The 50,059-nt window shown below is 70.4% G+C and carries 39 protein-coding genes (1 of these 39 only partly in view); 20 read left to right on the top strand and 19 right to left on the bottom strand.

Features of this window, described 5'->3' with window-relative positions:
- Positions 1-205 carry the 3' end of an FAD/NAD(P)-binding protein gene (locus ABZ194_RS18085; RefSeq protein WP_355597545.1) on the top strand. The gene continues 1,094 nt to the left of window position 1, outside the view, so only the last 205 of its 1,299 coding nucleotides appear in the window; the start codon falls outside the window, past its left edge; the stop codon is at positions 203-205.
- Between the two features lie 183 nt (positions 206-388).
- On the opposite strand, the gene ABZ194_RS18090 is transcribed toward ABZ194_RS18085, so the two are convergent.
- The 3 genes from ABZ194_RS18090 to ABZ194_RS18100 all read right to left on the bottom strand — a co-directional run bounded on the left by ABZ194_RS18090 (position 389) and on the right by ABZ194_RS18100 (position 2,736).
- Positions 389-1,063 (bottom strand): copper homeostasis protein CutC, encoded by a 675-nt coding sequence (locus ABZ194_RS18090; protein WP_355597547.1) that lies wholly within the window; start codon positions 1,061-1,063, stop codon positions 389-391.
- Positions 1,064-1,106: 43 nt separating this feature from the next.
- Positions 1,107-1,775, bottom strand: coding sequence for a GNAT family N-acetyltransferase (locus ABZ194_RS18095; RefSeq protein WP_355597549.1), 669 nt, complete (start codon positions 1,773-1,775; stop codon positions 1,107-1,109).
- A 214-nt stretch (positions 1,776-1,989) separates the two neighbouring features.
- Positions 1,990-2,736 carry a GntR family transcriptional regulator gene (locus ABZ194_RS18100; protein WP_355597551.1) on the bottom strand — a complete coding sequence of 249 codons (747 nt, stop codon included), beginning with the start codon at positions 2,734-2,736 and terminating at the stop codon, positions 1,990-1,992.
- A gap of 1,288 nt (positions 2,737-4,024) precedes the next feature.
- On the opposite strand from ABZ194_RS18100, the gene ABZ194_RS18105 reads away from it, so the two are divergent.
- The 3 genes from ABZ194_RS18105 to ABZ194_RS18115 all read left to right on the top strand — a co-directional run bounded on the left by ABZ194_RS18105 (position 4,025) and on the right by ABZ194_RS18115 (position 8,006).
- Entirely contained in the window at positions 4,025-5,143 is a 1,119-nt protein-coding gene (locus tag ABZ194_RS18105; RefSeq protein WP_355597553.1) for a right-handed parallel beta-helix repeat-containing protein, read from the top strand.
- Positions 5,144-5,384: 241 nt separating this feature from the next.
- The gene (locus tag ABZ194_RS18110) at positions 5,385-6,524 is read left to right on the top strand and encodes a right-handed parallel beta-helix repeat-containing protein (protein ID WP_355597555.1); all 1,140 of its coding nucleotides are present in this window, start codon (positions 5,385-5,387) and stop codon (positions 6,522-6,524) included.
- Between the two features lie 183 nt (positions 6,525-6,707).
- Positions 6,708-8,006, top strand: a complete 1,299-nt coding sequence (locus tag ABZ194_RS18115) for a DUF2252 domain-containing protein (protein ID WP_355597557.1) — start codon at positions 6,708-6,710, stop codon at positions 8,004-8,006.
- A gap of 148 nt (positions 8,007-8,154) precedes the next feature.
- On the opposite strand, the gene ABZ194_RS18120 is transcribed toward ABZ194_RS18115, so the two are convergent.
- On the bottom strand, positions 8,155-9,015 hold the full coding sequence (locus ABZ194_RS18120) for a hypothetical protein (RefSeq protein WP_355597559.1): 861 nt from the start codon (positions 9,013-9,015) through the stop codon (positions 8,155-8,157).
- Positions 9,016-9,291: 276 nt separating this feature from the next.
- Here ABZ194_RS18120 and ABZ194_RS18125 point away from each other — a divergent pair, with 276 nt between their 5' ends.
- The 3 genes from ABZ194_RS18125 (at position 9,292) to ABZ194_RS18135 (ending at position 12,246) form a co-directional block, all read left to right on the top strand.
- Positions 9,292-9,978: a TetR/AcrR family transcriptional regulator gene (locus ABZ194_RS18125; RefSeq protein WP_355597561.1), complete on the top strand. Its 687-nt coding sequence runs from the start codon at positions 9,292-9,294 to the stop codon at positions 9,976-9,978.
- Positions 9,979-10,221: 243 nt separating this feature from the next.
- Positions 10,222-11,235 (top strand): glutamine synthetase, encoded by a 1,014-nt coding sequence (glnII, locus tag ABZ194_RS18130; protein ID WP_355597563.1) that lies wholly within the window; start codon positions 10,222-10,224, stop codon positions 11,233-11,235.
- Between the two features lie 162 nt (positions 11,236-11,397).
- The gene (locus tag ABZ194_RS18135; RefSeq protein WP_355597565.1) at positions 11,398-12,246 is read left to right on the top strand and encodes a helix-turn-helix domain-containing protein; all 849 of its coding nucleotides are present in this window, start codon (positions 11,398-11,400) and stop codon (positions 12,244-12,246) included.
- A gap of 132 nt (positions 12,247-12,378) precedes the next feature.
- On the opposite strand, the gene ABZ194_RS18140 is transcribed toward ABZ194_RS18135, so the two are convergent.
- A complete protein-coding gene (locus tag ABZ194_RS18140) occupies positions 12,379-13,635 on the bottom strand; it encodes an alpha/beta fold hydrolase (protein ID WP_355597567.1) in 1,257 nt (418 codons plus the stop codon).
- Between the two features lie 130 nt (positions 13,636-13,765).
- On the opposite strand from ABZ194_RS18140, the gene ABZ194_RS18145 reads away from it, so the two are divergent.
- Complete coding sequence (locus ABZ194_RS18145) at positions 13,766-15,472, top strand: protein kinase (protein ID WP_355597569.1); 1,707 nt, start codon at positions 13,766-13,768, stop codon at positions 15,470-15,472.
- Between the two features lie 455 nt (positions 15,473-15,927).
- Positions 15,928-17,496, top strand: a complete 1,569-nt coding sequence (locus tag ABZ194_RS18150; RefSeq protein ID WP_355597571.1) for a CHAP domain-containing protein — start codon at positions 15,928-15,930, stop codon at positions 17,494-17,496.
- Positions 17,497-17,569: 73 nt separating this feature from the next.
- Here ABZ194_RS18150 and ABZ194_RS18155 read toward each other — a convergent pair whose 3' ends face one another.
- Both ABZ194_RS18155 and ABZ194_RS18160 read right to left on the bottom strand, forming a co-directional pair.
- Positions 17,570-19,348 (bottom strand): serine protease, encoded by a 1,779-nt coding sequence (locus ABZ194_RS18155; protein WP_355597573.1) that lies wholly within the window; start codon positions 19,346-19,348, stop codon positions 17,570-17,572.
- A gap of 200 nt (positions 19,349-19,548) precedes the next feature.
- A complete protein-coding gene (locus ABZ194_RS18160; protein ID WP_355597575.1) occupies positions 19,549-21,771 on the bottom strand; it encodes an MMPL family transporter in 2,223 nt (740 codons plus the stop codon).
- Positions 21,772-21,894: 123 nt separating this feature from the next.
- On the opposite strand from ABZ194_RS18160, the gene ABZ194_RS18165 reads away from it, so the two are divergent.
- Complete coding sequence (locus ABZ194_RS18165; protein ID WP_355597577.1) at positions 21,895-22,443, top strand: TetR family transcriptional regulator; 549 nt, start codon at positions 21,895-21,897, stop codon at positions 22,441-22,443.
- Between the two features lie 73 nt (positions 22,444-22,516).
- Here ABZ194_RS18165 and ABZ194_RS18170 read toward each other — a convergent pair whose 3' ends face one another.
- A complete protein-coding gene (locus tag ABZ194_RS18170; RefSeq protein ID WP_355597579.1) occupies positions 22,517-23,986 on the bottom strand; it encodes a serine/threonine-protein kinase in 1,470 nt (489 codons plus the stop codon).
- A 133-nt stretch (positions 23,987-24,119) separates the two neighbouring features.
- Between ABZ194_RS18170 and ABZ194_RS18175 the strand changes: the two genes are divergently transcribed.
- Positions 24,120-24,929: a HipA family kinase gene (locus ABZ194_RS18175; RefSeq protein WP_355597581.1), complete on the top strand. Its 810-nt coding sequence runs from the start codon at positions 24,120-24,122 to the stop codon at positions 24,927-24,929.
- Complete coding sequence (locus ABZ194_RS18180; RefSeq protein ID WP_355597583.1) at positions 24,926-25,306, top strand: DUF3037 domain-containing protein; 381 nt, start codon at positions 24,926-24,928, stop codon at positions 25,304-25,306. The genes ABZ194_RS18175 and ABZ194_RS18180 overlap by 4 nt, the downstream gene beginning before the upstream one ends.
- Positions 25,307-25,446: 140 nt before the next feature.
- On the opposite strand, the gene ABZ194_RS18185 is transcribed toward ABZ194_RS18180, so the two are convergent.
- From ABZ194_RS18185 to dxr, 4 genes are all read right to left on the bottom strand, one after another.
- Entirely contained in the window at positions 25,447-26,289 is an 843-nt protein-coding gene (locus tag ABZ194_RS18185) for a DUF4081 domain-containing protein (protein WP_355597623.1), read from the bottom strand.
- Positions 26,290-26,345: 56 nt separating this feature from the next.
- A complete protein-coding gene (locus ABZ194_RS18190; protein ID WP_355597585.1) occupies positions 26,346-27,956 on the bottom strand; it encodes an alpha/beta hydrolase in 1,611 nt (536 codons plus the stop codon).
- A gap of 234 nt (positions 27,957-28,190) precedes the next feature.
- Positions 28,191-29,357, bottom strand: coding sequence for a flavodoxin-dependent (E)-4-hydroxy-3-methylbut-2-enyl-diphosphate synthase (ispG, locus tag ABZ194_RS18195; RefSeq protein ID WP_355597587.1), 1,167 nt, complete (start codon positions 29,355-29,357; stop codon positions 28,191-28,193).
- Between the two features lie 34 nt (positions 29,358-29,391).
- A complete protein-coding gene (gene dxr / locus ABZ194_RS18200; protein ID WP_355597589.1) occupies positions 29,392-30,576 on the bottom strand; it encodes a 1-deoxy-D-xylulose-5-phosphate reductoisomerase in 1,185 nt (394 codons plus the stop codon).
- Positions 30,577-30,725: 149 nt separating this feature from the next.
- On the opposite strand from dxr, the gene ABZ194_RS18205 reads away from it, so the two are divergent.
- The gene (locus ABZ194_RS18205) at positions 30,726-31,754 is read left to right on the top strand and encodes a hypothetical protein (RefSeq protein ID WP_355597591.1); all 1,029 of its coding nucleotides are present in this window, start codon (positions 30,726-30,728) and stop codon (positions 31,752-31,754) included.
- Between the two features lie 117 nt (positions 31,755-31,871).
- Here the strand turns inward: ABZ194_RS18205 and ABZ194_RS18210 are convergent, their stop codons facing one another.
- A complete protein-coding gene (locus ABZ194_RS18210; protein WP_355597593.1) occupies positions 31,872-33,299 on the bottom strand; it encodes an aldehyde dehydrogenase family protein in 1,428 nt (475 codons plus the stop codon).
- Positions 33,300-33,516: 217 nt separating this feature from the next.
- Between ABZ194_RS18210 and ABZ194_RS18215 the strand changes: the two genes are divergently transcribed.
- Positions 33,517-34,167, top strand: coding sequence for a TetR/AcrR family transcriptional regulator (locus tag ABZ194_RS18215; RefSeq protein ID WP_355597595.1), 651 nt, complete (start codon positions 33,517-33,519; stop codon positions 34,165-34,167).
- Between the two features lie 46 nt (positions 34,168-34,213).
- On the opposite strand, the gene ABZ194_RS18220 is transcribed toward ABZ194_RS18215, so the two are convergent.
- The gene (locus ABZ194_RS18220; RefSeq protein WP_355597597.1) at positions 34,214-35,677 is read right to left on the bottom strand and encodes a PucR family transcriptional regulator ligand-binding domain-containing protein; all 1,464 of its coding nucleotides are present in this window, start codon (positions 35,675-35,677) and stop codon (positions 34,214-34,216) included.
- Between the two features lie 92 nt (positions 35,678-35,769).
- Here ABZ194_RS18220 and gabT point away from each other — a divergent pair, with 92 nt between their 5' ends.
- Positions 35,770-37,122 (top strand): 4-aminobutyrate--2-oxoglutarate transaminase, encoded by a 1,353-nt coding sequence (gene gabT / locus ABZ194_RS18225; RefSeq protein ID WP_355597599.1) that lies wholly within the window; start codon positions 35,770-35,772, stop codon positions 37,120-37,122.
- Between the two features lie 179 nt (positions 37,123-37,301).
- The gene (locus ABZ194_RS18230) at positions 37,302-37,547 is read left to right on the top strand and encodes a hypothetical protein (RefSeq protein ID WP_355597601.1); all 246 of its coding nucleotides are present in this window, start codon (positions 37,302-37,304) and stop codon (positions 37,545-37,547) included.
- 38 nt (positions 37,548-37,585) lie between these two features.
- Here the strand turns inward: ABZ194_RS18230 and ABZ194_RS18235 are convergent, their stop codons facing one another.
- The 5 genes from ABZ194_RS18235 to ABZ194_RS18255 all read right to left on the bottom strand — a co-directional run bounded on the left by ABZ194_RS18235 (position 37,586) and on the right by ABZ194_RS18255 (position 44,987).
- Positions 37,586-38,812: a saccharopine dehydrogenase C-terminal domain-containing protein gene (locus tag ABZ194_RS18235; protein ID WP_355597603.1), complete on the bottom strand. Its 1,227-nt coding sequence runs from the start codon at positions 38,810-38,812 to the stop codon at positions 37,586-37,588.
- 117 nt (positions 38,813-38,929) lie between these two features.
- A complete protein-coding gene (locus ABZ194_RS18240) occupies positions 38,930-40,165 on the bottom strand; it encodes an extracellular solute-binding protein (protein ID WP_355597605.1) in 1,236 nt (411 codons plus the stop codon).
- Positions 40,166-40,316: 151 nt separating this feature from the next.
- Complete coding sequence (locus ABZ194_RS18245) at positions 40,317-41,819, bottom strand: CoA-acylating methylmalonate-semialdehyde dehydrogenase (protein ID WP_355597607.1); 1,503 nt, start codon at positions 41,817-41,819, stop codon at positions 40,317-40,319.
- Positions 41,816-43,117, bottom strand: a complete 1,302-nt coding sequence (locus ABZ194_RS18250) for an aspartate aminotransferase family protein (RefSeq protein ID WP_355597609.1) — start codon at positions 43,115-43,117, stop codon at positions 41,816-41,818. The genes ABZ194_RS18245 and ABZ194_RS18250 overlap by 4 nt, the downstream gene beginning before the upstream one ends.
- Positions 43,118-43,475: 358 nt before the next feature.
- The gene (locus tag ABZ194_RS18255; RefSeq protein WP_355597611.1) at positions 43,476-44,987 is read right to left on the bottom strand and encodes an MFS transporter; all 1,512 of its coding nucleotides are present in this window, start codon (positions 44,985-44,987) and stop codon (positions 43,476-43,478) included.
- Positions 44,988-45,042: 55 nt separating this feature from the next.
- On the opposite strand from ABZ194_RS18255, the gene ABZ194_RS18260 reads away from it, so the two are divergent.
- The 4 genes from ABZ194_RS18260 (at position 45,043) to ABZ194_RS18275 (ending at position 49,821) form a co-directional block, all read left to right on the top strand.
- Positions 45,043-45,843 carry a TetR/AcrR family transcriptional regulator C-terminal domain-containing protein gene (locus tag ABZ194_RS18260; protein ID WP_355597613.1) on the top strand — a complete coding sequence of 267 codons (801 nt, stop codon included), beginning with the start codon at positions 45,043-45,045 and terminating at the stop codon, positions 45,841-45,843.
- A gap of 94 nt (positions 45,844-45,937) precedes the next feature.
- Complete coding sequence (locus ABZ194_RS18265) at positions 45,938-47,563, top strand: PucR family transcriptional regulator ligand-binding domain-containing protein (protein ID WP_355597615.1); 1,626 nt, start codon at positions 45,938-45,940, stop codon at positions 47,561-47,563.
- A gap of 9 nt (positions 47,564-47,572) precedes the next feature.
- Entirely contained in the window at positions 47,573-47,968 is a 396-nt protein-coding gene (locus tag ABZ194_RS18270; RefSeq protein ID WP_355597617.1) for a cupin domain-containing protein, read from the top strand.
- Between the two features lie 596 nt (positions 47,969-48,564).
- On the top strand, positions 48,565-49,821 hold the full coding sequence (locus ABZ194_RS18275; protein WP_355597619.1) for a phosphodiester glycosidase family protein: 1,257 nt from the start codon (positions 48,565-48,567) through the stop codon (positions 49,819-49,821).
- Positions 49,822-50,059: the final 238 nt, after the last annotated feature.

Raw genomic sequence — 50,059 nt, forward strand, 5'->3', positions numbered from 1 at the left:
CCTGCTGGCCGACCTCTCCGGCCGGGAGCCCGGCCACCACGCCGACCTGGAGGCGCTCCTCGCCTCGCGGGGCGTCTCCCCCGTCACCTACGAACAGTGGCTGTCCATCGAGGCCGCCGAGGCCGCCCTGGCCAGGACGCTGAACCGGGGCGAGCGCGTCAAGCTCGTCGGCCTCGCGGCGATGCTCGACGCGCTCAACCGGTGACCGCCCCGGGCACGGTCAAGGCGACGGCCGCGACGCCGCGCCACTCCTGGGCGACACCCGCGCCGCGCCCGGTGAGTGCGGGCGGGCGCCTCCCGGTCAGGACCGGCGGATCCCGTCGAGGACACCGTGGCCGGTCGGCCGGCGGGGCGGATCCACCGGAGGCGCTCACCTCCGTCATCACCGTCAGTCGATCAGGGCCCGCCACTCGCGGACCCGCCGGGGGTCGACCGGATCGGCCCACGACGCCCGTACCGCGCCGCCGATGTGGAAGGCCCGCACGCCGTACTCCAGCAGCGCCGGGACATGGCCCGGCCCAAGCCCTCCGCCCGCCAGGATCAACGGGCCGTCGCCGGCCTCGCACCTGGTCTTGAGCACCGCCAAACCGTCCGCCACGCCACCGGGAGCGCCCGAGGTGAGCACGGTGGCGAGGTTGGGCAGCAGCCGGATCGCGCGCCAGCCGGCCTGGATGTCGGCCGCGTGGTCGACCGCCCGGTGGAACGTCCAGGGCAGCGGGGCGACGGCGTGGATGAGCGCCTCGGTGGCCGCCAGGTCGACGGCCCCGGCCGAGTCGAGGAAACCGAAGACGAACCCCGCGGCGCCCGCCTCGGCCAGGGCCTTGACCTCACACCGGAGGCTCTCCAGTGAATCGGGCCGAGCCAGGAACGAGGGCTCGGCCCGCAACATCACCATCTGCGGCAGCGCGCATCTCTTGGAGATCGCCGCGACCGTCTCCGCCGCCGGGGTGAGCCCGCCGGACGCCATGTCGACGACGACTTCCAGGCGGTCGGCTCCGCCCTCTTCGGCCGCGACGGCGTCACGCGCGTTGAGCGCGATCACCTCAAGCAAGGATCCGGTCATGGGGTGAGGCTATCGGATGACTTTGTCCTGGGATCGCCGTGGTTCAGACATGCTCCGCCACGGAGGATTCCCGGCTGCTCCCGGAGGATCCCGGACGCTGCGCCGACGGCTCGCGAGACTCCACCGACGCCCCACGGCGGTCCACGAACGGCAGCGCGGTTCCGAAGGCACCGCCGCGCAGGCCACCGGCCCGCTGGAACAGTGCTCCCGAAGCGCGGTGCGGAAGGTCGACCGTACGGAGGTGGGTGAAACGCTGGCCCCGATAGTAGTCCTGGAGTCCGGGGTTGTCCTTGGAACAGTCAAGCCGGAGCCAGCGCCTTCCCGTCGTCAGTACGCGCAGGCCGGCCCAGTCGAGCAGTGCCTGGCCGAGACCCCGGCCGGAGTAGCCGCGCGCCACGGACAGCTTGTGGACGTAGAGAGCCGATCCGGGTACGTCCTCGGCGGCCCAGAACTCGGGGTCGGCGTGGCCGTCCAGGGCGAGGGTGGCCACGAGCCCCTCCTCGCCGTCCAGCAGGTACATGCTGCCCTCCTCGATCAGCGGGGCGATGCGCTCGGCGGGGAAGCCCCCGACGGGCCACTGCCGTACACCCCGGCCGTTCAGCCAGCCGGCGGTCTCCGCGAGAAGCGCGAGCACTCCCGGGAGGTCGGCCTCGACGGCCCTGCGCAGGGTGAGCGGACGCGCGGTGACGGAGTTGACGGTGTTCGAGTGCATGGTTCATCCCTTCGTCGCACGGAGTGCGTGAACAGACACGGAGAGTCGCCGAATAATGGCGCACGGCATCCATGTCCGGCCTAGGCGGAGCGCCTAGGGGTCTTGAGGGAGCGGCGAAACGGCGCCGCGCCTACCCGCCCGGCGAGCGCGGCCCGATGGTCGCCCGCGGCGCGGGCAGAGGGGGGGCCGGCCCGTCAGGGCGGTCACGGAAACGTCAACGGCTTTCCAGCTCGTATCTGACCAGGTGCTTGTCGGCCGGGAGCACCGACACCGCGACCCGCACGGGGGCGTCGTTCTCGTCGTAGCCGACCCGGATGTAGACGACCACCGGCGTGCCCGACTGGAGCTGGAGCCGCTCGGTCTCGGAGCTGTTGGGCATACGCGCCCAGATGTCGTCCACCATGCGGACCTGCAGATGGCCGAGCTCGGCCAGCACCCTGTTGGCTCCGCGCATGATGTCGCCGGGCCGGGTGATCTCGGAGTCGGCGACCAGCGCCAGCGGGAAGTAGGAGTCGTTGGTGTTGTACGGCTGGCCGTCCACGAACCGCAGCCTGCGGCGGACCACGGCGAGCTCGTCGTCGGCCAGTTCCAGCCGACTGGCGATGTCCTCGGCCGGATGCACGATCGAGACCTCGATGTTCTGGCTCGGCACGCGCCCCTCCTGGGAGACGGCCCAGGCGAACGCCTCCCTGGTCTCCTCCGGCTGCGGCTGGAGCTCTCGCTGGGGGTGGATGAGCAGGGGGCGGCGCTCTCTGACCACGGTGCCCCTGCGCGGGGTACGGGTGATCAAACCCTCGTTGACCAGCTCACCCAGGGCGAGCCGCACGGTGTTGCGGCTGACCTGATGCGCCGTCATGAGTTCCACTTCGGTCGGCAGCTGATCCCCCGGGCCGAGCGCACCGGAGTAGATGGTCCTCCGAAGCTCGGAGGCCACCAACTGATACAGCGTTGACCGCGCCATTTAGTCCCCTTTGTGCCAACAAAACTAGACGATCTGGTTCTACCGGGGAACAGCCTCTTGACCCAACCTCTATCTACCCGCATTATCCAATCGTTGGTACAAAACCATCGAAAGGTCGGCGAGGGGGTGGGGGTCGATGCTGTCGGTCCGTCTGGGGGCGTCAGATCCACCGGGGCGCGGCCCCCGCGAGGCAACGGGTTCACTGCGCTACCCGTTGCGTCGCCACGACCTCACCCGTGCACACCAGAGCGACGGGGGCGGGCTGTCGATGCTTTCCGCACTGACAGATCTCACCGTATGGTGTAGAAACGGGCTTTTTATCTGGAATGGGGAGAGGCGGGAGACCCCCCATCCGGCCGGTGATCCGGCCGGGACGGCGCGCCTCACCTCACGGCACCACCGGAGATCGGTCTCCGGTGACGACCCCTTCGAGGAGGGCGCGGCTCCCCAGGTCCACGCCTCTCCCGTCACCGGCTCCGTGCGCGTCTAGACGGTGCGAGGACCCCAACCCTCGCCGGGGTCCTCGCACCACCGCGCCGGGGAAGAGCGCGTCCTGGCGGGTCCCCCACGCCCGCCAGGACGCGCCTTCATCTCCGGGCACCCCGGGCACGCGGGCCGTCTCCCCGGCGTCCATGACGGATTTCGAGACCTCCCGAGCGCTCTGGAACACTCCGAACGTCTCTGGTCCCTGAACCCTCCTGTGATCGTCTGAAGGGTTCCGCGGCTCACGCGCCCCGGGGATCTCCGATCGGCCCCGGGCGGCGACTCCGCGCCCCGGCGCGCCACGAACACCGTGCGACGCCCCGGGCGGCCCCGGACCAATCCCTGGATCACCCGCCGACGACCGCGGGAAACCTCCGAGCACGCGGGGTCATCCCGCCGGCGTCCACGCCGGCGGCGGCCCGCTGATCTTCTTCCGGGATGCTTACGGCCGGTTTCAGCCGTGAGCCACGGGCCGCTCCGGCCCGCGAGACGACCACCGAGGGCATCGGCCCGTTCGAGGCTCTGGCGGGGATCGCTCCGCGGGAGGCGACACCTCGGCCGCGGCCATGCCGCCCGGCGTGACCGTCGCCCCGTGGGGGTGCTCATCGAGGACGGCCCCGACATCTCCCACCATAAGACCATTACCGGTAAGGGATCATTAATGATCCTTGGAGGTGCCGTTTCACTGGCTTTTCAGCTCATCGTATCTCGCGCATTCTAAGGCAGTGATCCCTCCTGCCGATAAATGTTTCGGGGCGGCTCGGCGGAGAAACCGGAAACAATCCACCGAAGAGCCGGGAGAGAAATGACGGTAAATCATGCGACCGAGGTGGGGCGGCGCTCGCACACGGCCGCCGCGGCCCTCGCGCTCGTCCTGTCGGCCGCCCTGGCGACGGCTCCGCCCGCCTCGGCCGACACCACGGTGAACTGTGGCGACACGCTGACCGCCGACGTCACCCTCACCGCCGACCTGACCTGTGCCAACGGTTCGCTGACGATCGACGCCGGCAACGTGACCGTCGACCTCGCCGGCCACACCCTCACCGGGGTCGCCCTCAAGATGAGCAAACACAGGGGCCTGACCGTGAAGAACGGCACCATCACGGGGGTCGAATACGGTCTCTGGCTCCTCGACGGCACTGCGACCCTGTCCGGAGTGCGTCTTGTCGGCTCGAAGGTGAAAGCGACCGGTCAGACGGCTCTGGCCGTCGGCGGGACACCCGGCACCTGCCTCCTGGAGGGGGCGTACGTCATCGACGGCTCACTGACCATCGACAACTGCACCGTGCACGGCGCCGTCGGCGCCTTCGACGGGGACGGAGTGCTGGCGGTGCGGTCGAGCGTCCTCACCAACGGCTCCCTGGCCGTCAACCAGGCGGACAACGGGGTCATCACCGGAAACGTCTTCGACAACTTCCCGGTATCGGTCGTCGGAGACTCCCGTAACACCCTGCTGCGGAACAACGTCTTCAAAAACGCCGGCACCGGTCTTGAGCTCGACTATGTGTCCACAGCGGCGATCACCGTCGAGTACAACCTCTTCACGAAGAACTCCGTCGGTCTGAGCGTCCCGTGGCGCTTCTACAACATAAACGTGAGAAAAAACCTGTTCGCCGGCAACCGCGTGGCCGGGATGAACATCTACAACAGGTTCCCGCGCCTCAACCCCTATCCGGTGTCCGAGAACGTCTTCCTGGGCAACGGCCACTCACCCGGCGGAACCACCGACAGGGCGGGCAACCCCGTCCAGGGCGGCATTCACCTCCTGGTCGACGACCCTCGGTATCCGATCACCCTGACCCGCAACACCGGCGCGGGCAACGCCGGCCCCCTCATCTGGGCACCACCCGGCCAGGTGATCGACGGCGGCGGCAACAAGGGCCCCTGCGCCCCACAGCCCAACCCCGACCTCACCTGCACCTGAGCCCCCCGGTACGCCTCCGAACGGAGGTACGGCCCCGAACGGAGGTACGGCTCCCGCCCACCACGGCGAGAGCCGTACCCGTCCGGCCGGGGAGTCTCCGGACAGGTCCCCGTCCGCTTCAATGGCTTTTCAGATCTTCACATCCCGTGCATTCCAGGGCGCTTATCCATCCTGCCGATAAATGTTTCGGGGCGGCTCGGCGGAGAGGCCGGAAACAATCCATCGAAGAGTCGGGAGAGAAATGACGGTAAACCACACGGTGAAAACGGGACGGCGGCTGCGCACCACGGCCGCGACCCTGGTGCTCGTCCTGCTGACCGCCCTGGCGACGGCTCCGCCCGCCTTGGCCGACACCACGGTGAACTGTGGCGACACCCTCACCACCGACGTCACCCTCACCGCCGACCTGACCTGCTCCAGCCATGGCAGCCTGACGATCGACGCCGACAACGTGACCGTCGACCTCGCCGGCCACACCCTCACCGGAGCCGGCGTCTACATCGACGGGCACGTGGGCCTGACCGTGAAGAACGGCACCATCACCGGCATCTCAAACGGCCTCCACGCCACCGGGGGCGCCTCCGCGACATTCTCCGGAGTGCGCCTCGTCGGAGCGAAAGTGCTGGCACGGGGCAACCGCACGCTGGTCGCCATCAAGGGAACCCTCAGAACCTGCCTCGTCGAGGGGGTGTCCGCCGCGAAGTACATCGGGTTGACGATCGACAACTGCACCGTGCACGGCGACGTCAGCACCTTCGACGGATACACGCCGCTGGCTGTGCGGTCGAGCATCCTGACCAACGGCTCCCTGAACATCGCCGCGGCGAACAACGGCGTCATCACCGGAAACGTCTTCGACAACTTCCCGGTGAGGGTCATCGCGCTCTCCCGCAACACCCTGCTGAGAAACAACGTCTTCAAGAACGCCGGCACCGCTCTTGAGCTCGACTACGTCGACAGGCGGGCGATCACGGTCGAGTACAACGTTTTCAGCGGCAACTCCATCGGCCTGGGCATCCAGCGGTTCAACGACATAGACGTGAAAAGGAACCTGTTCGCCGGCAATCGCACCGCCGGAATCTTCATGAACAACAATCTTCCGCCCCGCAACCTGTACCCGATCGCCGAGAACGTCTTCCTGAACAACGGCCGCGACCCCAGCGGGGTCACCGACCAGGAGGGAAACCCGGTCCAGGGCGGCATCCACATCCGCAGCCTCTCGGCCGTCCCCGACCGCCCGAACCCGATCACCCTGACCCGCAACACCGGCGCGGGCAACGCCGGCCCCCTCATCTGGGCACCACCCGGCCAGGTGATCGACGGCGGCGGCAACAAGGGCCCCTGCGCCCCACAGCCCAACCCCGACCTCACCTGCACCTGAGCCCCCCGGTACGCCTCCGAACGGAGGTACGGCCCCGAACGGAGGTACGGCTCCCGCCCACCACGGCGAGAGCCGTACCCGTCCGGCCGGGGAGCCTGGCGAGTCACTCCCGGTTGGCGCGTTCCAGATCTGTAACACCTCTCGTGTGGCGAAATTTCGCTCCGTACCTCTAACGTGCGCATCATGACCACCGATGGGCGCTCAGCCCACATTCTCAATGTCCTGATCACCGAGTTCGGTGAATCCATCAGGCGTGATCCGGCAGCCTTCCGGCGCAAGTTCCGGAAGATGGCCGCGTCCCCCTTCGCCTTCTACCGGGGCAGCGCCAGCCTGTTCTACGCGGACATGACCGGGGCCTTCGCCTGCGAGGACTTTCTCGACGACCAGACCCGCCGGGTGTGGATCCACGGCGATCTGCACGCCGAGAACTTCGGCACCTACATGAACGCCTCGGGTGTGCTGGTCTTCAACGTCAACGACTTCGACGAGGCCTACGTCGGCCCCTACGTCTGGGATCTCAAGCGGTTCGTGGCCAGTGTCGCGCTCATCGGCTACGCCAAGGCCCTGTCGGACCAGGTGATCACCGAACTGGTGACCGAGTTCGCCCACGCCTACCTCACCGAGCTGACCGGCATCTCGGAGGGCGGGGACGACGCGATCGGCTCGCTGACGCTGGAGACCACCACCGGTGTGCTCCACCGGGTCCTGCAGATCGCCCGGTTGAACACCCGGGTGGCGCTGCTGGACACGGAGACCACGATCGACGACTTCGACCGCCGGTTCGCCGCCCTGGAAGGCCGCTACCCGGTCGACGAGGACACCCGGCACGCGGTGGAGGCGGCCTTCCGGGACTATCTGACCACGCTCCCCTCCGTCTCCGAGGTCGAGCACAAGATCAAGGACTTCGCGCTCCGCACCGGGGTCGGCATCGGCTCGGCGGGGCTGCCCTCCTACAACATGCTCCTGGAGGGCCACACGCAGGCCCTGGAGAACGACGTCATCCTCTACATGAAACAAGCGCAGGTTCCGGCCGTGGCCCGGTACATCACCGACGAGAAGGTGCGCGACTACTTCAAGCACCAGGGGCACCGTACGGCCGAGTCGCAGCGGGCCCTGCAGGCGTACGCCGATCCCTGGCTCGGCTACACCACGTTGAACGGTGTCGGCCAGCTTGTCGCCGAGGTCTCCCCCTACTCCGCCGACCTCGACTGGGGCGACGTCAACGAGCCGGACGAACTCGCCTCGGTGATCCGCGACCTCGGCCGGGCCGTGGCCCGCATGCACTCGGTGGCCGACGACGAGTCCAGCCACGACCTGGTGGACTTCTCCACCGAGGACGCGATCGTGACCGTGATCGGCGGCGACACCGGCGGCTTCACCGGGATGCTGGTCGACTTCGCCCACGCCTACGGCGCGCGGGCCAGGACCGATCACCACCTCTTCGTCGACCTGTTCCGCAACGGCCGCCTCCCCGGCCTCTGAGCGCTCGGTCTCCGGACACGTCTCCGAACACGCGAAACCCGGTACGTACCCGGTCTGTGAGGTGGCACCGGAGACGGAAGGCCGCCGGCCCGCGCCCCTGAGCCCTCGTCATGGGCCTGGCACCGGCCGGCGGAACGGCGGGGTCCCGTCAGCTCCCGCCCCCGCCCGCCCTCCGGGCGATCGCCTCGGCCAGCGCGTCGGCCAGGTTGGCCGCGGCGCCGGGCGCGTAGCGCAGATACAGGTAGGGCTCGGTGAGTTCCAGCTCGATGAGGGCCGGGGTGCCGTCGGCCAGCCGGACCAGGTCGACGCGGGCGTAGAGCACTCCGGGAAACTCGCCGAGCACCCGCTCGGCGAGGGCGATCTGGTCGGGCTCCGGTGTGCGCGGCTCGGCCTGGCCGTTCTCCTCGACCAGGTCGGCGACGTTCCCGGTGAGCATCGGGACACGCCGTACGGCGTGGCTGAACCGGCCGCCGAAGTAGAGCATCGAGGTCTCCCCCTCGGCCTCCACCATGTCCAGATAGGGCTGGACCATCACTGTCTGCCCCTCGGCCACCAGCCGGGCCGCGTGAGTCACGGCCACGGTCCGGTCCCCGGTCCTGATCGTGTTACGGGCCGCGGCCGACACCGAGGGTTTCACCACGTACTCGTCGAGGAACGGCAGGTCCAGGGTCTCGCCCGGCGCGACCCAGGAGGTGGGAACGGTCGGCGCGGCCAGGTGCCGCAGGTAGGTCTTGTCGGTGTTGCGTTCCAGCACCGCGGCCGGGTTGAGTAAGAGGGTGACCGACTCGACGTGATGGGCCCACCCGACGAACTCCGCCCGCCGGGTCACGTAGTCCCACGGGCTGCGGACCACCACGGCGTCGAACGCGGCCCAATCGGTGCCGGGGGTGTCCCAGCGCACGACGTGCCCGATGATCCCTGCCTCGGCCCAGGCCGCGAGGGCGACCTCCTTCTCGTCGTCGACCCCTTCCGGGTCGGTAAAAGTCACGTAGGCCGCGGAAGCACCCACCTGATGTCCCCCTATGTCAGTATCAGTCAGACACCGGGGACATTACCTAAGGCATCCACCGCTTTCCCGTCCCCGCGACTCACGCCACCAGAACCCACGCCACCGGAACCCACGCCGCCGGAGCCGACGGCCTCAGAGCCGGGAGGGCCGGAACGGGAGGGCCCGATGAGGGCCCTGAAAACCGATGCCGGCACGCGCTCGTTCGGCGGGTGGAGGTGGGATGAGCTGGCGTGTTCGGGTGAACAAGCGATTGCGCAAGGGCTCATAATGAACGACGTGAACACGCGAAAGAACTCCGGCGGCGCGACCACCACCGGCAGGCGGCAGGGCACCACGAAGCGTGCGGCCACGTCCGCCTCCGCCTCCGAGCGCCGCGACCACCTCGTCAAGCTCGCCGCCGACCTCTTCGCGCGCAAGGGCTTCCAGGCGACCACCGTCCGGGAGATCGCGGAGGAGGCGGGCATCCTCTCCGGGAGCCTCTACCACCACTTCGACTCCAAGGAGACGATCGTCGACGAGGTGCTGACCACCTTCCTCGACGACCTCGTCGGCCGTTACCGCGCCGCGCTGGGGCAGGAGGGGGAGCCCCGCGAGACCCTCGCGGAGATGGTGCGCATCGGGTTCGGCACCCTCGAACCGCACCGCGCCGCGATCACCGTCATGCAGAACGACTGGAACTACCTGCTCTCCCTGTCCGGCGACCGCTTCGACTATCTGGTCAAGGCCGAGGACGAGGTCGAGCGCATGTGGGTCGAGCAGATCAAGCTCGGCCAAGCCGCCGGCCAGTTCCGCGCCGACATGGATCCCAAGCTGACCTACCGCATGATCCGCGACACCATCTGGGTCGCGGTCCGCTGGTTCCGGCCGGGCGGGCGGCTGAACACCGCCGCCCTGGCCGAGCACTACATCACGGTCCTGTTCGACGGGGTGGCGACCGGCGAGCGGAGCACCCAGCGGGGATGACATCCCCTCTCGATCTCTCCCCGCGCCCCGAAATCCTCTCTCCCCTCGGTTCACCCCGCCGGGCCCCGCGAGCGGCCCACCGCTCCCCCGGCGGACGGCGGCAAAATTTTATCATCGCTTCCACCTGGCCAAACAGACCTATGTAACGTCCTGTTCACATACGGGCAACAGATGAGAAATCGCGACTTGCAACTCTTTGAGAGCAGCAACCACTCCTCCTCAAGGATTCCAAGGACTCCGCCGATGACCTTCAAGGCTGAATACATCTGGATCGACGGCACCGAGCCGACCGCCAAGCTCCGGTCGAAGACCAGGATCCTGGCCGGCGGCGCCGAGCCTCCGCTCTGGGGCTTCGACGGATCCAGCACCAACCAGGCCGACGGCCCCTCCTCGGACCGTGTGCTCAAGCCGGTGTTCACCTGCCAGGACCCGATCCGCGGCGGCGGCAACGTGCTGGTGCTCTGCGAGGTCCTCTACCCCGACATGACCCCGCACGTCAGCAACACCCGCGCCGCCCTCACCGAGGTGGCCGAGAGGTTCGCCGACCAGGAGTCCTGGTTCGGCATCGAGCAGGAGTACACCTTCTTCAAGGAGGGCCGCCCGCTCGGCTTCCCGAGCGGCGGCTTCCCCGCCCCGCAGGGTGGTTACTACTGCGGCGTCGGCGCCGACGAGGTCTTCGGCCGCGACGTCGTCGAAAAGCACCTCGACCTGTGCCTGGAGGCCGGTCTGGCGATCTCCGGCATCAACGCCGAGGTCATGCCCGGCCAGTGGGAGTTCCAGGTCGGCCCCGCGGGCCCGGTCGAGGTCTCCGACCACCTGTGGATCGCCCGCTGGCTGCTCTACCGCGTGGCCGAGGACTTCGACATCGCCGCCACGCTCGACGCCAAGCCGGTGAAGGGTGACTGGAACGGCGCCGGCGCGCACACCAACTTCTCCACCAAGGCGATGCGCGAGGGCTACGACCCGATCATCACCGCCTGCGAGGCCCTCGCCGAGAACGCCATGGAGCACGTCAAGCACTACGGCGCCGGCATCGAGGACCGTCTCACCGGCCACCACGAGACCGCCCCGTGGAACAAGTTCAGCTACGGCGTCTCCGACCGCGGCGCCTCGGTCCGCATCCCGTGGCAGGTCGAGGTGGAGAAGAAGGGCTACATCGAGGACCGCCGTCCCAACGCCAACGTCGATCCCTACCTGGTGACCCGCCTCATCGTGGACACCTGCTGCACCGCCCTGGAGAAGGCCAGCCGGCTCTGATCCACCACGTGTCAAGGCCGTGACCGCCCTGCCGGGGGTGGTCGCGGCCTGCCGCGTTCGGGGTCGTCTCCCAGGCCAATACTCCACAGTGATTAATACGGAGCCGAATAAGGTGCTTTAGGACAACGCTAAAGGACCGCGATGCGCCGTAACATAACTGCGATGCGGGATGTGGTAGAGCAGTTGCAGCGCCTGGGCATGTCGGGGTACGAGGCCAAGGCGTATGTCACGCTGGTGGTCGCCGGACAGCCACTCAACGGCTACGAGGTGGCCAAACGCTCCGGTGTGCCCAGGAGCACCGTCTACGAGACGCTCGGCAAGCTGGTCGCCAGGGGTGCGGCCTACGAGTTACGCGGCCCCGAGGAGGCCACCGGCTACCTGCCGCTACCGCCCCGGGCGCTGCTGGAACGCATGCGGCGGGAGTTCGACGACTCGATCGAGGCTCTGCAGTCCTCGCTGCCCACGATCGCCGCGCCACCCGGCGCCCACCTGATCTACAACCTCAAAGGCGCGGAGGCGGTGCTCACGCGGGCCGAGGACGTGGTGGCCGCCGCGCACACCGACCTGTTCCTGTCGGTCTGGCCCGAGGAGATGAGGCGGCTCTCCCCGCTGATCGGGCGGGCGGCCGAACACGGGGTGAGCGTTTCGGTGATCCACTTCGGCCCCGTCCAGACCGGGGCCGGGCACCTGTACGAGCACCGGTTCCCCACCCCCGAGGCGGTCATGGAGGACCTGGGCTGCCGTCTCCTGGTCGTCGCCGGCGACCGGGGCGAGGTCCTGATCGGCGGGTTCGTGAACGGCTCGGCCTGGGGCGTCTACACCGAGGACCCGGCCGTGGTCCTGACGGCGGTGGAGTACGTCAGAAACGACATCACCCTGCAGATCATCGCCGACCGGATCGGGCACGGGCCGCTGCGGGAGCTCTGGACCGACCCCGAGCTCATCCGCCTGCGCACCGGACAGGGCCACTCGTCCGCCCTGCTCCGCACCATCGGGCTACCCGAACCCTGAACGACCGGCGGACCGTACGGGCGGGCGGCGACGAGGTGACGCACGTGATCTGCGGCGCCGCTACGGCCGGTCCTACCGCGTCGTCATCGCCGTGCCGGCCGTAAACGCCGGCGCTAGCCGTGGACGCCGGCGCTAGCCGTGGACGCCGCCGACCATGTCCATCAGACGGCCGAGAACCCGGCCGTCCGAGACGCGGACACCGTCGTGCTCCCACTCGTTGGTCACCCAGGTCCGCATGTTCCCGATCGCGCGGGCGGTCCGCATGGACAGGCCCTCGTCGACGTACATGTCGTCGTAGTAGACGGCGGCGGCCACCGGGACCTTGTTGGCCGCCAGCCGTACGGGGTCGTAGAGGTCGGGCCAGGCGGAGTCGGAGGCGAGGATCTCGGCGGCGCCCTTGAAGGGGCGCAGGGCCGAGATCTCGTCGAACATCCAGGGATAGATCATCTCCCCGACGGGCAGCAGCGGCCGGCCGGCCTCGGCGAACTCCGGGGGCAGCAGCCGGTGGGCGGACCACCCGGAGCCGGCCCCCTGGGCGTAGATCGGCTCGTGCAGAACCGCGTAGAGGGGGTTGCCGACGAACCCGGTGGCCATCATGACCTCGTAGAGGAACAGGTCGGAGAGCTTTCCGCCGGTCCACGCCTCGTCGAGGACCCAGTGCAGATAGTCGGCCCCGTCGCTCATGCCCAGGCACAGGCCCATGGTCTGCAGGCGGCGCACGGTCAGCACGTCGCCGTCCGGGAGCCGGACCTCCTCCTCGCGCAGGTGCGCGGCTATCTCGTCCAGCCGGGCCGAATCCCCGGGATAGCGGGCGAAATAACGGTCCACCTTGGCGCGGACCCGGGGATAGGTGTGGGCGTAGACGTCGTCGGCGGTCGCGTCGATCCCCGGCAGGCCACCGGTGATGTAGCAGGCTCTGAGCCCCTCGGGCGCCCGGGAGAGGTAGGTCAGCGTGATGAACCCGCCGTAGCTCTGGCCGAGGGTCTCCCAGGGCCGGTCGGCGTTGAGCTCACGCCGGATCAGCTCGGCGTCGGCCACGATCGCGTCGGCGCGGAAGTGCCTGAGCCGGGCTGCCAGCTCGGCGTCCGTACCGGTCACCGTCTTGGCGGTCACCGGGGTGCTGCGGCCGGTCCCCCGCTGGTCGAGCAGGAGCACCCGGTGAGTCTTCAGCGCGTGGCCCAGCCAGCCGTCGGCCGCCGTCGGCCTCGGCGACTTGCCGCCGGGACCGCCCTGGAAGAAGACCAGCCACGGCAGGTCCTGATCCCGCCTGGCCGGATCCACCGCCTCTCGGGCGAAGACCTCGATCGTCGCCCCGCCGGGGTCGGCGTGGTCGAGGGGAACGGTGAACACGTGGTCGGTAAGCGCAACACCAGGCAGCAGGACAGTCACGGGCGAAACATTACCGGTTGGGGCGTTCAGTGCAATGAGCTCACCTCCGCCCGCAAAGTTCGCCAACCGTGACAACCAACAGTGGGGGTGAGACCGTCGAACAAGCGACGGCGCTCGGAGGGGGAACTCAATGGTCCCGGGATACCGCGAGGTTCGGGAGCTTGGCGCGGGGGGAGGCGGCCGGGTGGTGCTGGCCACCTACACCGCCACCGGTGCCTACGTGGCCATCAAGTACCTGAACGCGGACCTGCGGGACGACCGCCGCTTCCTGCTGCGCTTCCGCGAGGAGGCGCGCGTCATGGTGGAGCTGCGCGACCCGAACGTGGTCCAGTTCTACGAGTACTACGAGGACGTGCTCGAAGCCGCGATCGTCATGGAGCTGGTGGACGGGGTCGCCCTCAGGAGAATCCTCGCCGAGCACGGCACCACCAGCCCCGAGGCCGCGCTGGTGGTGCTCAAGGGCTCCCTGCTCGGCCTGGCGTTCGCGCACTCCGCCGGGATCGTACACCGCGACTACAAGCCGGAGAACGTGCTGATCCAGGCCGACGGCACCAGCAAGCTGACGGACTTCGGCGTCGCCACCCGCGCGGGGGAGCCGGACCTGCCCGCCGGCACCCCCTCCTACATGGCCCCGGAGCAGTGGGACGGGCACCCGGCCGGCCCGGCGACCGACGTCTACGCGGCCACCTGCGTGTTCTTCGAGTGCCTCACCGGGCACAGACCGTACCGGGCCGGCCATCACGCCGCGCTGATGCACCAGCACCGGACCGCGCCGATCCCGCTGGACGCGGTGCCGGGCTCGGTGCGCGAGCTGATCGCCCGGGGCATGGCGAAGAGGCCGGTGGACCGGCCGGCGACGGCGCGGGCGTTCGTCGCCGAGCTGGAGACGGCGGCTCTGGCCGCCTACGGGCCGGAGTGGGAGCAGCGCGGGCGGCGGCACCTGGCCGAGCTGGCGACGCTGCTGGCGCTGGCCTTCCCGCTGGCCCGGCCCGCGCCGAGGGCGAGCACCTCGCTCGCGCGGAGCGTGGCCGGCCGCGTGGGCGGGGTACGGCGTCCCCGGCTGACCCCCCGGATTCTGGCCTCGGTGGCCGTGATCACCGTCGCGGTCACCGTCGGACTGGTCTCCGCCGGCCGTTCGACCGACCGGCTCTCCGCCGACACGGTCTTCACCCCTCCGCCGCGATCCCCCTCCGCCCAGAACACGCCGCCCGGGACGGAGGGCGGGTCCCCTCCACCGGAGCCGGTCGTCCCGGCGAAGCCGCCACAGAGCGCCGTCGGCTGGACGGCACCGCCGGCGGAGACCGCCGATCCGAGCCGCCCCTCCGTGCCCGGCCGGGCCGTTCCGGAACACTCTCCCCGGCCACCGGCCCCGATCACGACCGCACCCCGGACGCCGCCCCCCGCTCCCGCGCACGTGGTCACCAACCTGACGATCGCCGGGATGGACGAGGACGGGGCCGTGATCGCCCTGCGCGCGTCGACCGGGGCGAGGGTCGTGCTGACCGTCGCCTTCGCCGAGGGCCGGGACCTCGACCGGCTGACCGAGGCGCCCCCGCGCGCCTTCACGCTCACCGGGGCCGACGTCCACTCCCAGGCCGTGCCGTACGACTTCACCGCCCCGGCCTGCGGGCAGACCCTCTACCGGCGGGTCACGGCCTCCACCTCCCCCCGGTCCCCCGGCGGAGAGCGGAGCCGGACGACGGAGGTCAGGGGCGAGCCGTGCCCGGTCCCGGACCCCGGCCCCTCGGTCTCCGAACCCCCCTCCGACGGCGGGACACCTCCGGCCGAAACCCCGGACGACACCCCGGCCGACACCTCGAAGGACACCCTCTTCTGACCCGGGGCCCCTTCCCCGCACCCGCCGCCGGTGACAGGCCGGTCTCATCGGTTGATCACCGAGGGTGAGTGAACGTGTCCGTGTCGAGGACCGCGGGACAGGGGGTCCCGTTTGGGGCCTGTTGTGGTTCCACGGGATGAATGTTGGCAAACGCCCCTAGAGGGAGGTTTAAGAATGAAAGCAGGGAGAACAGCGTCGACGTCAGGTTTTGGGTGATCTATGTGGCTAAGAGCACATTAGCGTGCACTTTACCTTCTTGTGACTTACCCTTTACCCAGGTAACCTCACTCGTCACGGAAGGCGACTGCCCAATGGTGCTGCCACACGTGTCCCGACCACACCCGCGGCCAATCCTCGCCTGCCACGTCACCGCTCAACCCCCGCCTTCCGGCGGCCCGGCCGAGGGAGCGGCGCGATCACGTCTCCACGACCGTGGGAGGTGAGCAGAACCCCCTATGAGCCCTGAGATGCAGAAGTTCATCGAACTGCTGGAGAGCCAGCTCGGATACTCCGAGAAGAGCGGCGGCTACACCAAGTTCGGTGACTGGTACGGCAGCGACGTCGAGTTCGACGCGGACTACAGCGCGGCGCCCTGGTGCGACATGTATCTGTCGTGGGCGGCCAAGAAGCTCGGCTACGAGGACTGGCTGGGCCAGTTCGCCTACACCGTCTATCACGCCCGATGGTTCCAGCAGCAGGGCGCCTGGGGCACCACCCCCAAGCCCGGCGCCATCGTCTTCTTCGACTGGGGCGGGTCGAGGCAGCTCAAGAAGATCGACCACATCGGGGTCGTGACCAGGGTCGAGGGCAGGACGATCCACACGATCGAGGGGAACATCGACGGCGGGGTCGCCAAGCGGAAGAAGCGCGACACCGCCAAAGTCGTCGGATACGGCTACCCCGAGAAGATCAAGGCCCGGCTGGAGAAGGAGGCCGCGCAGCAGCGGGAGATCATCACCGCCGACGCCCCCGTGGACAGCCCGATGACGCTCGGCCTCGGCCCCAGCCTGCTGTCGATGGTGTCCGCACCCGTGCGGGAGACCGTCCTGCCCGCGAGCCCCGTCCAGGCCAAGGCCGCCGCCCGGCACGCCAAGCCCGCCGTCGACTCCCCCGTCACGCCCTCCACGCCGGACAGGGCGCCCTCGGAGGCGCGGAAGAACAGCCGGACCGGGCAGAAGAACGCTCCAAAGACCGCCAAGACCCCCGCCCCGTCCCAGAGTTCCGCCGGCCGTACCGGCAAGCACTCCAAACCCGCCACCGCGGACACCAGCGCGATCGCCGTTCCCGCCCCGGTCGCCGTCCGCCACGACCTTCCCCTCGACATCTCACAGCTGGCCACCCCCGCCATCCTCGCGCCGGTCCTGCTCGCCGCGGCCGCGATCATCGCCCACGCCAAGGTCAGGCAGTCGAGGACACGGCCCGCGTTCGCCGGTCAGGGCCGCGCGGTCACCCGCCCGCCCCGCCGGACCCCGGGGCGCCGCCGGATCGTCAAGAACGTGCCCGTCCTCGCCGAGGGGCGCCGGTCCTCCCCGCGGGCCGTCTCCGAGACCACGCTCCCACCGGCCACGACGACCGGGTTCCCCTCGGTCACGTCCCCGCTCTCCCACGTCGAGGAGTCCCGTCAGAACGGGCTCGTCCACGCCGGTCACCCCGTGCCGTACGGCGAGCAGACCACGCCGCGTGGCCGGCGCCACGCCGGGCGACCCGTGCCCGGCGATCGGCGCCACGACGGCTCTCGCCTGCCTTACCAGGGCAGGCGCCGCCTTCACGAGCGCCCTGTGGTTGAGTCCTCCACATTTGTCCAGGACGCTCCTCTACGTGGCCGGCGTCACCGCCGGGCCGAGCCCGTGGTGAGCACGACCATGCCGTCGACACCGGCCGTTCCCGCCTCCCGGAGCACGCCGGCCGCCCTCACCGTTCCCGCCACCCCGGCCGTCCCGCTCGCGTCCCCCACCGGGGAGTACGGCGACGTCCTGGTCCACAGCGGCTACCGGGGCCGCCGCCGGGCGGGCGTACCGGCCTGAGAACGGTGACGCCTCCCGGCCGGGGACGTGATGTCCCCCGGCCGGGAGGCGTCGCCATCCCACCGGTCACCGGTCACCGGCCCTGGTCCGGCGGGCGATGCCCCATCGTGCGGCGCAACTGCTCCAGCTCCGCCTCAAGTCCGGCGATCCGGGTGTTCGCCCCGGGGCCGGGCTGTGGCTGCGCCGGTGGATACGGCGGCGGCTGATGCGGGGCGCCGTAGGACGGCTGCGGGGAAACGGCCCCCCTGTCCTCGGGGGCGGCCGGGAGCGGATACGGCGGCCGCTGCCGGTAGTGCTGCGACACGCCGTACGGCTGACCGGGCTGACCGGGCTGACCGGGCTGACCAAGTTGGCCGGGCTGTCCCTGACCGTACTGCCGGTCCTGTCCCGGCGGCGGATAGCCGGGCTGCGCGCCGTAGGGCGCGGGCGGGAAGGAGGACGGCGAGACCTTAGACCGGCTCCTGCCCCTGACCGCGGCGGCCAGGGCGCCGATCACGAACAGGGCGACCAGGCCGCCGCCTCCCCAGAGCAGCCACGGCAGGACCGGCGACGAGCTCTCGTCCTTGCCCGCGGTGACGGCCTGCTGGGAGTCGGTGATGTACTTGGCGACGTACGGGTGGTTCGGATGGAGCGCCTGTACCTCACGGAACTTGGGCAGCGCCTCGGAGTAGTGGTTGGCGAAGAAGAGGTCGAGCGCCTCGTTGTAGATCTTCGTCGTCACCGACTCGGCCGATGTGATGTTCTTCTCGTTCAGCTTCTCCCTGACGACGCTGACCGGCAGCACGAAGCTCTCGCCCTCGGTGGAGCCACCGTCCTGCTGGATCAGTCCGCCGACCAGGATGCCGATGACGTTGCCGTCCTTGCTGAACACCGGACCGCCCGAGTTCCCCGGATAGGACGGGGCCTGGGTCTGGATGTACGGCACGCCCTCCGGAGTCTGGCGGCCGGCGTTGTAGGGACCCTCGGTGAAGGCCGGGTCCAGCTTGGACTCCAGGTTGAACAGCGAGGTCTGCGTCACCGTTCCGGGGAACCCGCTGATGTAGAGGGTGTCGCCCACCCGCACGTCGGAGTCCTGGCCCAGTGGCACGGTCGGCAGATTGCCCTGCCCGTTGGCCTTGAGGATCGCGACGTCCTTGCCCGGGTAGACCGTGCCCTTGGCGACCAGCTCGATCGGCACCGCCTTGGCGGTCTTGTCCACCCCGCCGCCGGGCAGGCTCTGCAGCAGCGAGAGCGAGCTCTTGACGTTACGGATCTTGATGTTGTCCGCGTTCCAGACCTGGAAGATCTTGGCGGCCGTCCGGACGATCTCGTCGTCGGAGGCGATGTCACCCAGGTCCGCGACCAGGTCGGCGGCGTCCTTCTCGTTGACCTTGGTGAGCGCCTGCGCCGCGAAGGTCCGCGCCAGCTCGGTCTCCTCCTGGCCGACGCAGTGGGCCGCGGTCACCATGTAGCCGTCCGGCGTCACCCACCATCCGGTGCAGAGCCCGCCGGCCGTCGCCTCCACGACGCGCTCCGGCGCGCCCGGCGAGAAGTAGCGTCCGGGCTCCTTGGCCATCTGCTGGACGACCCACTTGTAGATGCTGTTCTCATCGGAGGAGATCTTGCCTGACTGAACGGCGGCGATGCCCCGCCGGGTCAGTGACTTGATCGCGTCCAGGTTCGCCACCGGGGTCGGCACGGCCACATCGGCCGTGTAGGACACCGAGGTCAGCTGCACGGCCGGATGCGTTCTGGCCGCCAGCCACGTTCCCACCGGGACGTCAAGGTCCTTCGGCTTCGCCAGGGCGGTCCCCGGCAGGGCCAGCACACCGGCCAGCACCAGCCCCGCCACGGCGCTGAGTCTTCCCAACATTCGCTTACTCTCCCCAAAAACGTGCTTCCCGGAGGTGAGCATGGCTCAGCCGACTTGGGGAGGACTTGGAAGCGACTGGGAGGTCCACGGGCCGTCGGCCGCCCGGCGGCACGCGCTCCGGCCGGACGCGCGGCGCGGTCGAGGATCGGAGGATCCGCCCGCCCGCACTGGACCGCGCCCGGACGCGGGGTGGGCGGGGATCAGGCGTGCGTGGCGCCGGCGAGTTCCTGGCCCGGCCTCTCGGCGGAGGACTCCTCGTCGTGTCCCTCGATGGAGAGGTCGGGCAGGATCCGCTCCAGCCACGCGGGACACCACCAGTTGAACCTGCCGAGCAGGACCATGGTCGCGGGCACCAGGAGGCCGCGGATCACGGTGGCGTCCACGGCCACGGCCACGGCCAGGCCGACGCCGAAGATCTTGACCATCGGGTCGGGGTAGGCGATGAAGGCGACGAAGACGGCGACCATGATCAGTGCCGCGGAGGTGATGACCCGGCCGGTCGATCCCAGGCCCTCCGCCACCGCCCTGCGGTTGTCCCCGTGCCGGAGATACGCCTGCCGTACCGCGGTGAGCAGGAAGACCTCGTAGTCCATCGACAGGCCGAACAGCACCGCGAACAGCATCAGCGGGATGTAGCTGTCGATCGGCACCGAGAAGAGGAGGGCGTCCACGCCGACCGGCGGGTCCATGCCGACCAGGCGGGTGCCCAGGCCGAGGGAGAAGACCAGCGCGAGCGCCCCGAAGGCGGTGCCGAGTGAGACCAGGTTCATCAGCGCGGCCTTGATCGCGACCACCGGCGACCGGAACGCCAGGAGCAGCAGGAGCGCGCTGAGCAGCACCACCACGCCGACGACCAGCGGGGTGCGCTCGGTGATCCTGGTGCTCGCGTCCGCCAGGGCGGCGACCTCTCCGCCCACGTGCACCCGCGCCCCCTCGACCCGGACCCCCCGTACGGCCCGGACCACCTCGATCGCCTCCGGATCGCTGGGCGCGTACTCCGGAACGGCCTGGAGCAGCGCGGCGGTGCCGTCGGCGTTGAGCACCGGGTCACCGGCGTGGACCACGCCGTCGACCGCGCCCACCCTCTCCTTCAGCGACCGCAGTACGGCGGGCACGGACCCGCCCTCGGCGGCCTTCTCGTCGAGGGCGGCCACCACGATCAACGGCCCGTTGGCGCCGGGACCGAACCCGGTACGGATCAGCTCGTAGGAGCGGCGGGCCGCGGTGTCCCGGTCGCCGTAGCCGTCGTCGAGCGAGCCGAGCTTGAGCCCGAGGGCGGGCGCGGCCAGCGCCCCGAGGATCGCGATGCTCAGCGCGAGCACGCTCCAGGGCCGCTTCGCCACCCAGGTGCCCAGGGCGCTCCATCCGGAGGGTCCGTCGCCGCGTCGGCGGCGGCCTATGAAGGGCAGGCGCAGCGCGTTGATCCGGTGCCCGAGCATGCCGAGCAGCGCGGGGACCAGGGTGATCGAGGTGATCACCGCGCAGACCACCGAGATGCCGGTGATCCAGCCGAGCGTCTGGAGCATCGGGAAGCCACCGAGCATCAGCGCGCTGAGCGCGATGATCACCGTACCGCCGGCGAACACCACCGCACCGCCCGAGCCGGCGACCACCCGGGGCACCGCGTCCGGGACCGGCACCCCGTCGGCCAGCAGCTTGCGATGCCTGCTGAGCAGGAAGAGCGCGTAGTCGATGCCGACACCGAGACCGATCATCGTCGCCATGATCGACGCCTGCTTGGGCACGTCCACGACATGGCCGAGCAGGCTGATCACCCCCAGCCCCGTCGCGATGCTGACCAGTGCCGTGAAGATCGGAACCATCGCGGCGACCAGGGTGCCGAACGCGAACAGCAGCACCAGCAGCGCGCAGACCACGCCGATGATCTCGCTGGTCCCGGTCTTGATCTCCTTGTCCGCCGGGGTGGACGCGTCGGCGGCCACCGCCTCCACGCCGAGCGCGCGCACGGGCTCGGCCGCGGCGGAGAGCCGTTCGGTGGTCTCGGCCAGTTTGTTGTTGTCGTGACCCTTCAGCCTGATCGTGATCAGGCCGGTCCGGGTGTCCGGCGCCAGCCCCCCGGGGCGGTAGGGCGTGTCCACCGCCACCACGTGCGGGACCTCGCGGAGGCGCTCCATCGCCGACTGCACCGCGCGCGTCCGCGGTGGGGAGGTGAGGGGACCGTCCGGGGAGTGGAGCACGATCTGGACCGTGCCGCCCGCGTCGTAGCCGGGGCCGAATCCGTCACGCATCAGGTCGTGGGCCCGCTGCGCGTCGGTGCCGGGGATGGCCGCGTTGCTGTTCACCGGACCGGGGAACAGGATGGAGCCCGCAGTCAGCAGCACCGCCGCGGTCACCCAGAGCGCCAGCACGGCCCTGCCGTGCCGCGCGCACCACCCTCCCAGTCGTCCCAGTAAACCCGACATCGGTGACCACCCTGCTCACAGGCCGAAATACAGCTGAACCACCGTCCTGTACGGGCGTACAGAACGTACTATGAGAGCGTAAGGGCCAATATCAAGAAATTCCGTGAAGCGCGTGGAAATGAGATGATGAACACACTTGAGCACGGCGACGACACGCGCAGCCGGATTCTCGACGCCGCCCGCCAGCTGTTCGCCGAGCGTGGCTACACCGCGACCTCGCTGGCCGACATCGCCTCGGCCGTCGGGCTGACGAAGACCGCCGTCGCCTACCACTTCCACCCCAAGGACCGGCTCGCGACCGAGCTGATCGCCCCCGCGGCCGAGGACATCGTGGCCCTGTTCCAGACCGACGTCGGCGACGAGCGCGCGTTCATCGGAGCGCTGGTGACCTTCATGGTCCGCCACCGGACCATCATCGGGTTGATCATGGAGGACATCAGCTGCGCCGACGACGCGCCGCCCGGCTCCCCCGGCGAGGCCATCCGCGCCTTCCGGGACGAGATCTACAACCGGCTGGCCGGACCGGACCCGGCCCCCGCCAGGCGGGTACGCGCCTGGACGCTCCTGGGGTCACTGCAGTACAGCGTGGTAAAGACGGTCGACCTGCCCGAGACGACCGTCCGGGAGCCTCTGCTCGCCGCCGCCTTCGCCCTGTGGGACTCCTCCGGCTGACCCGGTCCCATCCGCCGGAACCACCCCGGCCGGACACCTGCGGCCCACCGCCGACGGCGTCTCGTGGACCCGCTCAGCGGGACCTGGTGACCTCGCCTGAGTAGCGGGGGGTTCTCTCCCCCGATCTGGTCACCTCGAAGGCCAGCCTGTCGGCGTTCCGCCGGGAGAACACCACCGTGCCCGGATAGCACTGCCTGCCCTGGATTCGGTCCAGCCGATAGGCGAGGCCGGGTCCTGTCGCGGTGAGCCGGGCGTCGCAGTGCAGGTCGGCCCCCCACCTCATGGCGCCCCCGCCGCCCCCGGCGGCGAACCTGACCTCCACCGGGAAGATCCGTTCGGCGCCGGTGTAGTCGGCGACGCCGGTCCAGGTGCCCGGGTAGGGTCCCCCGCCGGGGAGGTCGTCACGGGACAGGAAGGCGATCGTCCCGGCCACGACGGCCACCAGCACCACCCCCGCCGTCATCGCGGGAAACCACCGGCGCCACACCCCCGCCTCCGGAAACCACCTGCCGTCCGCCCCCGCCGCCTCCGGAGACCACCGGCCCGCCTCCGGACCCCGCCGATGTGTCCGAGCCGTCCCCGGAAACCACCGGCGTCCCGGGCGGGGGTCCGTCGCCGGCGACTCCGCCGACGGAAACCCCGCCGCGGGAAACTCCGTCGTCGACAGGTCCACCGCCGGTAACTCCGCGGTCGTCACACCCGCCGTGACCGTGCTGTCCGGCCGGGACACCACGGCCGTCCGGCCGTACAGCCGGTGCAGCACCTCCTCTGCGACGGGCCGGGCGGCCGGATCGACGGCCATGCAGGCCACCACGATCTCCCGGAGCGGGCCGGCCAGCAGGCCCAGGTCGGGCTTGCCGTACAGGATCCTGGCCAGCACGGCGTGGTAGGAGTCGGCGGAGAAGGCGTGGCGGCCGGTGGCGGTGAAGGCCACGGTGAGCGCCCAGCTGAACATGTCGGCCGGAGGCCCGGCCGGCTCCCCCTTGATCTGCTCGGGGGACATGTAGGCCGGGGTGCCGAACGGGATCTTGCCGGTGGTGGTCGCGGCGTCCATCATGCGGGAGATGCCGAAGTCGATCACTCGCGGCCCGTCCATGCCGAGCAGGACGTTGCCCGGCTTGAAGTCACGGTGGACCACCCCGGCCCGATGGATGGCGGCCAGCGCCGTAGCGGTGCCGACCGCGACCCGGTCGAGCGAGCCGTCGGCGCGGGGCCCCTCCGCCACGACGTGCTCCTGGAGCGAGACGCCGTCGACGAACTCGCTCACGATGTAGGGGCGGGCGCCGTCGAGGTCGGCGTCGAGCACCTGGGCCGTGCAGAACGGGGCGACCCGCCGGACGGCCTCGATCTCCCCGATGAAACGGCGGCGGACCTTCTCGTCGTCCAGCAGCCTGGCGTGCAGCAGCTTCACCGCGACACGGGGGTGGTCGGCGGACTCGGCAAGGAAGACGACCCCCTGACCCCCCTGGCCGAGACGACCGGCCAGCCGGTAAGAACCCAGCCTCAGAGGGTCCTCGGGCCGGAGGGGAGCCGGTCGCGACATGCCACCCGACTATAACGAGATCCCCACCGGGTGAGGAAACCCATGAGGACACCGGGCGCACTCCCCCGTCACCGGCCCGGTGCGCGAACTCCGTCACCGCTCGGCGAAAGACGCGAACCGATACCCTGACAGGGTGCTGGAACAGATCACGGCCGTCCGCTATGTGACGCCCCTGCGGGAGGGCGGATCGCTGCCCGGGGTGGTCGAGGCCGATGACCTCGGCACCTATGTGGTGAAATTCCGGGGGGCCGGGCAGGGGCGCCGGGTGCTCGTCGCGGAGGTGATCTCCGCCGAACTGGCCAGGCGGCTGGGGTTCCGCACCCCGGAGCTGAAGGTGATCGACATCGATCCGCAGCTCGGGGCCCGGGAGCCCGACGAGGAGATCCAGGACCTGCTCAAGGCCAGCGCCGGCCTCAACCTGGCGGTCGACTTCCTGCCCGCCGCACTCGGCTTCGACCCGCTCACCTGGCCGCCGGACCCCGGTTTCGCCTCCCGGCTGCTCTGGTTCGACGCCCTGATCCACAACGTGGACCGGAGCTGGCGCAACCCGAACCTGCTCCTCTGGCACGGCGACCCCTGGCTGATCGACCACGGCGCCGCCCTGTGGTTCCACCACAACTGGCCCACCGCCGCCCCTCAGCGCGATTTCGACGCGGCCGACCACGTGCTGGCCCCCTCCGCCACCCGGATGGCGGAGGCGGACGCCGAGTTCAGCGAGAAGATCACCAGGGATTTCCTCGACGGGGTGGTGGACGAGGTTCCCGACGAGTGGCTGGAGGACGAGCCCGGGTTCGACGGGGCGGAGGCCGTACGGCAGGCGTATGTCGAGCACCTGCTGACCAGGGCCCAGGCCCCGCGCACCTGGCTGCCGGAGCCGTCGGACGCGCCGAGGCGGGAGACGAGGACCGGCTCGGTGGGCGCGTTCTGGAGGGACGACCGGTGAGAGACGTCTACGAGTACGCCGTGATCCGGGTGATCCCCCGGGTGGAGCGCGGCGAGTCGATCAACGCGGGCGTGCTGCTCTACTGCCAGCCGCGCGCCTACCTGTGCGCCCGGGTGGAGCTGGACGAACCACGGCTGCGCGCCCTCGACGCGCACGCGGACGTCGACGGCGTACGGCACGCGCTGGACGCCTATCGGCGCTCCTGCGCCGGTGAGGAGGGACCGCTGACCCGGGAGCCGCTCGGCGGCCGGTTCCGCTGGCTGACCGCCCCGCGCAGCACGATCGTGCAGACCGGACCGGTCCACGCCGGCCTCACCGCCGACCCGGAGGCCGAGCTGGAACGTCTGGTGGCCCGGCTGGTGCGGCCCCTCCGGTAAGCCCGGCGGCTCTGCGGGCCCGGCGCCCCCTACGAGGTGAACCGGTCGCCCGGCTCGACGCGAGGCCCCGTAAGCCCGGCGGCCACCGCCCCGGCACGTCCCCACCGTCTCCGCCACCGGTGTCGCGGGAGCGGACCGGCTCAGAAGAGCACCGACATGAAGGTGCCGACCTCCTTGAAGCCCGCCCTGCGGTAGGCGGCCCGAGCCGGCGCGTTGTAGTCGTTGACGTACAGCGAGACCACCGGCGCGAAGCAGTCGAGCGCGTGCTTGACCACCGAGGCCATTCCGGCCACCGCGTGGCCCCGGCCGCGCAGGTCGGGGTGGACCCAGACACCCTGAACCTGGCAGGCGTACGGTGTCACCGCGCCGATCTCGGCCTTGAAGACGACCCTGCCGTTGTCGATCCGCGCGTAGGACCTGCCGATCCGGATCAGCTCGGCGACCCTGGACCGGTAGAGGGCGCCGCCGTCCCCGGCCTCCGGGGAGACGCCCACCTCCTCGGTGAACATCGCCACGCAGGCGGGGAGCAGGATCTCGAACTCCTCCGGCCTGACCCGCCTGACCAGCGGGTCGGCCGGGACGGGGGACGGCCGGGTGGCCTCCATCAGCGGCTGGATCCAGCGGATCGCGCGGGCGGCCCCCCAGTAGGGTCTCAATCGTTCCCAGAGAAGTTCGACGGCGTCCGAGGGGCCGACGATGGAGGAGCAGCGGCGCCCCTGCTTGCGGGCTCGCTCGGCGAAGGCGTGCACGGCGTCGGGGCCGGCGTTCACCGGGACCAGGTTGGCCCCGGAGTAGCACAGAGAGCTCAGTGCGCCGCGCGGGCCGAACCCCCACATCTGACCGCCGAGCCTGGCCGGACTGAGTCCGACGGCACGGACCCTGGAGGCGACGAAGACGTTGGGGACGGGATCGGCGTCCAGGAGCGCCAGCACCTCGTCACGGTCGTTGTCGTCGAGCACACGCGACGCCATTGTGCGCAGCATCACGCGCTCAGCCTACGCGACCCCCACGATTTTGGCAGGAACCAACACAGAGGCTCTCATCTACCCTGGTGGGCCCTCGATCCCGTGCGAGCCGCGGGCATCGGCTCGGGGGCGCCCGCGCAGTGGGCGTCCGGAACGGCGTGGCCGTTTCGGGCAGCCGGGGTCCGGGCCGCCGGGCCGGGAGGGGTGCCGTCTCTGAGGTAGGCGGCCAGCTGCCGGTCCACACAGCGGTTCCCGCCGAGCGCGATGCCGTGGTTTCCCCCGGCCACGGTGAGCAGCCGGGCACCGTCGAACAGCCCGCGCATCCTCAGCGCCCCGGCGTACGGCGTGGCCGCGTCGCGCTCGGACTGAATGATCATGATCGGCGGCAGTCTCCGGCTGTCCTGGAGCCTCACCGGGGTCCCGCCCCGCTCGGGCCAGAACGCGCACGGCGCGTTGTACCAGGCGTTCGGCCAGGTGAGAAAGGGGGCCTTGGTGTGCAGCCTGGCCATGTCGGCCCGCCACCTGGTCCAGTCACGCGGCCAGGCGACGTCGTGGCACTGCACCCCCAGATAGACGGCGTAGCCGTTCTCGTCCTCGGCGTCGTTCTGGGCGTACCTGCGGTAGGCGGCGAGCAGCGGGGCCGTGTCGCCCTTCTTGACGTAGGCGGAGAAGACCTTGGCCAGCTGCGGCCAGACCACATCGGAGTAACCTCCGACGGTGTAGATGTCGTCGAGCTCGCTCGGGCCGACCATCCCGCCGGCGGGCCGGGTGCGCAGCCGTTCCCGCATGGCGTACCACGCGAAGGAAACCGCCTTGCCGGTCCCGCCGAGCCGGTAGGCGTCGTTGTGGCGGGCCGTCCACCTCAGGAAGTCCTGGTGACGCCGGTTGAAGGCGACGTCCTGAGCGAGGTTGGCGCCGTACCAGACGCCGCCGGGGTCCACCACGCTGTCCAGGACCAGCCGCCTGACCCGGTCGGGGAAGAGGGTCGCGTAGACCGCGCCGAGGTAGGTCCCGTAGGAGTACCCCAGATAGCTGATCTTGGACTCTCCCAGCGCCGCCCGGATCGCGTCCATGTCCCGGGCGGAGTTCTCGGTGCTCAGATGCGGCAGCATCCAGCTCCACCGGTTCTCGCAGGCGCCGGCGTACTGGCGGGCCCGGCCAAGCAGCACGGCCTCCTCACGGGCGTTCTCCGGCACGTTGTCGGGGCGGGGCGGGGCGTAGAACCTGTCCGGGTCCACGCACCGGAGCGCCGGCTCGCTCCTGCCCACCCCCCGGGGGTCGAAGCCGATCACGTCGAACCGGTCGGCCAGATTGGCGGGGAGCTCCGCCGCGACCTGCTTGGCCAGCCCCAGGCCGGACGCCCCCGGGCCTCCGGGGTTGACCAGCAGCACGCCCAGGTGGTTGTGGTCTCGCGACGCCTTCCCCCTGATCCGGTTCAGGACCAGGCCGATGGTCCGGTAGGGGTCGCCGTAGTCGAGCGGCACCCTCAGCGAGGCGCACTCCACCGTGACGCCCTCCGGCTCGGCGGACCCGGGCAGCACATCCCCGAGCAGCGCGTCCCCTCCCGGCTCGTCACAGGCCCCCCAGACCAGCCCGTCCCGCCGCTGCGCCGCCACTCCCGGCGGCACCCCGACGGTGACGATCAGCATCCCGATGCCCACGACGACCCCGACAACCCTTTTCACAGAGCCCCCCTACTTTTACGGCAGAGGCGATGTTCTCCCAGGAGACGGCAGCGTCACCGGCGACCCGGCCAGATGCTTACCATTCTGTAGTCAAGGGATTGCCATGTGTAACGAATTCGCCAAGGCGTCCGCGCCCGTCGCATCCGGTGCTTCCCGGCCAAGGCCGGAGCGGCGATCACACGCCTCCGCCGTGACCATCGGGGCGAACGGCCCAAAACTCCCGGGGCCGCAGCCCTAGAGGACGACGACCTCGGGGCCGGGGGCGTCCTCGTCGAGGTCGACCCGCACACCCATCTCCTCGGCGAGCCGGAGCGCCTCCTCGATGAGGGTCTCCACGATCTGCGACTCCGGCACGGTCTTGATGACCTCGCCCTTGACGAAGATCTGGCCCTTGCCGTTCCCCGAGGCGACTCCCAGGTCTGCCTCCCGCGCCTCCCCGGGACCGTTGACCACGCACCCCATCACGGCCACCCTGAGCGGCACCTTCAGCCCGGTCAGCCCCGCCTGGACCTGCTCGGCCAGTGTGTACACGTCGACCTGGGCCCGGCCGCACGACGGGCAGGAGACGATCTCCAGGCCGCGCTCGCGCAGGTTCAGCGACTCCAGGATCGCGGCGCCCACCTTGACCTCCTCCACCGGAGGCGCGGAGAGCGAGACCCGGATGGTGTCGCCGATGCCCTCCGACAGGAGCGCGCCAAAGGCCACCGCGGACTTGATCGTGCCCTGGAACGCCGGGCCCGCCTCGGTCACCCCCAGATGCAGCGGGTAGTCACACCGCGCGGCCAGCAGCCGGTAGGCCCGCACCATCACCACGGGGTCGTTGTGCTTGACCGAGATCTTGATGTCCCGGAAGCCGTGCTCCTCGAACAGGGAGCACTCCCACAGCGCCGACTCCACCAGCGCCTCGGGCGTGGCCTTGCCGTACTTCTCCAGCAGCCGGGGGTCCAGCGACCCCGCGTTGACGCCGATCCGGATCGGCACCCCGTGGTCGGCGGCGGCCCGCGCGATCTCACCGACCTTGTCATCGAACCTCTTGATGTTTCCCGGGTTGACCCGGACCGCCGCGCACCCCGCCTCGATCGCGGCGAAGACGTACTTCGGCTGGAAGTGGATGTCGGCGATCACCGGGATCTGGGACTTCCTGGCGATGATCGGCAGCGCCTCGGCGTCGTCCTGGGACGGCACCGCCACCCGCACGATCTGGCAGCCGGAGGCGGTCAGCTCGGCGATCTGCTGGAGCGTGGCGTTGATGTCGGCGGTGACCGTGGTGGTCATCGACTGCACGCTCACCGGCGCGTCCCCGCCCACCGGAACGGAGCCGACCATGATCTGACGGGATGTGCGTCGCTCGGCGATCGGCTTCGTTCTGACCGAAGGGATGCCGAGAGCAACAGAAGTCATTTTCAGCCCTTGAAGAGTCGGTGACGTCCCCAGTCTAGGCAGTCGAGGTGAGCTCCCGGGCCCGGATCCTGGCCCACCCGTCGGCGTCGAGCACCTCGGCGACCGTGTCGGCTCCGGTGACGGTGTGCTCGGAGACCACCGAGGCCACGGTGTCGACGATGCCGGGGAACGGCAGCCGCCCCGCCAGGAAGGCGTCGACGCAGACCTCGTTGGCCGCGTTGTAGACGGCCGGGGCCGTGCCCCCGGCCGAGCCGACGTGACGGGCCAGCGCGACGGCGGGGAACGCCTCGTCGTCGAGCGGCTCGAAGGTCCAGGTGTGGGCGCCGGTCCAGTCGACGGCGGGGGCCGCGCCGGGGACCCGCTCCGGCCAGCCGAGGGCGAGGGCGATGGGTAGCCGCATGTCGGGCGGACTGGCCTGGGCGACGACCGAGCCGTCCACGAACTCCACCATCGAGTGGACGACCGACTGCGGGTGGACCACGACGTCGATCCGGTCGAAGCCGATGTCGAAGAGCAGGTGGGCCTCGATGACCTCCAGGCCCTTGTTGACGAGCGTGGCGGAGTTCACCGTGATGACCGGCCCCATCGACCAGGTCGGATGGGCCAGCGCCTGTTCCGGCGTCACCTCCCCCAGCTCCGCGCGGCGCCTGCCGCGGAAGGGACCGCCGCTGGCGGTGACGATCAGCCGGTGTACGGCCCGCGCGTCCGCGCCGGTGGGACCGGCGGCCCAGAGGCACTGGGCCAGCGCGGCGTGCTCGGAGTCGACTGGGATCAGCTGTCCCTGCTTGGCCAGGCGCTTCACCAGCGGGCCGCCGATGATCAGCGACTCCTTGTTGGCCAGGGCCAGCGTCCGGCCCGCCTCCAGCGCGGCCAGTGTCGACGTCAGCCCCAGCGCTCCGGTGATGCCGTTGAGAACCGTGTCGGACGGCCACGCCGCGGCCTCCGCGACCCCCTCGGGCCCGGCGAGCACCGTGGTGCTCACCCCGTGGGCGGCCAGGGCCTCTCGCAGCGCGGGCGCGGCCGAGGCGTCGGCGACCGCCACCGCGTCGGGCCGGAACTCGGCCGCCTGGCGGGCCAGCAGGTCGATCCGGCCGCCTCCCGCGGCGAGGGCGGCCACCCTGAACCGGCCCGGGTTGCGGGCGACGACGTCGAGGGACTGGGTCCCGATGGAACCGGTCGAGCCGAGCAGGACGACGGAGCGCGTGGTGTCTGGCTGCACCGTCCCATTCTCCCGGCTGACGTCTCCCTGTCGAGCCGGTCGCGGAATTCGCGGTACGGGGAACCGGCGAGGAGCGCGCGGGGAGCCTCCCTCCGAGATTTACCGAAAGTAGCCACAAGAACACATGTCGTAGTGCAAAATCGGGTCCCATGACTTCGAGCCTCCCCCTGCTCGCGGGCGCCGCGCTCGTCACCGGGCTGACGGGCACCTCCCTGACCGGCGCGGCGGTCACGGAGCACGGGCAGCGGGTCGCGAGCGTCGTGGTCCAGCCGGCCCAGCCCGGCCGGCCGGCCGCCGAAGGGGCGGTGGCGGCCTCGGAGACGGCGGACGTCGTCGGGCACCTGGCCGCCCGCGGCGTCGCCGCCCGGCGCCGGGTGCTCGGCTACTGGACCCCGCGCCGGATGGCGGCCGCCGCCCCGATCGGCCTGCTCGGCACGGTGACCGGGGCGCTGAGCACGACCTCCGTCCCCGTCCCCGTCCGTCTCCGGCACGGCCGGACCGGCGGGGCCCAGTGGAACGCCGGCGGATGGGTGACCCGCACCACGGGGCGGGTCTTCCTGACCATCGACGGGGTCGACTTCGTGTGCTCGGCGAGCTCGGTCAGGAGCGCCAACAGGGACCTCGTGGTGACCGCCGGGCACTGCGTCAAGAACGGCGGCGGCGCGTGGGCCGACAACTGGGTGTTCATCCCCGGCTACGACAGGGGGCGCAGGCCGTACGGGCAGTTCACCGCCCGCCGGATGTTCGTCGCGGGCCCGTGGGCGCGTGACGGCGACGACAGCCACGACGTCGGCATGGTGGCGGTCGGCCGGCGTGACGGCAGGCATCTCGGTGACGTCGCCGGCGCCCAGGACATCGCCTTCGGCACCCCCAGAGGGCGCCAGGCCCACGGGTTCGGCTTTCCCGCCGACACGCCCTACGACGGCGAGCACCTGGTCTACTGCGCGGGCCCGGTCCGTGACGACCCGCACGGCCAGACCGGCGACCAGGGGCTGCGCTGCGACATGACCGCCGGGGCCAGCGGCGGTCCCTGGCTGAGCGGCTTCGACCCCGCCACCGGGCGCGGCACGGTCACCTCGGTGAGCAGCTTCAAGTACAGCGACGACCGCGGCACCATGTACGGGCCCTACTTCGGCGAGACCGCCCGGCGGCTCTACACGGTGGCCCAGAACTCCTGACCCGGCGGGGCCTGGTACGGCCCCCGCCCCGGGGCCACGGGGTGCGGGCCGTACCCGGCTCTCCGGACGCCTCCGCGGCACCGGTCGCGACACCGTTCCGAGAGGCGGCCACGCCGCTCACAGGGTCAGCCCGGTGAGAACCATGACCTTCTCGTAGGTGAAGTCGGCCATGGCGGAGCGGATGCCCTCGCGGCCGGCACCGGAGTCCTTGACACCGCCGTAGGGCATCTGGTCCGCACGGTAGGACGGGACGTCTCCGATGACCACGCCGCCGACCTCAAGTTCCCGGTTCGCCCGGAACGCGACGTCCAGGTTCCGGGTGAAGACCCCGGCCTGCAGGCCGTACGCGGAGTCGTTGACCGCGGCGAAGGCCGCGTCCACCCCGGAGACGGACTGCACGACCATCACGGGGCCGAAGACCTCCTCGCGGGAGACCCTGGCATCGTGCGGGACGTCGGCGAGCACGGTGGGGGCGACGGTGGCGCCGTCGCGGGTGCCTCCGGTCAGCAGCCGGGCGCCGGCCGCGACGGCCTCCTTGACCCACCGCTCGACACGCTCGGCGGCCTCGGCCGAGACGAGCGGCCCGACCTGGGTCCTGTCGTCGGCGGGGTCCCCGGTGACCAGCGCCTCGACGGCCGGGACCAGCCTGGTCAGGAAGTCCTCGCGCACCGACTCCTCAACGATCACCCGCTGGACCGCGATGCAGCTCTGCCCGGCCTGGTAGTTGGAGAACAGCGCCACCCGCGACGCGGCCCAGTCGAGGTCGGCGTCGGCGAGCACGACCGCGGCGGCGTTGCCGCCGAGCTCCAGGGTGACGTGCTTGCGCGGCACCCGATCCATGATCGCGTAACCCACCGGACCGGAGCCGGTGAAGGAGACGACGGGCAGCCGCGGATCCTCCACCAGGGCGGCGGCACGGTCGTTGGGCACCGGCAGCACGGAGAACACGCCCTCGGGCAGATCGGTCTCGGCCAGGATCTCGCCCAGCACCAGGGAGCAGAGCGGCGTCGCCGGGGCGGGCTTGACGATGACCGGGGCGCCGACCGCGATGGCCGGCGCGACCTTGTGGGCCACCAGGTTGAGCGGGAAGTTGAACGGCGTGATCGCCAGGATCGGGCCGTGCGGGACGCGCGAGATGTAGGCCAGACGGCCGGCGGAGGCGGCCTCGGTGTCCAGGCGCATGGTCTCGCCGCCGAGGCGGCGGACCTCCTCGGCGGCGAACCGGAAGGTGGAGATCGCCCGGTTGACCTCGCCTCGGGCCCAGAAGATCGGCTTGCCGTTCTCCTCCATGATCAGCCGGGCGATCTCCTCGGACCGCTCGGCCAGACGGCGCGAGACGTGGGAGAGGGCGTCGGCCCGCGTGTGAAGGGGGAGCGCGGCGGCCCGTGCGCGTACGGCCGTCGCGGCGGCGACGGCCTGCTCGACCTGGTCGGCGGTCGGCACGGAGCAGACGCCGACGACGCGGCCGTCATGCGAGTTGATCACGGTTAGCTCGGCGTCCCCGGTGGCGGGACGACCGGCGAGCCAGAAGGGGCGCACGTCCATGGCTCAGACGGTACGTCACAGGTCAGAAGGCGGCTTTACTCCAATGTGCACAAGACACTTGCGCGAACACACCTTTGCGCATAAAAATAATTCCCCATCGGGCTGTAACGAAAACAGGGCACTTTATGGATATTTCTTATATGGCGGCGGTTTGAAAGATCTTCGCCCTGGCTAAGTCACCGATTGCAACTCCCTCAGAACGGAAGGGCGTGGCCGCATGACCTCTCCGCCGCCGCGCGGGTTGCAGGGTGCCTACCTACTCGGCGAGCGGGCCGTCCAGGACGAGCTTCGCGGCAGACTGCTCGACGTGGCCAGCCAGCTCCTTGTCACCAGCGGGCCGGAGAGCCTGTCGATGCGCCGCATCGCCGCCGAGGCCGGATGTTCGACAACCGTCATCTACACCATGTTCGGCAGCAAGGAAGGGCTGGCCGAGGCGCTCTACCTTGAGGGGTTCGAGCGGTTCCGCCGGCGGCTTGAGGCCGTGCCGGCGCGTAAGAACGCCCTGGAGCACCTCACCGCGCTGGGTCCCGCCTACCGGGAGGCCGCGCTGTCCGAGCCGGGTTACTACGCCCTCATGTTCGAGCGGGCGATCCCCGGCTTCGTGCCCAGCGAGCGGGCCCGGACGCTGGCACGGGCCGCCCTCAACGTCCTCGACCGGGTGATCGCCGACTGCATCTCGGCGGGATACATCGTCCCGACGCAGCCCAGGAAGATCGCCGACGCCCTCTGGGCCGCCGCTCAGGGGGCCATCAGCCTGGAGCGTGCCGGTCACCTGCGCGACAGCCGCACCTACGACGCGGTCACCTACGCCACCATCTCCCGCTACCTTGCCAAGAGGCCCCGCCCTCGGACTCCGTCCCCCCTCTGAGCGGTCCCGGCCTCCGAGGAGGGCCGCTCCCGCGTGTCCCCGCAGCTCAGCCCGCCACGGCCAGCGCGACCCACAGCTCGGCGCGGGCCGCCGGGTCGTCGAGGTCTCGGCCGAGAAGCTCGGCGACGCGCCGCATGCGGTAGCGCAGGGTGTGCCGGTGCACGCCGAGCCGCTGCGCCGCCGCGTCCCAGTGCCCGTTGCAGGCCAGGTAGGCGCGGAGCGACTCCAGCAGGTCGGCGCGGGAGCCGTACTCGCGGAGCGGGGCGAGCAGCGCCGTGGAGAAGGCCGCGGTCGCCCCGGCGTCAAGCAGCGAGAGCAGGCCCTGACCCGCGAGGTCGGCGAAGCGCGTCACCCGTTCCCCACGGCGCCGGGCCGAGGCGAGCGCCCGGTCCGCCTGGTCGAGCCCGGTCCGCAGGTCGGCGGGGCCGACCGGGGAACCGACCCCGACCGGGCCGTGCTCGGCGAGCGCGGCGACCGTGCCCTCGGCGCGGACCGCCGAGACGGCGACCACCACCCGGTCTCCGTCGGCCGCCGCGAACCCCTCCTCCACGGCCTCCAGCACCGCCTCCTGATCACCGCCGACCGCCAGCACCACCAGCGGACCGGCGGGCAGCCCGTCCCCCAGCAGTTCCAGGGTCTCCCGCCCGGCCTCCACCTCCCCGGCCAGCAGCAGCCGGAGCGCCGCGGAGCGGACCCGGCGCTCGGCGGCCACGTGCTCCCCGCCGTGCTCGATGGCCAGCGTCAGCAGGGACCCCGCCGCGTTGACCACGGTGTGCGCGACCGGGGTGAACGGCCTGTCGGCGCCGACCGCGAAGAACCCCCTGACGCGCCGCGCGCCGAGCGGCTGCACGATGACGTGCTCCTGTGGCGTGGAGAGCGCCAGGCTCACCGGCGCCCCCCGCCCCCCGGGTTTCCGCAGCCGCTCCAACTCGGGAAGGAGGCGCGCCACACCGGTGGCGTTCTCTCCCCTGGCGTGCCGTACGGCTCCCGCCTCGTCGAGCAGGACCGCCCAGCCGCCGAGCTCGTGGGCCAGGCGGTCGATCACCGCGAAGGGCCCCTCGGGGCGGAGCGCGGCACGGGTGAGACGTCCCTGGGCTGCGAAGGCGCGGCTTATCTCGTCGTACTGCTCGGCGGCGATCAGCTCGCTGACCAGCTTGCCGATCGCGACGAACGGGGTGTCGCGCGGCACCTCGATCAGCGGCAGCCCCGCCCGGGCCGCCGCCTCCACCAGCTCGGCGGGAACCGTCTCGTGCCCCAGTCCGACGCCGAGGCCCAGGCCGGTGACTCCCCTGCCGACCAGCCGGTCGACGTACGATCCCGCGTTGCCGGCGTCGAGGCGCATGCCCGTGGTGAGGACCAGTTCGCCGCCCTCCAGGAACGGCGTCGGGTCCTCCAGCTCGCTGACCGCCACCCAGCGGACCGGCCGGTCGAGCCCGTCCTGCCCGGCGAGCACGCCGAGCCCGAGCGGCAACCGTCGCACGACGGTGCGGAGCGTCGGTGCCACAACCACCCCCGGTTTTGTACGTTACGGCTAGAGTGCTCCGGATAATTTTGCCATAGTGCATCATCGGTATACCGGCATGCGCGACATACCGTCGCAGCATGAGTACCGTCACCCAGGGCGGCCCCTCGCTTCCGCAGGAGCGCCGGGTTGTCACCGAGATCCCCGGCCCGAAATCCCGCGAGCTGTTCGCGCGTAAGCAGGCCGCCGTCCCTCCGGGTATCGGCGTCACCCTGCCGGTCTTCGTGACCCACGCCGGTGGCGGTGTGGTCGTCGACGCCGACGGCAACTCACTGATCGACTTCGGCTCCGGCATCGCGGTGACCGGCGCCGGCAACGCGGCCCCTCGCGTGGTCGAGCGGGTGACCAGGCAGGTCGCGGACTTCACCCACACCTGCTTCATGGTCACGCCGTACGAGTCCTACGTCCAGGTCTGCGAGAAGCTCAACGAGCTCACGCCCGGCGACCACGAAAAGCGCACCTTCCTGCTCAACAGCGGCGCCGAGGCCGTGGAGAACGCGGTCAAGGTGGCCCGGCACGCCACGGGACGCCAGGCGGTCGTCGTGTTCGACCACGGCTACCACGGCCGGACCCTGCTGACGATGACGCTGACCGCCAAGAACATGCCGTACAAGCACCGGTTCGGGCCGTTCGCCCCCGAGGTCTACCGGGTGCCGCTGGCTTACCCCTTCCGCTGGCCCACGGGGCCGGAGAACTGCGCCGAGGAGGCGGCGGCCCAGGCGATCGACCAGATCGGCAAACAGATCGGCGCGGAGAACGTGGCCGCCGTGGTGATCGAGCCGATCGCGGGCGAGGGCGGCTTCATCGAGCCGGCCAAGGGCTTCCTGCCGAGGATCGCGGAGTTCTGCCGTGAGAACGGCATCGTCTTCATCGCCGACGAGGTGCAGACCGGCTTCTCCCGGACCGGCGACCTGTTCGCCTGCGAGGACGAGGGCATCGTCCCGGACATCATCGTCACCGCCAAGGGCATCGCGGGCGGGCTGCCTCTGTCGGCCGTCACCGGTCGCGCCGAGCTTCTCGACCGGGTCCATGTCGGCGGGCTGGGCGGCACCTACGGCGGCAACCCGCTCGCCTGCGAGGCGGCGCTGGGTGTGCTGGAGACCATCGAGGCCGACGACCTGACCGGCAGGGCCCGCCACATCGGCGAGATCATGCTTCCCCGGCTGCGGGCCGTCGCCGACAGGAGCCCGGTGATCGGCGACGTGCGCGGCCGCGGCGCCATGATCGCCATCGAGCTGGTCGTCCCCGGCACCACGGACCCGCACCCGACGGCGGCCGGCGAGATCGCCAGGCGGTGCCACGCCGAGGGCCTGCTCGTGCTGACCGCCGGCACCTACGGAAACGTGCTGCGGTTCCTGCCGCCGCTCGTCATCCCCGACCATCTGCTGGAAGAGGGCCTGCTGATCCTGGAGAAGGCCATCAACGAGGTCTGATGGTTTGGACCATCTCAAAAGGGGCATCCGGCTTGAGGTCGGATGCCCCTTTTAGTGTGTTACCGCAGGCGCACGGGGAGTGATTTAACCGCCCCTTGACACCCAGCACAGCGATCACGGAGAGCGACGGCGTTATAACGGTTCCGGTATGAGACTGCGCGATCAAGACGGGAGGCGTGATGGACTGGAGACCGACCAGGACGGCACGGACCACGACGACGTTCGACCCCGAGGGCCTGACCCCGGCCCAGCGCGAGGGCGATGCCTGCGTGGCCTGTCACAAGAAGTGGCCCCGGCCTCGGGCCAGGGTCGGCCGCCTGCCCGACGACGGGCCCCTGTTCGCCTGCCCGGAGTGCGCGGACGCGCTGATCCGGGAGCCGGAGGAGAACGTCTACCCTCTCCCTCGCCGGGTGGCCTTCTCCTGAGGACCCGCCTCCGCGCCCGGGGCGGGATCCGGCGGGCGTCAGGCGGAGAGCAGAGCCTCCCGGCTCTGGTCGCGCATCCGCCACGGCGAGCCGTAGGCGTTGAGCAGCTCCAGGAACGGCACCGCGTCGAACGCCTCGGGGCCGAGCACCCCGGATCCCGTCCAGGCACCGGTGGCCAGCAGCTCCAGCGCGACCACAGGATGCACCGCGGTCTGCCAGACCACGGCCTGGCAGCCGTACTCCCGCATCGACCACTCGTTGTCGACCACGTGGTACAGGTAGACCTCGCGGGGTCCGCCGTCCTTGCCGACGCCCTTCACCCAGGTGCCCGCGCAGGTCTTGCCGCTCATCCGGTCGCCCAGCGTGGCCGGATCGGGCAGGCTGGCCGCCACCACGTCGCGGGGTGAGGCCTCGACCCCGCCGACCCGGATCTTGTCCGCGTTGTCCAGGCCGAGCTTGCGCAGGGTCTTCAGCACGCCGATGAACTCCTGGCCGAGGCCGTACTTGAACGTCACCCGCCCGGCGTCGATCCAGCGGGGCACGAGCAGCACCTCCTCGTGCTCGACGTTGACGCACTCCACCGGCCCGATCCCCTCGGGGAAGTCGAACACCTCGGGCTCGCTGAACGGCTCGGTGGTGTGCCATTCGCCGTTCTCCCAGACCACCGGGGGGTTCAGGCACTCCTCGATGGTCGTCCAGATGGAGAAGGTCGGCGCGAACTCATATCCCTCGACCACCAGGTTCGACCCGTCACGGACCCCGATCTCCTCGATGCTCTCGAACAGGTGGTCGGCCGCGTAACGCGCGAACACGTCGGCCAGGCCCGGCTCCACCCCCATGCCCACGAGCGCCAGCCTGTCCCGGCTCCGCCAGGTGTCCGCCAGCGCGAACTGCTCGTCACCCAGCTTCACCCCGGTCAGCTCGTACGGCCTGCCGGGATGGGGCCGCGACAGCGACATCGCCATGTCCAGGTAGTGCGCCCCCGTGTTGAGCGCCGCCTGGAACAGGGGCATGGTGAAACGCGGATCCACCGCGTTGAAGAGCACGTCACAGCGGTGCTCGGTCAGGGCCGCCTCGACCGCGGCCCGGTCGGAGGCGTCCAGCTCGACGGCGCTGAACCGCGCGTCACCGATCTTGGCCACCACGTCGGCGGCGCGGCTCTGTCTAGAGTCCGCCACCACGATGTGTTCGAAGAAATCTCGCCGTGCCGCGATCGGTACCACGGCCGAGCCGACGCCGCCCGCTCCCACCAGAAGGATTCTCATGCCGGAATCCTATCCACTGACTGGTCAACCAGTCGATAGCCAAAACAGGCAAATCCCCCAAATCTCGCACTCATGGTGGCGATGACCACAAAAAGGACTATTTTTCAGGCCCCCCGCTCACCGCACCAGGTCGTGCCACCGCTTCTCCCAGTCGGTGTAGTCGGTGCACTCTCCGCCCGACCCCCCGCAGTCCCTCGCTGGGCGGACGGCGAAGAGGACACGCCGCAGCCATGCGGCGTCGCGGACGTGGTAGATCTCGCATATCCGGCGGGCGTCGCCATCGCACGCCTCCGGATTGGCGGGGGCGAGCCCCGTCCAGGCGGCGGCCGAGCCCTGAACGTCCGCCGAGCCGACCCAGTCGAGCCACCGGTAGGCGCAGTTCGGGCTGGTGGCACCGGCCCCGAGCATCCACGAGCCGACCCACCCGGTCGTCGCCGGGGCGTCCACCGCCTTCACCGGACGGCCGGCGCGCCGGAAGAGGTCCAGGTGGTACGGCAGAGCCTGGGCGAGCCGCACCTGCCCCGCCGAGAGCGCCTGGATCACCTCCAGCCCGTCCTCCCAGTAGACCCGATCCCGGCCGTCCCGGGCGGCGAGCAGCTCCACCGCGGCGTCGAGCTGGGCGGGGGTGAGCTGGAACGGATCCTTGATCCGCAGCTCCGGCCTGGTCTCGCGGAGCGCGAGGGCGGCGTCGGCGAAGCCCAGCGGGCTGTCGCGGATCGCCACCGCCCCGGTCCCGTAGAGGGCGTCGGGCCCGCCGGGGGCGTCTCCCTCACGGAGGACCCGGGTGAACCCCCAGAGATAGGGAACGCCGTAGACCTTGCCCTTCCGCCGCACGGCGGGCAGCTCGCGCAGCCGCTTGGGAATGTCCTTGTAGGAGCGCAGCAGGGCGGTGTCGACCGGCGCGACCGCTCCCTCCGCCATCAGCCGTCCGGCCAGTTCCGGCGAGGGCGAGACGACGTCGTAGGAATTGCCGCGGAGCCTGTCGGCCATCTCCTCGCTCGTCTGCACCCGATCGAGCCTGCTGACCCGGCACCCGGTCAGCTTCTCGAAGGGCGAGACCCAGTTGGCGTCGGAGACGGCCGCGCCGTACTCGACCTGTCCCTGGAAGGCGAGCACCTGCAGCGTCCCCTCGCCCTTGCCGATCGACGCCGAGGGCGTCGGGCCGGGGCTCGGACCGGAGCCGGACGACGCCGACGCCGACGCCGAAGGTGTCGTGACGGCCGGGGAGGCCGAGGGGGCGGGAGCCGGCGCCCGCCGGTCGGCACCGGCCGCCCCCGTGAAAACGCAGACCACGAGCGCCAGCGCCCCCGCCGGCGCTCCGAGACGTGTACGGCGGAGCCTGTCCCTGCTCACGAAGTCCCCTCACGAAGCCGTTACCCACCTGCCCGGAGCCTACCGGCCTCTCCCCGGCCGGGCCGAGCACACGCCCCGTCATCGGCATGGTCCTCAGGCCGGGGGAGACGCCTTCGAGCAGGCCGGGCCACGCGGGCGGGCCGTACGGGGATCAACCGCCGGTCGGGAAGCCGAGGTTGACGCCGCCGTGGCTGGGGTCGAGCCAGCGTGACGTGACGACCTTGCCCCGGGTGTAGAAGTGCACACCCTCGGTGCCGTGGACGTGGGTGTCGCCGAAGAGCGACGCCTTCCAGCCGCCGAAGCTGTAGAAGGCCATCGGCACCGGGATCGGCACGTTGATGCCGATCATGCCGACCTCCACCTCGTTCTGGAAACGCCGGGCGGCGCCGCCGTCGTTGGTGAAGAGGGCGGTGCCGTTGCCGAACTCGCCGCGGTTGATCAGCTCCACCCCCTCCTCGTAGGAGGAGACGCGCACGATCGCCAGGACCGGGCCGAAGATCTCCTCCCGGTGGACCCGGGAGTCGGCCGGGACGTGGTCGAGGACCGTGGGGCCGAGCCAGAAGCCGGGGGTGTCCGCCGCGGCGCCGCCGCGCACCGGGGTCAGCCTGCCGTCCACCACGAGCTTGGCCCCCTCGGAGACGCCCAGGTCGAGATAGGAGGCGACCTTGTCCCTGTGGGCCTCGGTGACGAGGGGGCCCATCTCGGACGCGGGATCGTCACCGGGGCCGACGGTCAGCGCGGAGACCCGGGAAACGATCCCGTCAACCAGCTCGTCGCCCACCGGGTCCACCGCCAGCACGACGGAGATCGCCATGCAGCGCTCCCCCGCCGAGCCGAAGCCCGCCGAGACCGCGGCGTCGGCGACCAGGTCGAGATCGGCGTCGGGCAGCACGAGCATGTGGTTCTTGGCACCGCCCAGCGCCTGGACCCGCTTGCCGTGGGAGGTGCCGGTCTCGTAGACGTACCTGGCGATGGGCGTGGAACCGACGAAGGAGACGGCCCGCACGTCCGGGTGCTCAAGCAGCCGGTCCACCGCCACCTTGTCGCCCTGGACGACGTTGAAGACCCCGTCGGGCAGCCCGGCCTCCTTCCAGAGCGCGGCCATCAGCAGCGAGGCCGACGGGTCCTTCTCCGAGGGCTTGAGGATGAAGGCGTTGCCCGCGGCGATCGCGATCGGGAACATCCACATCGGCACCATGACGGGGAAGTTGAACGGGGTGATCCCGGCCACCACGCCCAGCGGCTGACGGATCGAGTAGGAGTCGACCCGGGTGGAGACGCCCTCGGAGAACCCTCCCTTGAGCAGGTGCGGAATGCCGCAGGCGAACTCCACGACCTCCAGCCCGCGGGTCACCTCGCCCAGCGCGTCGGAGTGGACCTTGCCGTGCTCGGAGGAGATGAGCCCGGCGAGCTCGTCACGGTTGGCGTACATCAGCTCGCGGAAGCGGAACAGCACCTGCGAGCGCTTGACCAGCGAGGAGTCGCGCCATGCCGGATAGGCCGCCACCGCGGAGGCCACGGCCGCGTCGACCTCGGCCACCGACGCCAGCTGGACCTGCCCGGCCACCTCACCCGTCGCCGGGTTGAAGATCTCGGCCGTACGGCCGGAGCCCTCGGCGGGGGCTCCGGCGATCCAGTGGGTGATGTTCTTCACGACGACACGACCTCGGTGTTGATGACCTCAAGTGCGTTGACGATGATCCCGAGGCCCTCCGCGGCCTCGTCCGGGGTCAGGGTGAGCGGCGGGGCCATGCGCAGCACGTTGCCGTGCAGGCCGCCCTTGCCGGCGAGCAGACCGGCCTTCCTGGTCTCCTCCATGAACCGTGCCGCGAGCGCGGGGGAGGGCTCGCGGGTCGCCGGGTCCACCAGCTCGACGGCGAACATCAGGCCCTTGCCCCGGACGTCGCCGACGATCGGCAGGCGCGGCGCGGCCTCACGGAGCCCGTCGATGATCAGGGTGCCGGTGCGGGCCGCGTTCGCCTGCAGGTCGTGGTCGAGCACGTAGTCGAGGGTCGCGGTGGCGGCGGCCATGGAGATCGGGTTGCCGCCGAAGGTGGCCAGGCCGACCGCGTGGAGGTTGTCCATCAGATCACCCCTGGCCACGACGCCGCCGACCGCGAACCCGTTGCCCAGGCCCTTGGCGAAGGTCATCATGTCGGGCGTGACACCGTGGTTCTGGATGCCGAAGAACGACGAGCCGGTGCGCCCCCAGCCGGTCTGCACCTCATCGGAGATGAACAGGACGCCCTGGGAGTCGAGGACCTCCTGGTAGGCGGCGAACAGCCCGTCGGGCGCCATGGTGAAGCCGCCGACGCCCTGGATCGGCTCGGCGATCAGCGCGGCCACGTCGCCCCCGACGGTGGTGGAGAGCACGTGGCGCAGGTCGTCCACGCAGGCCGCGATGTAGCCGGCGTCCGACAGCCCGCGGAACTGGGTGAGGTGCCGGTCGGCGCCGTGCAGGAAGTGCACGTTCAGCGGCGACAGCGAGTTGTTCTTCCAGGCGCGGTTGCCGGTCACGCCGACCGTGCCGAAGGAGCGGCCGTGGTAGCTCTGCCGCATGGCGAGCACCTGGTCGGACTTGCGCGCGTAGGTCGCCAGCAGCAGCGCGGTCTCGTTGGCCTCGGTGCCCGAGTTGACGAAGAAGACCTTGGCGTCCTTGATGCCGGACAGTTTGGCGATCCTCTCGGCGAGCTCGACCTGGCCGCGGAGCAGATAGACCGTGGAGGTGTGCACGACGCCGGTGGCCAGCTGCCGCTCGACGGCCTCGCGCACCTCGGGCACGTTGTACCCGATCATGTTGGTCAGGATGCCCGCGAAGAAGTCGAGGTAGCTCTTGCCCGACGCGTCGACGACCCGGTTGCCCTTGCCGCTGACGATCTCGATGGGGTCGTTGTAGTAGAGGGCCAACCAGTTGGGCATTACCGCACGGTGGCGCGCAAGAAGGTCCGACATACATTGAGTATCACTGTTCCGGACGACTGCTCCCACCGGCAACATGTCGGGATATTTCCATTAAACCCAGCAGAGTGTCAGAGTCACCCTCGGATTCCCCCGACGCCGCCGAGGGAGGACCCTGTACGGCTTGCGCCCCGCGACGGTTGGCGCAAGCCGTACAGGGGTTCGGGTGGAGCACCCCCCGGCTCCCCACCCGAGCATCGGCGATCAGCCGAACCGGTGAGCGCGAACCGCACCCTTCATGTCCACCTCCACCGGCTTGAGCGGCCCATACGCCCATGGTCACCCATATTTACCACTAAATCAATCTGAAATACATGAATTTTTGAGCACCCCCGGCGGCCGGGAGATCGTCTCAGCTCCCCGTCTCGACCGGCTCCGCCTCCGGGACGGCCTGAACCTTGGGGGCGGGCCGGAGCACCGTGAGAGCCAGCGCGACGGCGGCGAGGGTGAAGACGACGCCCACCCAGGAGCCGAACGACATGGCCGACAGGAACGCCTCCCTCGCGGCCCGCATCACCCCCGGGTCTCCCAGCTGGAACGCGCCGCCGATCGACGCCCGCGCGGCGGCCGGGGCGCTCGCCGGCATCGAGGAGGTGTAGACCCCGGCCAGCACGCTGCCGAGCACGGCGACGCTCAGCGCCATACCCACCTGCTGCACCGTGTCGTTCAGCGCCGACCCCACCCCGGCGTGCTCGGGCGGCACCGCGCCCATCAGGGTCGCGTAGATCGCGGGCCCGGCGAGACCACCGCCGACGCCCATCAGCATGAGGCCGCCGATCAGCATGCCGTACCCGCTGCCGGCGGTCATGAGGGCGAGCACGACGAAGCCGAGGGCCATCACCGTCATGCCGGCCGCGATCAGCGTGCGGTTGCTGACCCGCTGCCCCAGCCCGGCGCCGACCCCGTTGAAGAGCGCGGCGGCCACGGCGTACGGCAGCAGGGCCAGCCCGGCCTTCATCGGCCCGTAGCCCAGCACGAACTGGAGATACTGGGTGAGCATGAGCAGCAGCGCGCCCGTGCCGAACGACATGAGCACGACCGAGAACGACGATCCGCTGAAGTTGCGGTCGCGGAACAGTTCGAGCGGCAGCATCGGATGGGCCGCCCTCCGCTCCCAGAGCGTGAATCCGCCCAGTCCGAGTACGGCCACCCCGGCGGCGACCAGGACCGAGGGGGAGGACCAGCCCTCGCCGGGAGCGGAGATGACCACGAAGACCAGGGCGCTCATGCCCGCGGTGGAGAGCAGCACGCCAACCGGGTCGAGCCCCCGGGCCGGGCCTCGGGTCTCGGGCATCAACACCACCGCCGCCACGACGGCGACGAGCGTGATGGGCACGTTGAGCAGGAAGATCGAGCCCCACCAGTAGTGTTCGAGCAGGAAACCGCCGAGCGTGGGACCGGCGATCACACCGACCATGGCCACCGCGCTCCACGCGGCGATGGCCTTGCGGCGTTCGTCGTCGTCGAAGACGGTGATCAGGATGGACAGGGTGCTCGGCATCAGGATGGAACCGCCGACCCCCATCAGCGCGCGGGCTGCGATCAGGTGCCACGGCTCGGTGACCATGAGCGCGATCAGTGAGGCCCCGCCGAACAGCACCAGGCCGATGATCAGGAAACGCTTGCGGCCGTAACGGTCGGACAGGCTGCCCGCGGTGAGCAGCAGCCCGGCGAAGACCAGGATGTAGGCGTCAATGATCCACTGAATGTCCGAGGGGCTGGCCCCCAGGTCGGTCATCAGGGCCGGGATGGCCAGGTTCAGGACGGTGTTGTCCACCACGAGGACCATAAGACTGAGGCAGAGCACTCCGAGGACCCACCAGCGGCGGGGGTCGGGCTCTACTCGCACAGCGTTCGATTTCACTCGCACACTGTACGACAAACCTCGAACGACGTGCGAGGGGATTTATGCTTGAAGGGTGAAGCCACCCTTGACCTCGGTCTGGACTCGTGAGAGCCGTCCCGCCAAGAGTCCGACGCTGAGCCGGTCACAGATCGTGCGGGCCGCCGTGGAACTGCTCGACGCCGAGGGAATGGACGCCTTGAGCATGCGCCGCCTGGGCTCCAGGCTCGGCTCCGGGGCGACGAGCATCTACTGGCACGTGGCCAACAAGGACGAGCTGCTCGAACTCATCCTCGACGAGATCTTCGGTGAGGTCCCGCTGCCCGCCCCCGAGGTGATCGGCTGGCGGGACGCGGCCTCGGTGCTCGCCTACGGCCTGCGCACGACGCTCTTCGCTCATCCCTGGTCCACCACGCTCGTCGGCACCAGACCGGCCATCGGCCCCAACGCGATGCGCCTGTCGGGCCGGCTGCTGAACACGTTCACCGTGGCGGGATTCACCGGCCTGTCCCTGGACCACGCCTCGTCGGCGCTGATGGCCTACGTGCTGGGCACGACCGGTCCCGAGATCGCCTGGCGGAGCATCATGGCCGGTTCGGAGATGAACGACGAGGAGATGCTCGCCGCCATGAAGGTCGTTCTGGACCAGACCGCCGGCGACCATCCCGAGCTGGTCGCGCGCTACGCGGAATACGCCGACGTGGACGCGGAGGCCGTCCGCGCGCTCAACTTCGACTTCGGGCTGACCTGCCTCCTCGACGGCCTGGAGGCGCACCTGAGACGCCGGCACGCCCCGGGGCCCGTGGCAGCCGAGGACCCGGAGGACGCGAGATCAGGCGATACCGAGACGACGGCCGAACCATCGGCCGGGCGATAATCCACCCTAAAAGCCGCTCACCTGGAGATCTGACGCAACAGCCTGTAAGTTGTCTACTTTTCCACCTTACAACCTGATGGGATACGCTCGACGGGTGCTCCCTACCATCGCCGACGTCCTCGCCCTGGATACCGTCCGTCGAGGTAATCCCCGAGTGGTCGCGGGAGCCGACCGGCTGGACACCCGGGTGCGCTGGGTCCACGTCGGCGAGGTCACCGACATCGCCCACCTGTTGCGCGGCGGGGAACTGGTGCTCACCACCGGCATCGCACTCCCCGACGATCCGGACAGCCTGGCCGCCTACATCGCCGAACTCGCCGCCGTGGGAGCCTCCGGCCTGATCGTGGAGCTGGGCCGCAGGTTCATCGGGGAACTACCCCGCTCCGTGGTCAACGCCGCGGAGGAGCACGGCCTGCCCCTGGTCACACTGGCCCGCGAGACCCCCTTCGTGCAGATCACCGAGTCGGTGCACGCCCGGATCATCGACATCCAGCTGGGGGAGTTACGCGCCTCCGAGCAGCTCCACGAGGTCTTCACCGAACTGTCCGTCGAGGGCGCCTCCCCCGCCGAGGTGCTCAGCCAGGTCGCACGGCTGTCCGGCCGCCCGGTGCTGCTGGAGAACCTCGCCCATCAGGTGCTCGCCTGCGAGACGGCGGGACGTGACACCGGGGCGCTGCTGGCGAGCTGGGAGACACGCTCCCGCGCGGTGGCGCCCAGCCGGCGCACCGCCTACGACTCGGCCTCCGGCTGGCTGGTCACCACGGTCGGCGCGCGTGGCCAGGACTGGGGCCGGCTGATCCTGCTCTGCGACGGCACACCAGGGCCGCGCGACATCGTGCTCGCCGAACGCGCCGCCACCACCCTCGCCCTGGGGCGCCTTCTGGAGCGCCATCAGGAGTCGCTGGAGCGCCAGGCACACGGCACGATCATCGCCGGCATCCTGACCCACGCCTACGCCGACCCCGAGGAGGCCGCCGCCCGTGCCCGCGCGGTCGGCGTGCCGCTCACCGGCCGCAAGCTGATCAGCGTGGTACTGCGGCTGTCCGAGTCGGCCGAGAGCCCGCCGGAAGGCCAGGAGCACCTCGCGCGACTCGGCGAACTGGCCGATGCCGCGGCCGCCGCCTGCCGCGACGCCCGATTCCCCGCCCTGGTCGGCGCTCTGGATCAGAACCGCGTCGGCATCCTGCTCCCGCTGCCCCCGCGCACCTTCACCGAACCCACCCTGACCGCGCTCGCCGACCGCCTGCGCACAGCCTTCACCTCCCCGTTCGTCCTCGCCGCCGGCTCGGTGGTCGAGTCGATCCGCGACGTACGGCGGAGCTTTCTGGAGGCCGAGCAGGTCGCCGACGTGGCCGTCAGACAGCCCGACGGCCGCCCCTTCTACCGCCTCCCGGACCTGCGCCTGCGCGGCCTGCTGCACCTGCTGCGAGACGACGCCCGCCTGCAGACCTTCGCCGAACGCGAACTCAGCCCGCTGCTCGCCCACGACGCCCAGCGCGGCGGCGACCTGACCAGGATCCTGCGGATCTACCTGGCCGCCGGCCGCAACAAGGCCGTCGCCGCGCAGAAAGCCCACCTGTCCCGTCCGGCCTTCTACGACCGGCTCCGTAGACTAGAACGCGTTCTCGACACCGACCTGGACGATGTCGAGTCCTGTCTCTCCCTTCACGTCGCACTGCTGGCGCTGGAGTCCTTCCGGAGAGACAACCCCCGCACCTGAAAGGCCACCATGCCCGAGATCCTCGTTCCCGAGAGCGCCGACCTTGCCCGCATGGTCACCGCCGCCGGCGTCTTCGCCGTCCCCGTCGACGACGTACGGCTGTCGCCCGACGAACTGGACCCCGCCCAAGTCCTGGCCGGCTCACCACAGGTCTCCTCGGTGGAGCTGTGGTCCTCCCCCGACGGCTCGCAGAGCCGCGGCATCTGGGAGATCACTCCCGGCACCGTGACCGACGTCGAACGCGACGAAATCTTCGTGGTCCTGTCCGGCCGCGCCACCGTGGAGGTCGAAGGCGGCGTCAGCATAGATCTCGTCCCGGGATCGGTCTGCCTGCTCGCCGACGGAGCCAAGACCACCTGGATCGTCCACGAGACCCTTCGCAAGGTGTATCACTCCATGCCTTAGAGCCCCCTGGGACGGGGCGGCGCAAGCCGTACAGGACCCAGACTCCGTACGGCTTGCGCCCGTCTAACCAACCGTGTCCTCCGCGGGCGGCGGCCACACGCCCCCTGCCATCGACCTCTTGGCAGGAGGCGTGATCCGCCACGACCGAGACGACGCGTCCCCCTGACCGTAGCGTCGTCCCCTCACTCTCCGCAGCGGAACGGCGAGGGGCGACCCCACATTGAGCGGCGCATCCACTCCGACCGGAACGGCCAGCCGTGTCCCCCCGTAAAGGGATCGCGTGGGAAAGAATACTTTCTTTGCACGTTTAGCGTGTTTCACTCACCTTGACAGGTAGATCTCGGCACGATGGTGGCCCGGAGTATGGTCATCAACGGGGAGAGATAGACATGTCACGACGTCTCATCGTCGGGCTTTCAGTCGTAACACTCGCTGCCACAGCGATTCCAGCCCAGGCGGAGCGGGCCACCCTGACCTTCCCCGCCTCAGCGTTTCCCCTCGGTGAACGCGTGGCTCCGGTCAAGGACCAGCGCAGCGTGGCTCAAGGAGTAAGCCTCTTCAGTGTGCAACACGGTCGATCCACCCAGGGGTGGACCGTGACCGTGCTTATGCCCAACGGCCACGATGACGGTTCCCTGACCACCGCTCAGACGAAGGCCGGGGAGGTCGAGGCCGCCGGGTTCACCCCGAACGTCCAGAAAATCGTGCAGCCCGCCGCCGCGGACGCTCCCGCCGTGGAACGGTATGTGGTCCGCGTCGGGATGTGGACGTTCAAGCAGCGCGCCAAAGCCGACAAGGTGGTCAAGGAACTCAAGGCGTTCGACCTCCGGGCCAGGACCGACTACCTCGGTGACGACGGCCTGGAGACCACCGGCCCCTGGAGGATCCGGGTGCTGATGGTGGATCCGAAGGTCTTCCGGGGATCGTTCAAGACGAGCGTCGGACAGACCATCGCCAAGCGTGAGACCACCAGTTCGATGTCCAAGCTCACCGGCGCCATCGCCGGTGTCAACGGCGGCTTCTTCAACATCCACACGGTCAAGGAGATCAAGGGCGACCCGATGGGGATCTCCGTGGTGGGCGGCAGGCTGCTCAGCGAGGCGGTACCCGGCCGGAGCGGCCTGGTGGTCAACGGCCGCAAGATCCGGATCACGGAGCTGAAGTCGACCGTCACCGCGACCTCCTCCGACGGGACGAGGGCCGAGGTACAGGGCGTCAACCGAGCCCCCGCCGCCGACGAGCTCGTGCTCTACACCGAGGAGTTCGGCACCAAGACGGCGGCCGACGGCGGCACCGAGGTCGTGCTCAACGCCCAGGGAAGAGTCATCGCCACCCGCCGGGCCGGCGGTGCCGTCCCGCACGGCGCCTCGGTGCTCCACGGCAACGGCGTCATGGCCGACTGGCTGCTGGAGCACGCCGCGGAGAGCGCGACCGTGAGGCTGGACACCAAGGTCGTCGATCTGCGGACACGGCGAACCGTACCGCTCACCCCCGAGACATACGTCATGGGCGGCGGCGTGGGACTGGTCAACAACGGCCGGATCAGGATCACCGCGCTGGCCGACGGGCAGGCCTCGGTCAACATGATGCTCCGCCGGCACCCCCGGACGATGGCCGGCATCACCAAGTCCGGCGGCTTGATCCTGGCCACGGTGGACGGCCGCGTTCCGGGCGTCACCGTGGGCGCCTCGATGGTGGAGGCGGCCCAGCTGATGCGCTGGCTGGGCGCCAAGCAGGCCATCAACCTCGACGGCGGTGGCTCCAGTGCGATGGTGGTCGGCCACAAGGTCGTCAACCAGCCCTCGGACGGCGCCGAACGACCCGTGGGCGACGGCTTGTTCATCACCCCGTAAGGGAACCTGCTATTCCGGCGAATGCCCTGGTCCGCGATGGACCAGGGCATTTTGCTTATCGGGACGGATCATCGGGTCACGGCCGAGGGTCGCGGCCGCCCCAAGCCCGGCAGCGAAACGGCGGACACCCCCGAAACAATCCCCCCACCACACGCCCCTCCCGGGGGTCACCCCCCGCCGGGGAAACCCGCCCCTCCCCCAAGAAACCTCCCCCGGGAACGCGAAAAAGGGCCACCCC

It is taken from the genome of Streptosporangium sp. NPDC006007, assembly GCF_040614315.1.
GTDB lineage: Bacteria > Actinomycetota > Actinomycetes > Streptosporangiales > Streptosporangiaceae > Streptosporangium.

Coding starts and splice junctions, on each gene's coding strand:
- ABZ194_RS18135 (WP_355597565.1), top strand. CDS start 11,398: ATGCGGGATGTGGTAGAGCAGTTGCAGCGCCTGGGCATGTCGGGGTAC.
- ABZ194_RS18090 (WP_355597547.1), bottom strand. CDS start 1,063: ATGACCGGATCCTTGCTTGAGGTGATCGCGCTCAACGCGCGTGACGCC.
- ABZ194_RS18165 (WP_355597577.1), top strand. CDS start 21,895: ATGATGAACACACTTGAGCACGGCGACGACACGCGCAGCCGGATTCTC.
- ABZ194_RS18155 (WP_355597573.1), bottom strand. CDS start 19,348: ATGTTGGGAAGACTCAGCGCCGTGGCGGGGCTGGTGCTGGCCGGTGTG.
- ABZ194_RS18215 (WP_355597595.1), top strand. CDS start 33,517: ATGACCTCTCCGCCGCCGCGCGGGTTGCAGGGTGCCTACCTACTCGGC.
- glnII (WP_355597563.1), top strand. CDS start 10,222: ATGACCTTCAAGGCTGAATACATCTGGATCGACGGCACCGAGCCGACC.
- ABZ194_RS18170 (WP_355597579.1), bottom strand. CDS start 23,986: ATGTCGCGACCGGCTCCCCTCCGGCCCGAGGACCCTCTGAGGCTGGGT.
- ABZ194_RS18270 (WP_355597617.1), top strand. CDS start 47,573: ATGCCCGAGATCCTCGTTCCCGAGAGCGCCGACCTTGCCCGCATGGTC.
- ABZ194_RS18105 (WP_355597553.1), top strand. CDS start 4,025: ATGACGGTAAATCATGCGACCGAGGTGGGGCGGCGCTCGCACACGGCC.
- ispG (WP_355597587.1), bottom strand. CDS start 29,357: ATGACTTCTGTTGCTCTCGGCATCCCTTCGGTCAGAACGAAGCCGATC.
- ABZ194_RS18110 (WP_355597555.1), top strand. CDS start 5,385: ATGACGGTAAACCACACGGTGAAAACGGGACGGCGGCTGCGCACCACG.
- ABZ194_RS18185 (WP_355597623.1), bottom strand. CDS start 26,289: ATGCTGCGCACAATGGCGTCGCGTGTGCTCGACGACAACGACCGTGAC.
- ABZ194_RS18230 (WP_355597601.1), top strand. CDS start 37,302: ATGGACTGGAGACCGACCAGGACGGCACGGACCACGACGACGTTCGAC.
- ABZ194_RS18100 (WP_355597551.1), bottom strand. CDS start 2,736: ATGGCGCGGTCAACGCTGTATCAGTTGGTGGCCTCCGAGCTTCGGAGG.
- ABZ194_RS18115 (WP_355597557.1), top strand. CDS start 6,708: ATGACCACCGATGGGCGCTCAGCCCACATTCTCAATGTCCTGATCACC.
- ABZ194_RS18210 (WP_355597593.1), bottom strand. CDS start 33,299: ATGGACGTGCGCCCCTTCTGGCTCGCCGGTCGTCCCGCCACCGGGGAC.
- ABZ194_RS18205 (WP_355597591.1), top strand. CDS start 30,726: ATGACTTCGAGCCTCCCCCTGCTCGCGGGCGCCGCGCTCGTCACCGGG.
- ABZ194_RS18145 (WP_355597569.1), top strand. CDS start 13,766: ATGGTCCCGGGATACCGCGAGGTTCGGGAGCTTGGCGCGGGGGGAGGC.
- ABZ194_RS18250 (WP_355597609.1), bottom strand. CDS start 43,117: ATGTCGGACCTTCTTGCGCGCCACCGTGCGGTAATGCCCAACTGGTTG.
- ABZ194_RS18150 (WP_355597571.1), top strand. CDS start 15,928: ATGAGCCCTGAGATGCAGAAGTTCATCGAACTGCTGGAGAGCCAGCTC.
- ABZ194_RS18095 (WP_355597549.1), bottom strand. CDS start 1,775: ATGCACTCGAACACCGTCAACTCCGTCACCGCGCGTCCGCTCACCCTG.
- ABZ194_RS18235 (WP_355597603.1), bottom strand. CDS start 38,812: ATGAGAATCCTTCTGGTGGGAGCGGGCGGCGTCGGCTCGGCCGTGGTA.
- ABZ194_RS18160 (WP_355597575.1), bottom strand. CDS start 21,771: ATGTCGGGTTTACTGGGACGACTGGGAGGGTGGTGCGCGCGGCACGGC.
- gabT (WP_355597599.1), top strand. CDS start 35,770: ATGAGTACCGTCACCCAGGGCGGCCCCTCGCTTCCGCAGGAGCGCCGG.